Here is a 56,219-nt window from a genome sequence, read left to right as displayed (position 1 = left end):
GTCGGTGCCCTGATGGGGTCCTCGACCCTGGCCGCGGTCGCTGGAGTGCTCTACGCCGGGACCTCAGGCGGTGCCGACCCCACCTCGGGGACGAACCTGCTGCTTCCCGCGTTCGCCGCGGCGTTCCTGGGGGCGACAAGCATCATGCCCGGCAGATTCAATCCGTGGGGAACGGCCATCGCCGTGTACTTCCTGGTCACCGGAATCACGGGACTGCAGCTGATGGGAATCCAGTCCTACGTCCAGCAGCTCTTCTATGGCGGCGCACTCCTGGTGGCGGTTGCCTTGTCCCAGCTCTCCCGGCGCCGCGTTCCATTGGACAACGGATGACCGGCATCGGCGAAGCCCCCGCGGATCTGCTCTCCGCCCTGGAGGCGGAGCCCTCACCGGAGAGCGTTGAGGACATGATCGCCGTCCAAACACTGTCCCTGGGGCGAAGGACCGTCGCCGTCGTCACCCTTACCCGGCCCGCCCAGCACAACGCGCTGAACCTCGCGGGCTGGCAGCGCCTGACCACGGTCTTCAGCGCCCTGGGCGATGACCCCGCTGTCAGGGTCGTTATTGTGCGCGGGGCCGGCGGACGGGCCTTCGGCGCCGGCGCCGACATCTCCGAGTTCCCGGCGGAGCGGCTGGGGACCGCGGCGGCGGACAGGTACAACAGTGCAATAGCCGCGGCACTGCAGGGAGTTCAGTCCGTTCCCTTTCCGGTGATCGCAATGATCGCCGGCCTGGCTGTCGGGGGTGGATGCGAACTTGCCACGGCCTGCGACGTTCGCCTGGCCAGCACAGGATCGCGTTTTGGTATTCCGATCGGAAGGCTCGGGGTGACCCTGGGGCTCACCGAAACCCGGGCCGTCGCCGGCCTCATCGGGGCCGCCAATCTCAAATACCTCGTCTACAGCGGTGCCCTCGCCACCGCAGACCAGGCCCTTGCCTGGGGCCTCGTTCAAAAGGTCGTCGACCCCGGTGAACTCGTTGCCGAAACAGCCCGGCTGGCCTGGAACATCGCCGAAAGCTCAGAGGTCACGGTCCGCGCCACCAAACAGGTGACCGCCCTGGCCGCCGACCCGGCGGTCACCGACCAGCACACACTGATCCGGGCACTGCACGCCCAGGCCTACGGGGGAGAGGACCTCCGCGAAGGAATTGACGCCTTCCTCGCCGGCCGGGCACCGAAATTCACTGACGGAAGGACCCCCTCTCATGGCCGCTCTTGACGGATTGAAAGTCATCGACCTCACCCGCTATCTTTCGGGACCGACCTTGACGATGCTCCTGGCGGATCTCGGGGCCGATGTCATTAAGATCGAGACCCTTCCAAACGGTGACCCGGCCCGCCAGTCCGGACCGTTCCAGGGGGACGAAAGCGTCTACTACCTGGCGTCGAACCGGAACAAACGCTCGTTTGCGGTCGACCTCCGACAGCCCGAAGGCCGGGAGCTGCTGCTCCGGCTCATCGATGACGCCGATGTCTTCGTGCAGAACTTCCGGCCCGGTACGGCCGAAACAATGGGTCTGGGAGCAGACGCCCTCCGTGCCCGCAATCCACGGCTGATCTATGTCAACATCAGCGGGTTCGGCACACAACCTCCAGGGGACGCACTCCCCGGTTTCGATCAGACGGCGCAGGCGATGTCCGGGCTGATGAGTGTGACCGGGACCCAGGAGACCGGACCGTTGCGTGTCGGTATTGCCATCAGCGACTCAGCCACGGGCGTCTTCGCGGCCGTCGGCGTCCTGGCGGCCCTGCACGAGCGGGACCGGACAGGAAAAGGGACCCTGGTCGAATCCTCCCTGATGGAATCGACTCTGACGCTGATGTCTTATCAGGCCCAGAAGTACCTCAGCCTGGGCATCATCCCGGGACGGGACGGGAACGATCACCCGATCATGTTCCCGCAGGGCACGTTCAAGACCCGTGACGCGTCGCTGACCCTGGCCTCGGGCAACGAGAAGATGTGGCGCCGTCTTTGCACGGTGTTGGGCCTGGATGCCCTGGCCGAGGACGCAAGATTCGCTGACAACGCCGGGCGCATGACCAATCGCGCGGAATTGCGCCGTCTTATCGAGGAGGTCCTCTCAACACGGGGTGCGGAGGAGTGGATTCCCCTGATCAACGACGCCGGCGTCCCCTGTGGACGCGTGTTGGACCTCGGGCAGGCCCTTAATCATCCGATTACAGAGGCTCTGGGCATGGTGCAGACCGTTGAACACCCTGAACTGGGTACCATGAAGGTGCTCGGCCAGGCGGTTAAGGTCCAGGGCAGCGAAAAGGGCTGGCTTCGCCGACCGGCGCCGATGCTGGGTGAACACACGCTGGAGATCGCGGCGGAACTCGGCGTCCCGGCGGCGGAAATCACCCGCCTGGTGGCGGCGGGAATCATCACCGGTCCTGTCCATGTCCACCCGGACCCGGGCAATGTCGGCAACGCCGGATTATGAACCGTACCCAACTGTCAGGAGACATCATGAGTGCCGCAGCAACGGCCGCCGCCGCATCCAAGGTCCTCGTTCCGACCATGGCGGATGCTGTTGTGCAGCGTCTCAGGGCGCTGATCGTCTCCGGTGAATTCCGGCCCGGGGACCGGCTCGTAGAGGAACGGCTGTCGGAAATGTTCGGCGTCAGCCGGCCGCCGCTGCGGGAAGCTTTACGGATACTCCAGCGCGACGGACTGGTCCAGAGCCTTCCCCGCCGGGGCTTCATCGTCATCCCCATCACGGCTGAAGACGTCCGGGAGATCTATTCCCTCCGCTTCGCCCTGGAGCGGATGGCCGTGGAACTGGGAATGCCCGTGCAGGATCCATCCCGGCTGCAGCCCATGCGCGAGGCCCTGGAGGACATGCGCGTCGCCGCGGAAAACGGGGATGATGAAGCGGTGGTCGAGGCCAACAGCCGCTTCCATCTGGCCCTGGTCTCCCTGCCGGGCCACAAACGGCTCATCAACACTTACGAAGGTCTGCGCCTGCAGCTCGAACTGTGCATGGGATACAACCTGAAGTTCCGCGAACAGCTGTTCGGTGATCGAAAAGACGTTCATCCGCGCCACGCCCAACTCCTGGAAAGCATCGAAAAGGGCGACAAGGAGGCGGTTTTGTATGAGATCGCCCACCACGGCAACCGGTCCTTCCTGGACAACCTCGATGACCTGATCGGCACCCCAGGGTGACCACCACCGGCACCCTGCGCGGTCTGGCCGCGCAGGTGCGCTCGGGCCGGTTGGCCGGGGATGCCCTGGTCAGGTGTGCCGCGGACCGGATCGAACGCCGTAACGGCCGGCTTAACGCCCTGATCAGCCACCGGAGCGCCGACGCACTGGCAGAGGCCGCCGCAGCAGATTGTTCAGACTTCCCGCTAGCAGGGATTCCGTTCACCGCCAAAGATATGCTCGCCACGGCGGAGCTTCCAACGACCTGCGGGTCCAGGACGCTGGCAGGCTGGAGCGCCGGTGTTGACGCGACCGCCGTGTCCCGAATGCGCGCCGCCGGAGCCATCCTCATGGGAAAAACGAACTGTCCGGAATTCGCCCTGGGCGTGGACACAAACAACGCATTGTTTGGCAGGACCTTCAACCCGCTCGGCGCGTGGACACCGGGAGGTTCCAGCGGCGGCGAAGCAGCCGCGGTTGCTGCCGGCATGTCCCTCGTGGGACTCGGAAGTGACTACGGCGGTTCGATCCGCTGGCCTGCCCAGTGCACCGGCCTCGTCGGGCTGCGCCCGACCGTGGGCCGCGTCCCCAGATCGGGGGAGCAACCGACCCTACCGGGCGCCGACCCCCTGCGTGTGGAGACGCTCTCGTTCCAGGACGCCGTCCAGGTCATAGGCCCCCTTGCCCGGTGCGTGGATGATATCCACACCGTCCTGTCCGTGATCAGCGGGCCGGACGGCATCGATCCCGTCGCTGTCGCCGAGCCGCTCGGAGACTACCGGGATCTGCACCCGCGTGAGATCGAGGTCCGGTGGGGGACGCAGGTCGGGAGCGTGCCGGTCGACCCGGAGGTTGCCCGGACCGTCCTGACCGCAGTCAATATCCTCAGGGCCTCCGGCACCCGCGTCCTGGACGGCCTTCCCGAGGCGATCGGTGACGGTCTGGACGTCTATGACCGGCTCCGTGCAGCGGAGCCGATGAACATCATCGAGGCCCTGGCCTCCGCACACCCCGGCCTCGTTAGCGCCCCGGTCCAGGCCATGCTGGACCACCGGACGGAGCCCGGACGCGCCGAACGTGCCGCGCTCTGGGAAGACCGGACCCGGATCATAGCCCGGCTTCGCCGCTGGCTCACCGGCGAGCGGGCTCTGGTGCTGCCCGTGAGCGTTGACGTTCCGCGGGACCTTCACGGCGACGTCGGAAACTTCCACCTCTTGATCCCCAGCCGCGCGATAAGCCTTTTCGGCTTCCCCTCGCTGTCCGTGCCCGTCGCCACGGCGGCCTCGGGGGCACCCATCTCCGTTCAGATCGTCGCGCCCCCCTTCCGGGAAGACGTCGCTCTGGCGCTCGGCGCCGCGCTGGAACGGGCGTCCGGTCCGGCTCCCACGACAACATTGAAGAAGAGGATCCCTGATGCGGACTGACGTGCACGTATGCCAAATGCGGACCCCCGCCGATGTATCCGAGATCGCCAGGCTCTTCGACACCGGGGTGATCGATCCCGCCGACGTCGTCGCCGTCGTGGGGAAAAGCGAGGGCACAGGCCTGGGCAGGGATGTCGGGCGCGAGACAGCGGATCTGGCCATCAGGTCCCTCCTGGCCGAGCGGACCGGATGCAGCCCGGCCGATGTCGCCCACAGGGTCTGCATCGTGCTCTCCGGAGGAAGCCCGGGCGTGATCACCCCCCATGCCGCCCTCTTCACACGAACCACCGATCCCGCGGCTAGACCCCGGACCGGCAGTCCGCGCCTGGTCCTTGGGCTGTCCCACTCCGAGGGAATCCTCCCCGAGGAAGTCGGGCGGATGGGCCAGATCACCAAAGTCCGGTCCGCCGTCAGCGCCGCCATGAAGGACGCCGGGCTAACCGACCCGGCGGACGTGCACCTTGTTCTTGTCAAGGCGCCGTCCCTGACTGCCGAGTCGATCGCCGATGCAAAATCACGCGGCCACGAAACCGTCACAACAGACGTCTCCATCGGGCCCGAGGGCGCGATTTGCTACTCCAACGACGGGTCCGCCCTCGGCGTCGCCCTCGCACTGGGCGAGGCCACGGATGAGCAAGTGAACGATTCCATGGTCCGCAAGGACTGGTCGGTCTACTCGGAGGTCGCCATGACCTCTTCCGGCGGCGAGAAAACCCACGCCGAAGTCCTGCTGCTGGGCAACTCGACAGAGTCCTCCAGCGCCCTGCGGATAGGACACCGGCCGATGCGTACCATCATTGACGCGTCCGCCGTCAGCGGCGCCCTCGCTTCCGCCGGCGCCGAACCGGGCTGCGACGTCAGCGAAACCTCCAAAACGGTTGTCTACGCCCTGGCAAAAATGATCATGCCCCAGACCGCCGAGCTCAACGGCCGGCGCATCACCATGCTCGATGACCAGGTCGGCTACCACGTCGCCAAGGCAATGGGCGGCTTCCTCCTCGCCTCGCTGACCGGGCACACCACCGTCTTCGTCAGCGGCGGAGAGCGGAACTCCCATCAGGGCCCCCCTGACGGCAACCCGCTCGCCGTCATCGTCAGAGCCAACGACGCTTAACCACAACCGCTGCCCGATCCCCGGACACCGGCCCGCAGACCTCCGTGGGCAATCCGGGATCACGAGAGCGCGCTTGCGCGCCCGCGCCACGTCACCCAGGTCCGGTGGACCAGATCCAATTCCGTATCGGACCAAAGCCTCAGTGAGTGACCCGGTTCCGTCCCGGCCCTTCGGACCTGTGTCCGTCGCCATCAAGGGCGGCGGTGCCCGGAACGACAGCCTCGTGGATCACGATCCGTGAAGACTGGCGTCATATTTCAATGTGCAAATTGTATACAATAGTCTAAAGGCGGAGTAATCTGGTGTCCACCACGCACCCGGTTGGTGGCTTTGGTGCTTTCAGCCGGCGAATGAGCCATACGCTTGGAAGGAAGCCGAAATGAACACACCGGAAAGCCCTGCCCGGCCCCAGCCCACCTGCTACCTGGGGAGGATCGTAGGCGGGGGTCACACGCATTCATACGGCTTCGTCACCGACTGGGCCGGTCTTGATCCCGGCGAACAGATCCAGGTGTTCCGGGATGCTGAAATGCTGACCGCGGGGATCGTGGACGCAACCATGCCCGACGGCACCGGTGTGTGGCTCATTCAACACAAGGGACTCGGGCGGCGGCTGTATCTCCAGTGCGACGATCTTCGGATAGCGAAACCGCACCCAGTCAGCGCTTGAGGAACAGCGGAGGGTAGACCCTGAAATCGCCAACGCCCACTTCGCGCGCCGATGGCGGGTCGATGGGCGTCAACCATAGGAGACCTCTCAAGCGTTGCAGGTCTCAGACCAGATTGTCCATGCGACACAGAACGAATTGAGGCCATGGAACGGAAGTTCCCGCAGCCACTTCTACTCCCGTTGTTGTAACGCCGATAAGGGACGCTCTGTCGGCTGTGCAGAGGGCATCTGATGCTGCGCGTGGCCGGACCGGAGTTCCGTTCCGGAAGGCTCTTGGCGCAGAACACGGCACTGCCGCCGCCCCCGGCTTGGGGAGTACCGGCTGAAATGCTTTGGGTTGATGAAATGGGGTGGGTGGACAACGTCCACACTTCGGGCTTCGGATCGGGTCGTATGGGGGGCGGACTGGCCCGGATTCCGCATGTTTCCGCGCGAGCCCAGTGTTTACAGGTGCCGGAATGCAGATCCGGACTTCTTCCGCGGCGGCCACAGCGCCTGGCGCTCAGGGGGTCGTGGCGTGCCTGTTTGTGCATTTGAGGGGTCGTGTGGACCGCGGCTCACCTGCCCGGCATGATGAAGCCGTGACGACTGATGATTCTGTAAGCGGGGCGAGGCCGCGACGGGCAACAACGGCTGATGCAGCTGTGGTTGCGCAGCTGCTTCACGACTTCAACGTCGAGTTTTCGACGCCGAGCCCAGGCCCTGACGCGCTCAGGTCGCGGCTGACGCTCCTATTGGCGGGAGGCGACGTGGTCGTGCTGCTGGTCGGCGAGCCAGCGAGTGGCCTCGCGGTGCTGAGTTTCCGGCCGAACGTCTGGTACGAAGGTCCGGTAGCTATCCTTGACGAACTCTATGTCAGCCCAGACCTGCGTGGTCGTGGTCTAGGCAGCGCTCTCCTGGACGCTTCATGTGATCTGTTGCGCGATCGGGCCTGCACGCTCATGGAAACCAACGTCGCTGGCGAGGACACAGGGGCACGACGATTCTATGAAGCGCGGGGGTTCACCAACACCGAACCTAACCGCACTGACCCGATGCTGTACTACTACCGGGAGCTCTGAAGCTCAGCCCGAGAATTGCCTGACGCCTTCTGATGACAACGGGACCACTTCGGGGCTCAAAAAGCTGTTTCAAGAGTTCATGCTCCGCGGATGGCAGGATCGTGCGTCTGCCGAGCAGGGTGGCCACGATCTGGCGGACCTCCTGGATGCAACGGTCATGGTCGTCAAGGTCCGCCCGGGCCATTGACCCATGCCAATTTGTCCAAAGCGCTGTCGATGAGCGGCATGGAACTCACATTCCGGCCGGGGCTAGCATCTGTCTAAGGCTCATAAAGCATTGCCTTGAGAACGACAGCGTCCCCGGCAGACCACAGATATCGTCAGGATCTGATCTGTGAGGTGCACTTCGGGCACGCTGCCGTCTGCCCGTCCGTCCCGATCTTCCAGACGCTGGCAACCGTACCGCGGGTGGACTGGACACAGGAACCGGAGGCTGAGTCCCGTTCTCATGTAACTGTTAGCCGGGAATGGCGGTTTTGCGGCCTTGTTAGAGGACATAGATGGCCGACCACCCAAAGTGTGGTCGGCAGGCTCAGCCTTTTCCCGCGGTTGCTCGGTTGGTTATGGCGCTGAATTAACCACCGAGGTCTGGACTGACGTCCAGTCGGTCGCTGTTCCGGCTGGGAAGGTCTTGCCAGCTGTCAGCGTGACCTCCCGTTCTCCGATCAGCAGCCCGGTTGCGGGATTAATAATGATGTCCACCGGGTTTCTCTATCCGGACGCTCGATCCCGATCGCTGTGCCTGCTTGCCGTCAAGGTTCGCTTGCCTGTCTACGACGGTGGCTCCGGGAATGAGCGCGGCCGCTTTGTAAAGTGCAGCGCGGAGGTCGGCCGGGACGACTCCGGCCCCCAGGGGGGCCGCGAAGGCTTCTAGCGCTTCGGCTTCTGGACTGCCTTGCTTGCCTCGCTGGCGAATTATGTCCAAGTTGGATGGATCGACATCCTTTACGGTCCGCTGGCGGAACCCCGAGACGCGAAAGCAAGAGGGGATCACCCTCGCTACGTCAGCTGAAGCCCAGACGCCGAAACGACTCCTCGACGCGAACAAGCAGTCCTTCGAAATTGCCCAGCATGCAATGGTCAAAAACCAGACCAAGTCTCCTACAGTTGCGGCAGTGATTCAGGAACATATCGACCTCTTGGTGCGCCCTTCCGTCGGGACGGTCCACACATACCAGACGATGCTGAAGCTGCACATCGCGGACGTCATCGGTCATATTCCTGTCGACAAGCTTGACTACCGGCACCTGACCTACTGGATCAAGACGATGCAGAAGAAGGGCAGGTCTCCGAAGACGATCAAGAACAACCATGGCCTCATCTACGCGGCCATGGAGAAGGCCGTCATGCTGCGCTACCGGAAAGACGATCCATGCCGGGGCGTTCAGGGTCTGGCCGGTACGGTCACCGCCATGGCCGGTGGCTACAGCAACACGTGTGCCGTCGAAAACTGTGCCGCCTACTGCTGGGGTGAAGGTGACCTCGGCACCGTTTACGTGGACGCATCCACGGCTATCAGCGTCGGCGGCACCTTCGCCGCCGGTAACAAGACCGTCGGTCTCTGGACCGAGGGCGGAAGCGCGATCTTCAGCTACATCACCGCCAGCTAGAAGAACGCTTGACCACGGGCCCCGGGCAGCTACTGTCCGGGGCCCCGTGCTGTTCCGGCCAGGGCCTCACCGGCGTCCTGCGATAGATCAGCATTCCCGCCCCTCGCTATCCGAGGCCCGACAGTGGGACCCTAGATCGAACCGTTGAGAGAGTAGGTGTACGGCGGCGAGGGCCCGTCCTGGTCCAAGGCGAAGAACATGACGCTCGCCCGGCTGCCGTCCGGGTAGGCCTTGCCCCAGTGCACGGTCCGCCCGTTCGCGTCGGTGTCCTCCGGCATCCAGCCACCTGCTGCGGCCTGCTTGGCCACATCGGCGTACACGTCCTGGGGCGGTGCCGTGCTGGTGAATTCGACCCTGTAGCCCGCGCCAAAGGACCTCCCGATCCGAACACGATGGGTTCGTTGTGCGCGGGGATCTGTCGTTCGCTGGTCTTCTTTGACTGCGGGGGCAGGACAGTGAAGAGAGGATCGGCGACAAGAGTGCCCAGGGGGTGTGCCGCCGGGTCTGACGGGTCCGGGCGTTTGCTTGCCTGAACCGTGCTGTTCTGGCCGCCACCGGTCGCACCCGGCGGCGCACCACCGTTGGTCCCGCACCCGGCGAGCAGGATGCCTGCGCCTACGGCCATCACAAGGAACCCCTGGAGTGTTCCGGGCAGGCCAGGGAGCCGCGCTCCAGCCGGACGCCGGTCTTTCATGGCCTGAACTCGAAGAGAGCGCGATAGGTTCCGTCGACAAGCTTCATGATCAACTCCCTGCACCCGGACCACGCCGGATCGGTTTTCCATGCGTAATTGTAAGTGTCGGAGTGGGCGGGATCTCCGTTATCGGCTGCGGCTGCCGGCTCTCCCGTGGTGACCGAGAGGTCAGGGCTGGTGCATGATGTCGGCAGCGATACTGGATAGCCGGCTGAGAGGACCGCGGCCAGGTTCGCTGAACTTCCGGGAAGCGAGAACTTCACCGGCACGGCGCTGCCTGGTTGGACCTTGTTGACCACCGGGGCATCCGCGACCGGGGCCTGGAATCCCTTGAAGGGCAGGGCCTCAACGGGTGCCGCACTGGTTTCCGTGCGGGACAAGGCCGACCATCGCGTTGGCGTCGCGGTGTGTTCCGTCGGCACCGAGGCCGAGGGCATCAAGGAACACCACTCCGGCTATTACGGCTGCCTGTGGTTGCTGCGCAGCTCCTGGGCGACGGAGACCACGTGCCGGGTGTGGTTCCAGCCGCGCATCAAAGCCGTGGCTGCGGCGATGTCGGCGACGATGCCCTTGTTCTGCAGGACCGCCAGGAAGGTGGCGTTCACGACGTCGTCGTCCCAGAAGACCTGGGCTTCGTCCCTGCCGAAGTTGTGCGGAGATCATGACCGAGGCGAAGCGCCGGCTGCAGAAGTCCGAGGCAGCCTACGCGAAGAAGGCCGCGCAGGACATCGTCACGGCGGCCAGAGTGGCCGAACAGAAAGCTGCAGCCAGGGCGCTGCGGGCGGCGAAGCGGGAAGCCGCCTCATAGGGCCCGGACACAGCGAGAGACCGGCCTGCCATATGGCTGACCGTCTCTCGCATCAGACGCTAGAGCGGCTGGATGTTCTCCGCCTGGGGTCCCTTGGGGCCCTGGGTGATGTCGAACTGAACCTTCTGGTTCTCGTCCAGGGACTTGTAACCACTGGATGCGATTGCCGAATAGTGTGCGAACACGTCAGCGCTTCCGTCGTCGGGGGCGATGAAACCAAAGCCCTTTTCGGCGTTGAACCACTTGACAGTACCTGTAGCCATGCTGATGTCCTTCACGGGTCGCTGGTCGGTTCCGCTCATCGGATTTCCGTCCCAGCCACTCACAGCCTGAGCCTATGTGGGCGGCACGGCCGGGGGCAAGAGATTGCGTCAGAAGCGGAAAGAGAGAGCTGGACCAGGCCGTGAAGTAGAGGACACTTGTCCGCCGGGTGCGCACAGGGCGGACGGTGATGTACTTCCACACGAAGAAGCAGCCGTTCGAAGGCCTCGACGTTGAACGCCGGGAATGGGCGCCGGTCGCGGCGACGTACTTCGATTCAGTGGAGTCGCTTGGCCTGTCCGGCTAGGGCGGACTACTCGGGCTTTTCCTTTGACAGGGCGATGATCCAGTCCGGGGTGACATCTCCGGTGAGCTTGTCCAGCGTGATCCGCGCCTTGGCGGCAGCGATCTGAACCTTCCGGTCTTGGGGACTGACCGATGCCGGGCGGCGGGAGGGCGCGATTGAATCCGCGCTGGATTGAGCGGGCCTGCGTCGGGTTACCGGGTGTGCCATGGCCATCGTCGACCTCCTACCTGCCTGTGCTGTCATTACGGTCCCCTTCATTGTCGCGCCTTGTTTGCGGGTCGTCCACCCTCATGACCTGACCCTCGACGTCGTCGGAGATGGCAACGTCGGCAGCGGCCTCCGCCAGACGGGCGCTGTAGGCCGCTTCGAGGGGATCCTCGGTTCCGATTTTCAAGAGGACGCCGTCCTCCGGTGTGGCCAGCTTGCTCCTGCCCAGGAGGTTGATGGCCTGCTGTCCCATCTCGGCCCGCTTGGTCTCATCGGACATCGAAGCGTCCAGGGCCCATTGCGCCCGGCGCCACCATTCGGCCCGGTTGTCTGCGCGTCGTCGCTGCCACAGCGTGAAGAAAGCGATGAGGGCGGCCAATACGGCCGCTATCACCGGAGCGAACGCGGCCCACACCTGCCAATCGGCGGCCGGGGCGGCATGCACGAACACATCGATCGGGCTGGGGCTGGGCGTCGGTGTCACCGCACCAGCCTAAGCGGCAGCGACGGCGGGAGAGGCCTTGGGGTGGCGAGCCGGGAGCCGCGTCGGGAGGATTGCCGGAAACTTCGGCCTCACGGATTTCGTCGAGCACCTTGTCCAGACTGTGCGCCAGACGGATCGCCTCGATCCGGGAGATGGACATCTTCTCGGCGATCTTCCGCCACCGAACCCGTCTGGCCCGGCCGGCCTTGATCTCGGCCGCGTGGGTTCGGGCCACCACGGGCGACGTCGGGAAGCCCGGGCGAGTTCAGATTTTTCACCGGACGCGGGTCCAGCGACGCCGGTGCAAGCCGGGCCGGTGCAACACTCCACGTAGACGATTTCACGCCTCTCAGCGACCCAGAGCAGCGCCGCTCGGCTGAAGAGCCGTGACAGGCCTGACCCGCATCCGGCTGAAGCCCGACACCTCCGGCGCAGTGGTCTACAAGCCGTCCAGCGAATCGGACGACTTCACCCAGGGCTGGTGGGATGACGCGATCCAAGGGTTCGAACCCAGCCAGCACTTCTACGCGTTCTTCGACGGCCAGCATGAGGTGGTGCGGGTGGAGATTGAAGTCCAGGACATCCTCAATCCGGAATACGAGCAACCACAACACCCCGGGCCGTACGCCGTCATCCGCTTTTTCGAGGTCTCAGAGGAGCACCGCCGCAAGGGCTATGGGACAGAAGTCGTCCAGCTGATCGTCGACCGTTACCTCGGCATGACGCTGGTGGCCTTCTCCCAGGACGCCGATAAGTTCTGGGCATCCCTGGGCTGGGAACGATACGAGCACGCCGCGGAGCCGGAAAATCACCGCCCGATGTTTGTGGGCGAGACCGGTTCCTAGTCTCCCAGCACCGGCGCCTTCTTCAGAGATGGACGGTACGAACCGGTCCGCGGTCGTTTTTGAAGATGACAACTGCAGGGCTGGTGACGTTGGCGATGATTTTTCTGCTGATGACGACGGCCAGCGCTGCCGCTGCTGTGCTTCATTTGCCAGAGGTCTACTGGCCGGACAGCAGCACTCGTCACAACCTGTACGGCATTCTGCTGATCCTTGGACTTGTGGGCTCGGTTCTGGCGACACCCTGCGCCCTCGTGTCCTTCGGCCTCTGCCGTGCCGCCAGGAAGCGTGCCGGTGCCCCGCCCCGATTGGCAGCCATGCTCGGATCAGCGGTCGGAGCGGTCCTGGCGCTCGGAGCGGCCGCCATGATCCTCCTTACCCCCTGACCTCACCGGAACGTGGCATCGTGAGGCTTAGCAAGAGCAAGATCGAGGGGGCAGCGGAATACCTGTGCAGATAATTCGGGATGACGAGGAGCGGGTGCGAGTCCGTAGGGGAGGGTGCTGGGATGCAGAAGGGGATTCGCCATGACGTAAACCTTTCACATCGGGGCACGCTGCTCGACCGGCAAGTCAATCGGCCCGGCACAACCACCGCCCATGCTGGTGCCTGGTTCTCCGTGCCGCCCGTGGCTGGCCTAGGATGACGGCTAGGCGCTGCTGCACGAGCAAGCCGTGATGAAGGAGCCGAGATTCTTGGTAGTTCCGCAGCCCGGAGCCAAACCGTTGACGCCGCTCCCGGGCGTGCCCCTGCGGCGCCTGGGCCCCACGGTGATCATCATCCTCGCGGCAGCCTACGCCCTGTACTGGCTCCTGGCCCGTCCCGCGGGGGAACCTGCCGCCGGATACGTCGGCCAGCTCTTCGGCGGGGAGTCGATCCTGCTGCTCTCCATCGCCCTGGTCCTGATCAGCACCCTTCCGCAGGTGGAGCACGTGTTCGGCGGGATTGACCACGCAGCCATCTGGCACCGGCGTGCCGCAATCACCGGGACCGTCCTCCTGCTTCCGCACATCGAGCTGGCAGCCAACCCGGAGGCGACCAGCGTGGGGAAAACCCTTGCCGTCATCGGGATCTCCGGGCTCGCGGCCCTGGTGGCCTGGGCCATCCTGCCGCGCTGGCGGACCATGGTCCCCGCGCGGGTGCGTGACCTGGTCCTTGGCCTCAGAAGCGCCCGGCCGGTCCGCCTGGTGGCCCGCCTGCTGGGTGGTTACGAGCGCTGGCGGGGCTTCCACCGGTTGACGGGAATATTCGTGGCGGCCGGGTTCTTCCACGGACTGCTGGACGCCACCGCGTTCGACGCCGCCCCCGGGCTACGGTGGAGTTTCGTGGCCATCGGCGGCGTCGGGCTGGCGTTCTACGCCTACCGGGAGCTCCTGGCGCGCCGCTTCCTGCCGCACCACGACTACCAGGTGGAGCAGGTCAAGGCAGTGTCCCCGGATCTGGTGGAGCTGAGCCTTGCACCGCTCGGCAAACCGCTGGACTTCCGGCCTGGCCAGTTCGCCATGATCTACCTGGAAACCAAGCAGGGCTGGCAACGCCATCCCTTTTCCATGTCCGGTTCGGCCCGGGACCAGCACCTGCGTATCACCGTCAAGGCGCTTGGGGACCACACAACAAGGCTTCCTGACGTAGTGCAGCCCGGAATGCCGGCGGTGGTGGGCGGGCCCTATGGCCGGTTCGACAGGCACAAGGGAACGGAACACCAGGTCTGGATTGCCGCCGGTGTGGGAATCACACCGTTCCTGAGCTGGCTGCGGTCCCTGGAGGGGGACCTGCGGGAGTCAGTCCACTTTTTTGTCACGTCGGCAGGGCCGTCCCCGTTCGCCGCGGAAATCACATCCATCGCGAAAGACTACCCAAGCCTGACCGTGCACCTGGTGGACACCGCCGTCGACGGCCGGTTGACGCCCGAGCAGGTGCTTGCCGCCGTGGACACCCCGCCCCGGCAGCTCTCGGTCTTCATGGGTGGGCCGGATCCCATGCTCCGGCAGTTCCGGAGGGCCTTCCGTTCTGCAGGAGTCCGCACAGCCAACATCCACCGCGAGTACTTCCAGTGGCGCTGAGTTGTCCGCCCGGACGAATGGGGTTCTCTGCCGATTCAGCCGTCGGCAGGATACTGGTGGCGCTTGACGAGACGCCTGTCGGTTGTGACGCTTTCGGCTCTTGGGATGATGGCGATACTGGCTATCTGTTCCGTGACGATGGCCAAGCCTCCCGCCTGGCTGCTATCGGTTGTACTTGGAGCAATCGTCGCACCTGCTATCGCTGCCATCATTATTTGCGTGATCGCGGCCCGGCGGTACAGGGCCGAACGCCGCCTCGGGTATACGACGTGGCCTTCGGGTCGGGAGCTTGGCAAACGCCGGTGAAGTCGCCTCCCGGAAAGATGAAGCGTCACAACGTCCTTCTGGCCGGATGCTCGCTGTAATCTGACAGCGAACCACTAACTATGGGGGAGTAATGACGGAGGACATCCCGCCGATCCCGCCTGCACCGAAGGCGCCGGAACCGGCCCCGCAGTACCCGTCGATGCAATACCCGGCCCGGCCGCCGCAAGGGTACGGCCAGCAGGCCTTCCCGACGCTGGAGCAGGTGGCTCCTCCACAGTATGGTCCGCCCGGCGGATACCCGGTCCAGCCGCAGGGCTACGCCGCTTCGGGCCCGTACGTCCAGCCGCAACCGGGGCGCCTATTACCAGCCCCAGCAGGTATCAGTGCCGCGGTCGTGGAGATCTGGACCAAATTCACCCAAATGTGATGTCCATATGTCTCTTCCGACCATCAACGAGGCGCGCTCCATAGCTCTCCACCAAGACGTCAACCGAGGCACCGTCACTTGGGACACCTGTCTCGATTCCCCGTCAGGGACCAATGCCTGACAAATAGCGCTGCGAAAGGACCGCCATTTATCGCTGCAAGTCACATGCATGGGATTTTTCGCGGCGGGGAGCCGGTCGAGGGTGTCCAAGTGGGGACCACCTTGTGTCCGAGGGCGTTACCAGGCCAACGCCGGCTCACTCTGGAGTTCGATCCATCGTTAGGGTTCATATATACCCGCGCCTTGGCAATGCAATTTCTAGCGAAGGGTTCCCCTGTGTTTGAACGATTCCGCGCCGATTATCGCCATCTTCGGGACATTATCGAAGTTGGGGACCCTTGGCGTCATGAGCGGTTCTCGGAGGTTAGGGCTACGCAGACTTCGCCTCTGAGTTCTCTGGCGCATCCTTCGGCGGTGGCCTCTACCGAGTGCATGACGACGGGACCGGTCCCCTCACCAAGGCTGCCGCACGGCCATGTGGCGGGAAAACAGCACTGAACTCAGTGGCACTTTGCCATGGGCGCCCAGCTGCCGGCCGGATTGATGGAGTATTGGCCAAGGCACGATTCACCGCCCCATCAAGCCTAGGTTGATGAACTAGTGGCTAACTGATCCGCGGCAGGCCCGGGCGGTATGCCCGTCAGCTCCAAGTATCTTCACGCATATTGAGGCTGAATGATGTCAGTGCCTCGACGACGAGATTGTGGTCTGCCTTTTGTGGCAAACCGGAAACTGTCACGGTGGCCACGTGCCCGGTACCTTTCACGTATATCGGGAACGCCCCGCCGTGGGGGGCGTAGCGTGCCTGGTCGAACCATCCTTTGTCCTCCAAGGATCCTCCGTCAAGCCTGCCCTTTAGGCCCACGAGGAGCGAGGGTTCGGCATATCGCTGGGCAGTCCTGCTCTTCTTCTCAACCCATATCTCGTTATCGGGCGTCGCTCCCGGGAGCGAGACGTGGAAGAGAACGTGTTTGTTCCTGCGTATATCGATGGCAATCGGCAGGTTCCGCTCGGTGGCCATGTCCACCAGCAGCAGGCCGAGGGCGAGGGCGTCGGCTTGGCTGAACCGGCTCAGCTGAAGGGTGCTGACTTCGGTTTCGATGCGTTCGATCAGGGACCGCAGCGCGGATGCGGTCTGCGTGTCGGGGGAGTCCGGGTCGAATTCATTTTCTGATTCGGTGGAGGGAACGGCCGGTTCGGTGACCATGAAGGATCGTTTCCTATCTGTTCGGGTCCGGTGGGGCTCCGAGTGGTTGGTTAGGTCCGGGGCCGCCACGTCGCCGTGGAGGACCGGATCTTGAGTTGGGGCTGGATGAGCGCCAGCTGAGTTGGTATGTCGGCGTTTCCATCGGCCAGCCGGTTCATTAGCAATTCGGTGCCTCTGGTGCCGATCTCCTGGGGGAATCCTGCTACTGATGTGAGCGGGGGGACCTGACTGGCGGCAATGCGTGTGTCGTCGAAGGAGGCGACGGCGATGTCGCGGCCCGGTTCGAGCCCGCGGCGGCGCAGTTCTTCGTAGATGCCTTGGGCGACGGCATCGTTGTAGGCAACGATCGCGTCTGGTAGACGCCCTAGATCGAAGAGCCGGCCCACGGCTGCGGTGCCTCCTTCCGGGGTGATGGCGCTGCGGAGCTCGTCCGTGCTCCAGACCTCACACCCGTTGGGCTCCAGTGACGTGCGAAGGCCTTCCTCCCGTTCTGAGAGGGAGGAAGCGGCACGGCCGCCGACGAACGCCACACTCCTGCAGCCCAAGGCCGCAAGGTGTTCTCCCAGCATCGTTGCGCCTTTGACGTTCTCGCTGCCCACATAGTCGAAGCCGGGGAACCGGCGGGCCAGCAGCACGACGGGGACATTGGCCGCGTTGACCTGTTTGTTGAGTTTTTCCGGGTCGGTGTCGGGGGCCGGAAGTACTAGGAGTCCGTCGACCTGGCGCTCGATCATGGAGGAGACGATCTCGTGCTGTCGCTCGGCGTTGTCCCGGCTGTAGCCGATGAAGATGGTGTAGCCGGCATCGTGGGTGATCTGGTCGACGGCCATGGCCAGCTCGGCGAAATAGGGGTTGATGATCTCGGTGACGATCAGTCCGATGGTCATGGACCGGCTTTGCCGCAGGTTGGCGGCCTGCCGGTTGTACACGTAGCCCAGTTCGTGCATGGCTTCGCGTACCTTGACCGCTGTTGACTCCGGGATGCGGGAGCTCCCGCGAACGACGAGGGAAGCGGTTGAGCGTGAGACGCCAGCGGCCTTGCTCACGTCTTCCAGGGTGATGCGCGGGGCCATACTGAAATCCTGCCGGTGGGTCGGGGTGCCGAGGAGCGACTCCTCGTCTGTCGACTTTATCAATCCTTTCCGCATGTCTGCGGTTCAGACGCCCGGGTCCTTGCCGGGTGGGTCGTGTTGTGCCGCGGTCATGGTTCCTGGGCGCTTTTCTAATCGTCATGTGTGCTCGCGGGGGTCGGGCGTCTGCTTGCTGATGCCTGGTCTTTGGCGAGGATGAAATCCGCAACCCGGAGGGCGTTGGCTGCGATGGTGAGGGCGGGATTCAGGGCTGCCGAGGACGGGAAGAAGGAGCTGTCGACGAGCCAGAGGTTGTCCAGGTCGTGGGCGCGGCACTCCGGGTTGAGGACGCTCGTTTCGGGATCGTGGCCCGCCACGGCTGTTCCGCACTGATGAGAGTTCGTTTCGATGCCCATCCGTTCCGTGATGATCACCGGGTATCCGGCTTTCCGGACGGCCCGGCTGATCCGGCGGACCAGTTCTTTGTGGGGGCGGAGGTTGTTCGGCTCCCACCAGACGTGGATTTGGCCGTTGACGACGCTGATGCCGTTGCTTCGCCGGGGCAGGTCCTCGGTGGTGAGGTAGATGTCGATGCTGCGGTCCGAGATGGTCTTCAGCAGCCAGGTTGGCGCCCAGGGCCTGGCCATCTTGAGCATGCTGGCGCGCAGCTTTCCGAGCATCTGCAGGTTTCCCAGCGGGTATTTGTTGGTGGGTCCGGCTTCGTACCAGTCGTTCAGTCCCAGGGTTTTCTGCCACAGGGTTCTGTTGACTTTGAATGGGTAGATGCCGATGAAGAAGGTGCTGTTGTGCACCATGTAGTTCCGGCCCACGAGCCCAGAGGAGTTGGCCAGCCCTCGTGGAGATCCCGGCGTGGCCGAGCTCAGCAGGAGCGCTGCCGAATTCACGGCGCCGGCGGCGAGGATGAACTTGTCGGCTTCGATACGGATGACCTGGCCGTTCCGTTGGGCCAGAGCAGCGACGACGGTCCGGCCGTCAGGTCCGGGGATGAGGCGGAAGACGTTGGCGTCCGTCATGAGTTCTGCCCCAGCCGCAAGCGCCGGGTTGATGGCGATCTTTTCTGCGTCGGACTTCAGCCCGGCTTCGTTCGGGGCGCCGTCACTGGTCGCGCACAGCGCGCGCTTTTCGGGGGTGTCCGCATCGAGTCCGTTGGCCATCCGGAACGGGTGCAGCCCTTGGCGCTGCAACGAGTCGGCAAGGGCCTGGATGGCCGGTTCGTGGTCCAGGGCCGGGTACGGGTAGGCCTCGGAGTGGAATGGCTCGGTGGGGTCGTCTCCGATCTGCCCGTGAACCTGGTAGAGCCGCTCGGCGCGCGTGTAGTACGGTTCGAGGTCCTCGTAGCTGAAGGGCCACGCTGGGGAGATCCCGTCTGCATGCTGTGTTTCCGCGAAGTCGCTTGCGCGGAAGCGCGGCAGGCAGGCGCCGTAGACTTTGGTGTTTCCTCCCACCCAGTAATAAACGCCGGGTTTGAAGGATGCACCGCCGCGGCCGTTGATCCAGGTGTCGGCGTTCTTGTACCGGCCCTTGAGGTAGACCTCGTCGAGGTCGGAATTTTGTGGTTCCGCCGGGAGCCGGTGGCCCCGTTCAATGATCAGGACCTTGGCAGCGGAGTCCTTGAGTGCGCACGCCATGGTGCCGCCGCCCATGCCTGATCCGATGATGGCGATGTCGGTCCGGATCACCTCGTCCGGGACCGGGGCCTCTACCGGGGCGCCCGGCAGAGGCGCGTCGTCGATGGTTTCCCAGGACATGGAGGTCACCGGCCCCGCTGGGCTTCGGTGAACTGCTGGATCTGGTCCACAGTGTCCAGGAACCAGTAGTCGCCCCACATCACTGATTCGTCGACGCCGAGGTCTCTAGCTTCGTGGTAGCTCCCGTGCTTGAGCACGCCTTCCCATTCTTCGTCCGGCCCGGCGAGGAAGTCGTCCTCGGTGAGGCGGCGCAGGATGTTCACTGCGTAGTCCGCGTAGACCTGGGCCTTGGTGCGGTCCTGGACGAGGCCGGCGAGCTGCCAGAAGCCGCCGGCGGCGGCGGCCGCGGCGGATGTTTCGTAGGGCCGGACGGGCTTGGGTTCTTCCCAGTCGTTGGGGGGAACGAGGCGGTCGCCGGTCTTTTCGAGATAGAAGTCGGCGGCGGCGATGGCTGTTTCGAGGAAGCGGCGGTCGCCGGTGAAGCGGTAGACGGTGCCGAAGCCGTAGAGGGCCCAGGCCTGTCCGCGCGCCCAGGAGCCGTCGTCGGAGAAGCCCTGCTGGGTGGTCTGCTTCAGGAAGGCGCCGGTTTCCAGGTCGAACATGCCTTCGTGGGAGGCGGAGCCGTCGCCGCGCATGAGGAATCGGCGGGTGGTCAGGCAGTGGTCCACGGCCTTGCGGGCCATGGCCTGCTCCCCGGTCTGCTGGGCGGCGTAGAGGGCCATGTGGATGTTCATCATAATGTCGATGAACAGGCTGTCGGGCTGGCGGAAGCTGGGCATATACCGGCCGGCTTCCCGGTAACGGCTTGCCGTGGTGCGTCCGGCCTCCACAACAACGTCGCGCTTGGTGGTGTCGCCGGTGGCCTCGAACCAGCGCCGGTAGGTGGACCAGAACAGGAAGCCCAGGTCGTGGACAGTGTCGTCGGTCTTCCGTTCTTCGATGAGCTCGGAGTAGTGCTCGGCCGCGCTGCGGAAGGCGGAGCGGTCGGCCTCGTCGGCCCGGCGGGAAAGCATCCAGAGCTGACCCCCAAGGAAGCCTTCGCACCAGTTGGTCCAGGCTTCGCCGTCGACCACCCATTTGCCTTCCTCTGTATAGAGCGGGAACCGGTCCGGGTGTCTGGTGATAAGTCCGTTCAGTTTCGCTGAGGCGGTTTTCCATACCTTGGAGGCGGCCTCGGTGAACGCTGCGGGGACTTCGTAGCCTGTCGGCAGCGTGAGCGGCAGCATCGTGGGCAGCACGGCGGGCGCGTGTGCCGGGGCGGAGGTTGCGGTGGCAGTCATGTGCGTTCCTTCAGGGGTATCGGGTCTTAGCGGCGGGGGGCGTCGGGGGCGTCGACCCAGCGGTTTTCCCGGACGCCGACCTGGAGCTGAATGGTCTTGAGTTCGCTGAACTCTGCCAGGGCCTGGCGGCCGAGTTCGCGGCCGATGCCGCTGTGTCCGTAGCCACCGAACGGCACTTCGGGGTAGCCGTCCATCCAGCGGTTGACCCACACGGTGCCGGCCCTCAGGTCGCGCGCGGCGGTGAGCGCTTCGTTGATGTCGTTGCTCCAGATCCCGGCGGAGAGGCCGAAGGAGGTGGAGTTCGCGATGCCGATGGCTTCCTCGAGGGTGTCGTAGGGCAGCACGGAGAGAACGGGGCCGAAGATTTCGTCGGTGGCGATGGACATCTGTGTGGTGACGTCGGTGAAGACGGTGGGCTGGTAGAACCGGCCGTTGAGGCCGGTATCGAGCCGGTCGCCACCGGTGAGCAGGTGGGCCCCGGCATGCCGGCCTTCGGCGACGTAGCGTTCGACGACGGCGAGCTGGGCGTCGTTGACAAGGGAGCCAACGAGGGTGTCGGCCTTGAGCGGGTCACCGACGCGCATGTGCTTGGCGCGTTCGACGACGGCGGAGGCGAATTCGTCGGCGATGGAGCGGTGCACGATGAGGCGGCTGCCGGAGTTGCAGCATTGGCCGACGTTGAAGTACCCGCCGAAGACGCCGGCGTCGACGGCGGCGGTGAAGTCGGCGTTGGCGGTGATGATCTGGGGGTTTTTCCCGCCGAGCTCGAGTTCGACCTTCTTCAGGTCCCGTCCCGCGGCGGAGGCGATGCCCTTGCCCACACCGGTGGAGCCGGTGAAGCTGATCATGTCGATGCCCGGGTGCTCGGCGATGGCCGCGCCGACGACCCGGTCGCCGGTGACAATATTGACGACGCCGGCGGGGAAGCCGGCTTCGCGGATGAGCTGGCCCAGCATCACTGTGGTGGCGGAGGTGCTTTCGCTGGGTTTGATGACGGCGGTGTTGCCGGCGGCCAGGGCGAAGGGCAGTTTCTGGCTGATGATCAGCAGCGGGAAGTTCCAGGGCGTGATCATGCCCACGACGCCGATGGGTTCGTGGACGACCATGGCCAGGGTGTCGCGTCCGAGGGCGTTGTGGGCGTCCCCCTGGGTGTGGCGGGCCAGGCTGGCCGCGTATTCCCACAGCTCGGCGGTGCCGGCGACTTCGTTGCGTGACTGGGTGATGGGTTTGCCGGTTTCGAGGGTTTCGGCCAGTGCCAGTGCTTCGGCGTCGCGGCGGACGAGGTCGGCGACTTTCAGGAGCAGCTTGGAACGTTCGGATCCGGTGGACTGGCGCCAGCCGCGGTCCAGGGCGTGCCGGGCGGCGGTGACGGCGCGGTCGACGTCTTCCTGCGAGCCCTGCGGATAGGAGCTGACCTCGATTTCGTGGGCCGGACTCAGCCGGGTGAACGACTGTCCGCTCCGGGCCTGGGTGTCCTCGCCGTCGATGATCATCGGGCGGTAGGTGGGCTCGACGTCGTCGAGCGTGTAGCTCTTGTTTTCCATCTCGTGTGTCCTTAGAAAGTGTGTGGGTCGGCGGGCGGCGTTAGTTGTCCGTGAAGTGCGGGGTGCGTTTTTCCCGGAAGGCGGCGACGCCCTCGGCAAGGTCATCGGTGGCGGCGGCGAGGCCGCCGGCAAGGGCTTCGAGCACGCGCGATGGGGCGCCGTCGGCGGCGGCGTCGATGAGTTGCTTGCCCAGCTGGACCGCCAGCGGCGCTCCGTCGAGCAGGTCGGCGCTGAGCCGTACCACCGCACCCTCCAGCTCGTCCTTGGGGGCGACGGCGGTGACCAGTCCCCAGGCGAGGGCTTCCTCGCCGGAGAGTTGCCGGCGGGTCAGGACGAGTTCCTTGGCCCGGGCCCTGCCGACGAGTTCGGTGGCGCGTTCGGTCCCGCCCCATCCCGGGACCGTCCCGAGGCCCGTTTCGGGCAGGGCAATGCGCGCTTCGGCGGCGATGACGCGGAAGTCACAGGCCAGGGCGAGTTCCAGCCCGCCGCCGAAAGCGAGCCCGTCGACGACGGCGATGCTGGGCTGGCGCAGACCGGCGAGGGCATCGAAGGCCCGGTGGCCCGTGGCGATCCAGTCGCGCCACATCCCTGCCGCGGAGAGGTCGGCGAAATGGTTGATATCGGCTCCGACGCAGAAGACCTTTTCACCGCCGGTGCGGACGATGACCAGCCGGGCCGTCGAGGCGGCAACGTCCCGGGCCGCGGTGGCAAGGTCTTCAAGGAGTCCAAGGGTCAGGGCGTTTAGCTTGGCCGGCCTGTCAACCAGGATGGTCGCGGTGTGGCCGTCGGCGGAGTAGCTGACAGTGACCTGTCCGGTGGCTTCCGTGGTTACGGGTGTCGTTTCGGTGCTCATGGCTGGTCCTTTCGCTGGCCGCCGAGCTCGCTGGCGAGGTGTTCGGCGGCGCGCATGACGATGGCCCAGATGGTCAGGGTGGGGTTGATGCCGGGGCAGCTGGGGAACGCGGCGCCGGAGTACATGTAGAGGTTGGGGGTGTCGTGGACGGCGAGGTGTTCATCCAGCACCGTGGCGTCGGGATCGTGGCCGAACCTGGCGCCCCCGAGGTCGTGGCTGGAGCCGACGCCGGTGAAGTACGGCCCCTGCCAGGTTTTGGTGGCACCCATGTCCTGGAGCAATCCTGTTGCTTTGTCCGCCATCCACGAAGCCAGGCGCCGCTCGTTGTCCCGGAGCCTGTAGGTCACCCGGACCAGCGGCATGCCCAGTCCGGAGGAGTCGCGGTGCCGGGGGTCGATCTCCAGGCGGTGCGAGGCGTAGGGCAGCGCGTCGGGCTGGATCCGGATGACGCCCTGCTGGGACCAGAGCTTCAGGTGGTCGCGGTAGTCGGCGCCCCAGCGGCGGACGTTCCCGGGGAGGGTTTCGCGGGCGATCTGCAGCGGCAGGGCCTGCTGTTCGGCGCCGAGGGTGGCGCCGCCGATGAAGCCGTGGTCCAGGGACCGGAACCCGGGGGAGAGGAAGTCGTCCAGGACGACGCCTTGCGCGGCCGGGCCGGTGTGGCGGTTGAATTCGGTGCCTGGGAAGAGGGCGTCGACGTGGCCGAACATCTTGGTCATGTAGTGCAAGCCCAGTTGGCCGGTGTTGTTGCCGAGGCCGTTCTCGTGCCGGGAGTCCGCGGAGAGGTACATCAGGCGCAGGTTCTCGTAGGTGTAGGCCGAGAGGATGACGGCGCGGGCGTACTGGCGGCGGACGCGCCCGAGGGGATCGACCCATTCGACGCCGCGGGCGGCCCCGGAGTCATCCATGATGATGCGGGTGACGCGGGAGTGGGTGCGCAGTTCAAAGTTCCCGGTTTCAATAGCGGCAGGTACGGGGCCCAGGCCGGGGTGCCAGCGGTCTCCGCGGAAGGAGCCCAGGCCGTTGTTCCAGGCGCTGTATCCGGTGGCCGGGCGTCCGCCGTAGGATTCGGTGGTGAATCCGACGGGCACGGGGTGTGGGTGAAGCCCGGCAGCCTTGGCCGTCTCGGTGAACTTGTTGCCCAGGATGAACGGGCGGGTTGGCGGCAGCGGGAGGGGCCTGCTGCGCTTGACGAACGGGTTGGACTCGTCGCCGGCGATGCCGATCAGGTGTTCAAGCTTGGTGTAGAAGGGTTCCAGGTCCTCGTAGGTGACGGGCCAGTCAGCCAGGGTGCAGTCCTCGGGTAGGGCCCCGGGTCCGTACAGGGCGTCGTAGTGGCTCTTGGGGGCGAACTGCCAGGGGTGGAAGCGGCGCAGCCAGGACCCGTAGTGTCCTGCGGAACCCCCAACGCCGTTGACCATGCGGCCCAGGGAGAACGTTGCCTCCCGGCTGTCCTCCTCGTCGGCGGTTTCGCGCCAGCGTGGGGTTTCCTGTTGGAACTTGGGTCCTAGTCCGCCGCGGGTGTAGTAGGCGTGTTCGAGTTCGTCCGGGAGGAATTCATCGAGTGGACGGAAGGGGCCCGCTTCCAGGCCGACGACGCTCAGGCCGGCCTCGGCGAAGACCTGGGCGCTCAGCCCGCCCATGGCGCCCACGCCGACGAGCAGGACGTCCACTTCTTCGGTCATCAGGGGGTTGACGGCGTTTTCGTAGCCGAGCTGCTTGAGCCGGTGCCCTTCGGTGTCGCGGGGGATTTCCTGCATCGCGTCGGCGAGGGTCTTGATGACCCCGGCCTTGGTCACGTGTGTGGTGCTCAGGTTTTCCTCGGCTGAGTTCTCCAGCCAGACACCGGGATGCTTGAGGAACTTCCAGCCGACGGCCTCCTTGTTCCCGCCGTGGGCCGGGTCGGCGAAGAGACCTTCCTGCAGGTGGGCGATGACCAGTCCGAAGAGATCGCGCTGCTCCTTCGCGGGCAGCTGGTCGGTCAGTTCGCCCTGCTCGAGCAGAACCAGCGCATCCGTGCGTTCGTCCAGGGTCAGTGCGGCGAAGTTTCTGCCGTGTTTGTCTTGCGCGTAGCGGTCCAGCGCGCCGAAAAGCCACTGGTAGCGGGGGAGATCCCTGCGCCCATAGCCTTCCAGCGTCAGGTCCAGGTATGCGGTGACCCCGGCGTCGCGGACGTCGGGACTGTCAGCGTCCGTGGGGAACATCGCATCGAACAAGGCGTCGGCGAGGTCGGTTTCGTAGGGCGTCAGGATGCGGTGGCTTCTCATGTCGGGGTTCCTTTCAGGCGTTTCGGCAGGGCGTCAGTGCGCGGCCAATGTACGGGTGCGCTGTTGGATCCGCTCGTGCAGCGGCAGCGTCGGAAGGTGGAGGCCGACGGGCGCGTCGGCGAACAGGGCGAGGTCCATGGTGCGGAGGTCATCGGCGACGATCAGCGGGAATTCACACCGGTCCAGGACGTCTTTTTGCAAGTCGATGCCGGGGGCAATTTCGGTGACGACGAGGCCCTCAGGGGTCAGTTCCAGGACCGCGCGTTCGGTGATGTATTTGACCTTCTGGCCGTTGGCGAGGGCCCGGGGTCCGGAGAAGGTGACGGCCGAGACGTCGTTAACGAGTTTGGTGAAGGGCCCGTCAGAGCGGATGTTCAGGCCGGTTTCCCCGGCGGCGATGTCCCGGCGCCCGGCGGTAAAGGCGCCCATAAAGATGATCTCCGGTGCCGAGGAGGTGATGTCCGCGAAGCCGCCGACACCTGCGGTGACGTGCCGCTTCTTGGGCAGGTGGTGGACGTTGACGTTCCCGTGCCTGTCGATCTCCAGGAAGGAGAGCAGGGAGCGGTGGAAGCCTCCGCCCTGCAGGAGGGTGAACTGGTCAATGCTGGGCATGATCGCGTCCGGGTTCTGGGAGCAGCCGAAGGCGAAGTCCAGCAGCGGGATGCCGCCGACGGCGCCCTGTTCGATGACCCAGCTGACTTCCCGGCCCTGGCCTTCCTCGACCAGGATGTGCGGGACGAGGGCGGAAACGCCGAAGCCAAGGTTGACGATTTCTCCGGCGTTGAGTTCCTGGGCGGCGCGGCGGGCGGTGATTTTCTCGAGTGAGAAACCGACGTGGGGAAGGGAGCTCAGGGGCTTTCGCAGCTGCCCGGAGATCGCCGGGTCGTTGGGGGTCAGGGTGGTCTGCAGCTGGTCTTCGGCGATCACGATGGCGTTGACGAGGATGCCGGGGACCTTCACGTGCTGCGGGTGCAGGCTCCCGGCTTCGGCCAGGCGCTTGACCTGGGCGATGACGACGCCGCCGTTATTGTGCGCCGCGTAGGCCAGGTCGAGGGCACCGAGCGGGGATCCTTCGTCTTCGAAGGTCAGGTTTCCGTATTCATCCGCGGTGGTGGCGCGGATGACCGCCACATTGGGAACGACCGAGGGGAAAAACAGCCATTCTTTTCCGGCCAGGGTGGCGGTCTCGACGTGTGCGGCGGGGGTGGTGTTGTTCATCCGTCCGCCCTGAAGTCGGGGGTCGATGAAGGTGTCCAGACCGACTTGGGTGAGGACACCGGGCTGTTTTGCCGCGGCGGTGCGGTGCATCTGGTAGATGACCCCCGAGGGAAAGTTGTAGGCCTCCACTTCCTCACGTTCGATCATCTGCCAGATCCGGGGCGGCTCGGCGCTGGAGGGGCCAGAGGGGTAGGACCCGGCGATCACCTTGCGCAGGAGTCCCGGCCGGGCGATGTGGTCGATGCCCTTGACCCCGTACATGTCGCCGGCGGCGATCGGGTGCAGGGAAGTCAGGTTGGACGGGTGGGAGGTTTCCTCGAACCGTTGACCGATTCCGGCCAGGACGCTGTCCGGGCAACCCAGTGCGCTGGAGGAACTGACGGTGATGACGTCCTCGTCGTTGATGAGGTCCGCGGCTTCGCGGGCGGAGAGGATCTGTACCTTCTGCATGGCGTTCTTTCTGGGTTTTAGTTGATGTGGACGGTGCGTCCGGAGACCGCGGATTCCTGGGCTGCCAGGGCGACTTTGAGGGCCATCAGGCCGTCCCGGCCCGTGGCCGTGGGGACCCCGGTCCCTTTGACGGCGGCAGTGAAGGCCCTCAGACCGATGACGTAGAGGTCTTGGGAGCAGTCGACGTCGACCGCACGGGTGCCCGACGCCGTGATCAAGATGACCTGGCCCGCGGTGTCCTGCGTCATGGCATCGGTGACCTGAATGGTGCCTTCCGTACCGTGGACTTCCAGGGAGGTCTGCGCGAACCCAACCGTGAACGAATCATGGGTCTGGGCCAGAACCGGTGGTCCTGCATCCCCCTGATACTGGATGACGGTCATGGCGGCATCTTCCTGGCCTCCGGTGTTCCAAGCCGCCTGCCGGACGGCCATGGCGGTGGCGGCAACCGGTGTGCCCAGCAGGGGGTTCAGGACCGACGCGTCGTGGCAGGTGATGTCCAGGATCACGCCGCTCCCGGGTGTGCCCAGGCCGAGCCGCCATCCGCGCAGCCTCTCGGGAAGGAGCACGGCGTGGGCGATTTTGGCGGACAGGACGGTGCCGATGGTTCCGGCCGAGACGAGTTCGCGGACTTTGGCGTGCAGAGGGCTTCCTGGCAGGTGGTGGTTTGCGGCCAGCACGAGACCCAGGGCCTCGGCCAGCTCCACCATGGCTTCAGCCTGGACGGCCTCCAGAGCCAGAGGCTTCTCGCACAGGACGTGCTTGCCGGCCTTCAGCGCCCTGATTGCCTGCTCAAAGTGCAAGGCGTTCGTGGAGGAGATGTAGACGGCGTCGATCTCCCAGTCCAGCAACGCGTCCAGGTCCGTGGTGTAGTCCGGCAGTCCGTTACCCGCGGCGAAGTCCGCGGCACGGTCTGCCGATCCGCTGAAGACGCCGATGGTTTCCCCGCCGCTGGCCCGGATGGCTGCAATGACCCGGGTGGCAGCGATGTCGCTGGCGCCAATCAGGCCCCATTTCAATGCTGGCATTATGTTCTCCTAGGTTCGCGGTCGCCACTGTGCGGTGGAGGCTCTGACTTTCAAAGCCGGGTCGATGAGGAAGCGCTGGGGTTCCAGCGCCGGGTCCCGGATACGGTTCAGCAGCAGCTCTGCTGCCTTGCGTCCGATAAGTTCGGGGTACGTGGACACCGAGGTCAGCGGCGGCAGGAGCAGTTCGGCCATCGCGATGTCGTCAAAGCTCGCCACGGAGACATCCCGGCCGGGCTCCAGGTTCCGCCGGCGCAGTTCGGCGTAGATTCCCAGGGCGACGGCGTCGCTGTAGGCGATGATGCAGTCCGGCCAGATGCCCTGGTCAAGGACCCGGGCCACGCCCTCTGATCCGCCGTCGGCGTTGTTCGTGGTCGGCGCGGACCGGGAGGCATCGAAAGCCACGCTGCTTTCCGCGAACCCGGTTTCCAGGCCCTTGATGCGTTCAGTCCGGGCCGACGAGTGTTCAGGGCCGCCAATCAGCACCGCCGATGCGGCGCCCAGGGAAGATACGTGCCGGGCCAGTTGTTGGCCGGCGGCGATGTTGTCCGGACCGACGTAATCCATTTCTTTAGAGAAGTACCGGGCCAGCTGCAGGACCGGAACGGAGGAACGGTCGATGATGCCGCAGACCGGGGTCAGTTCCGTTCCCTCGGCCGGCAGCAGGAAAATGCCATCGACCTGCTGCTGCACCATCGTCTCGAGCTGCAGGGCCTGCCGCTCCACATCATCCCGGCTGTAGCCCACGAGCAGGGTGTAGCCGGCTTCGTGGGCGGCCTCCTCAATGGTCATGGTCAGCCCGGCAAAGTACGGGTTTCGGATGTCGGTCACGAGCAGTCCGAGGATCATCGACTCGCTGCGCCGCATGTTCGCCGCATGGCGGTTATAGACGTAGCCCAGTTCTGCCATCGCCAACCGGACGCGGTCCGAAGTCGCCTCTGGAATCCGAGGGCTGCCCCGCAGGACCAGCGAAGCGGTGGATCGTGATACTCCCGCTGCCCGGCTAACGTCATCAAGGGTCACTCTTTGCATCGCTCCTGCACCTCCCTTCGTGGTGTGTTAAATATTTCTATCACGATAATACTTCAATTGGTAGAGCGATCTAGCAAAAATCTACCGCTGGTTTTCGGCTGATTTCAGGGGTTTCGCTAGTGACTAGCCAGGTCGATGTCTATTCAGGGGCGATTTCACAACTGGTCTCGTAAAAAGTATTGCATCGATCTACTTACGTATGTAATCTGAACCACAACGCAGGCTCCAGCCGGGCCTTATCCGGCGTCTGACAACCCAAAGGAGAGTAGTCATGCGTGCACCAAACAAACTCAGGATTTCGCTGGCCGTGGCAGCGACCGCCAGCCTCATTGCAGTAACCGGGTGTTCCGCCAACGAGCCCGCCGGGAGCTCCGGTGGCGGCGGGGGAAACAATAAACTTGAAATCACGTCGTGGTGGACTTCCGGTTCGGAGGCGGACGCCCTGAACGTGCTGATTGACGGGGTGAAGAAGGCCTCGCCCGGGCTCTCTGTCGACAATGCCGCCGTGTCCGGCGGCGGAGGATCCAATGCCAGGCAGGCGCTGGCAGCGCGCCTCCAGGCCGGCAGCCCCCCTGACACGTGGCAGGTGCACCCGGCCGGGCAGCTCAAGAGCTACGTCGACGGGGGCCAGGCCGCCGATCTGACCGCGCTGTGGACCGAGGGTAACTGGGCTTCCCAGATGCCCAAGGACGTCGCCGAAGCGCAGCAGGTCAACGGCAAGTACTACACGGTTCCGATCGGAGTCCACCGGGGCAACGTCCTGTGGACCAACCCCTCCGTGCTCGCCAAGGCCAACGTCACTATCGATCCCGCAGCTGGCGTCGACGGGCTGATCGCTTCCCTGAAGCAGGTCAAGGCCAGCGGTGCAACGCCCGTGTGCCTGGGGGACAAGGACATCTTCGCTTCCTCGGAGCTCCTGGAGTCCCTCATTATGTCCAGGACGGGCGCGGATAACTGGAAGAAACTCTTCACCAACGAGTACTCCTTTGACGCCCCGGAAGTGAAGCAGGCGCTGGAGGACTACAAGACGATCCTCTCCCTGGCCAACAAGGACCATTCGGCGATCACCTGGGACGAAGCCGCGAAGAACATGGCCGGCGGTGCCTGCGCCGTCAATCTCATGGGGGACTGGGCCTACGGTGAACTGATCAACGCCGGCAAGAAGCCGGGCACGGACTTCACGTGGGTGGCCTTCCCCGGCAAGGATGACATCTTTGACTACGTCGGTGACGGTTTCTCCATTCCGGCCAACAACATCCCTCACGCTGATGCGGCCAAGGCGTGGCTGAAGACCCTGATGGATCCAAAGATCCAAACAGCGTTCGCGGCAAAGAAGGGATCCATCCCTGCTCTGAGCACCGCCGACATCTCCAGCCTGTCCCCGTATCAGCAGTCCGCTGCCAAGAGCTTCAAGTCAGCGGCAGTGGTCTCCTCCCTCGCCCAGGCACAGGCTTCGCCCGCCGAGTTCGCCCAGACCTATGCTGACGCCGTCTCCACCTTCAACGGCAGCGGCAACGTGGCTGCCTTCACCGCCAGCATGACGCAGGCGCAGAAGAGCCAGCTGAAGTAGCCGGTCAACCAACACAGTCGCCAGGGTGTGGCTGGACTTCCGTGCAGCCACACCCCCGGACAGGATCGCTTCTCACATGACAACCTCAACAGCACCCCCAGCACCGGCAAGCCCCACTCCCCGGTCCAGGAAACAAGTACCCCACACCCTCAAGACGTCCCGTCGCGCCGCCTGGATTTTCGCTCCCAGCCTGCTCGTAAGCTTCGTCTTCGTGTACGTCTTTATCGGCATCACGGCCTACATTTCCCTTTCGAACTGGAAGATTGGAACGAGCCCGGATCTGGCAGTACGCCAGCCTCTGGGGGGCACTTACGGCGAGATCGTCCAGGAACAGCGGTTCCAGGCCGACATCCGTAACGTCGTGATCTTCACGATCGTCTTCCTGCTCCTGGCCATTCTCGGCGGCCTCGTCTCAGCCCTGTTCATTCACCACGTCGCCGTTGGCAAGGGGCTGTTCAGGACGGTCTTCCTTCTGCCCTATGCCCTGTCCTTCATCGTCACCGGTGTCGCCTGGCGCTGGATCTTCGCTCCCTCCACCGGGGTCAACGAGATCCTACGCAGTATCGGCATCCAGAACCCGCCGGGCTGGACAACCGACCCCACGATCCTGGGAGCCTTGAACAACCCTTCCGGGACCGACTTCCTGAAAGTCCAGTTCGGGGTCCCGGTGGCCCTGCTGCCCATTATCTTCGCCGCTGCCTGGCAGCTCGTGGGCTTCGCCATGGCCATGTACCTGGCAGGACTGGCCTCCATCCCCGAAGAACACCTCGAAGCCGCAAACGTGGACGGCGCAAACCTCTGGCAGCGGCTTCGGTTCATCGTGATGCCCCAGCTGTGGCCCTCCACGATCACCTGTTTCGTGCTCCTGCTTCACGTGGCGTTGAAGATCTTCGACCTTGTCATTGCCATGTCGGGCTCGGGCCCCGGATTCGTCACGGACGTACCCGGTATTTACATCTATAACTACCTCACCAGCCGTTACGACAAAGCCTCGGCAATGGCGATCATCCTGCTCCTGCTAACGCTCGTGGTGATCATTCCCTACCTCGTACGCGGATACCGCAAAGAGCGAAAGGCATAGAAATGGCCGTCGAAATCCTCGAACAACCGACACCGTCCCGTCCCGCCAGGTCAGCACAGAGGCGTCCAGCCCCGGTTGCCCGCAAGCCCCGTTCGTGGAGACTCCCCAAGACCCCCGGCGGCTGGACTGTCCTCGGCGTCTGCGTTATCGCCACCCTCGGTATGTTCGTGCCGGTGTATGTCATCATCTCCACCGCACTGTCGGGAAGCACTGGCGCGCCGAGCTTCTTCCTCGCCTTCCCCGACGCACCAAGCCTGGACGCGTTCAAAGGGGCCTGGACAAAGCTCCATGGATCCCTGCTGAATTCTCTCCAGATCACGATCCCTGCCGCAGCCATCTCCTGTCTTTTGGGCTCGATCAACGGCTACATCCTCTCCAAGTTCCCGTTCAAAGGCTCTAACGCTCTCTTCACGGTGCTGCTGGTGGGCATGTTCATCCCGTTCCAGGCCGTCATCATTCCCGTGTTCCAGTTCCTGAACATGCTCCACCTCCAGGGCAGCATCGCCGGCCTTATCGTGGTGCATATTATCTATGGCATTCCGATCACGACGCTGATATTCCGCAACTACTATGAGGGCATTCCCAACGCCATCGTCGAGGCAGCATCCATTGACGGTGCCGGGATCTGGAAGACCTATCTCCGCGTCATGCTCCCACTGTCCGTTCCCGGCTTCGTCGTCGCGGGAATCTTCCAGTGCACCAACATTTGGAACGACTTCCTCTTCGGCTTCATTTTGGCCTCCCCGGCCGCGTGGCCGGCGACGGTGAGCCTGAACAACCTCATCGGAACAACAACAGTGAACTACTCCGAACTGATGGCCGGCGCTGTGCTCGTCGCAGCCCCGACAGTCCTGCTCTACCTCGTCCTTGGCAGGTTCTTCGTCAGCGGCCTCACGGCGGGAGCCGTTAAATGACCGTCCTGGACGTACTGTGCGTCGGTGAGACCATGGCGGTGATCACTCCCGCGAAAGCCGAGTCTCTCAGCCAGGCCGAGGAATGCCTGCTCGGCTTCGGGGGAGCGGAGTCCAACGTAGCCGCGCATCTGGCCGAATTCGGCTACCGTACCGGTTGGGTCAGCCGCCTCGGCACGGACCCGTTTGGGGACCGCATCCTTGCAGGGCTGTCCTCCCGGGGGGTAGATGTCAGCATGGTGCTCCGTGACAACACGGCCCCCACCGGCGTGTACTTCAAAGACCCCGATCTGGGCCACGGAGCCCGGACGCTCTACTACCGGGCAGGGTCAGCGGCCTCCCGCATGTCTCCCGAAGATTCCCGCGCATGGCCCCTGGAACAGACCGGCTGGATCCACACCAGCGGAATCAACGCCGCCCTCTCGGACAGCTGCTCAGCCCTCACCGAGCATCTCCTCGCCGCAGCCCGGACGACCGGCTACAAGGTCTCCTTCGACGTCAACTACCGCCCCGCCTTATGGAACGCGGACGTGGCCGGACCCCGCCTGCTGAAGCTGGCGAACATGGCATCAGTCGTTCTCGTCGGGCGCGATGAAGCAGAATCATTATGGGGCTGCACAACCGCCGAAGAGGTATCCGCCCTCCTGCCCGGCCCCGGGCACCTGGTCATCAAGGACTCGGCAAAGGAGGCGGTCGAATTCGTTCGGGAACGGAACCTGGAAGAAAGCGTCTGCCACGTGGCGGCCCACCGCGTCGACGTCGTCGAACCCGTCGGCGCGGGCGATGCGTTCGCCGCCGGCTACCTGGCCGGGCTTCTGCGTGGCGACAACCCTGCGGACAGGCTTGCCCTGGGGCATTCGTTTGCAGCATGGACCTTGGGCACCCGTGCCGACTTCCGCCCCGGCCACGGAACCAGGCCCCGCAGTTATCAACAACCCGCTCAGCAGCATTCGGCCCTCAAATGACAGCACCAACACACCGGCATCACCGGGCCGGCACGACATCGAAAGAGAACACAGTGTCACATACATTGCTCAATGACTGGTTTGACGAGGACTTCTTCGGCGTGCCCGTCATTGCCGTGCTGCGCGGCCTGAACCCGGCAGAGGCTGTCAGGTCAGCCACCCGGGCCTGGGACGCCGGCGTCCAGCACGTTGAAGTCACCATCGAATCACCCGAGGCTGTCACCTCGCTTGCCGCCGTGGCCAGCGCCGCGGCGGAACGAGGTGTGGCTGTCGGTGCAGGAACCATTATCCGAATCGAGCAACTGGACGCCGCGGCCGCAGCCAATGCCTCGTTCACCGTATCCCCGGGCCTGGATGAAGGAATCATCCACGAAAGCATCCGCCGCGGCATCCCCCACCTCCCGGGCGTGGCCACCGCGAGCGAGATACTCCGCGCCCAGTCCTTCGGCCTCACCTGGCTAAAGGCGTTCCCTGCGTCCCTTCTCGGGCCCGGGTGGGTCAAAGCCATGAAGGGACCCTTCCCTGATGTCCACTTCGTCGCCACGGGAGGCATGAAAGCGGCAACGGCACGCACATATCTGACCGCCGGAGTCAGCGTCGTGGGCCTGAGCTCAGACTTCTCCTCCGATGACGGGGCCGCCGCTGTCCGCGATCTTCTGGCCTCACTCCCGGGAACGTCCGACCCGGCTTGAGCCACGCGCTTCATATCCGCATCCTCCCCGGCATCCGATCAGGCGGACGTTCCGGTGAGCCAAGGACCGTCCGCCCCCGCGTACAAGGCAGGCAACGTGAACTCCTCGAGCCGAGAGAGGCATATCATCACAGGAAAACTTGAGCCCTGCCGCGAATCGCCGGGCTCTCAACGAAACGGACTCTGCCATGCCCTGAGGAAGCGGCCGTGACCTCCAGGCAGTCCTTTGGGATATGGGCGGCACCCTTGTCGATACCGAGCCGTACTGGCTTGCCGCACAGAGCGAAATCGCCCGCATGCATGGGATTGAATGGAACACCCAAGACGCCCGCTCGACCGTGTGACAGGCTATGCCCGTCACAGCATCCATCCTCCGGAAACGTGGCGTAGCACTCTCCATAGACGAGATCATCAACGAACTCCTCGAGCGAGTGGTGGCCAGGCTCGAAAGAGGCATACCCGGGCTTCCCGGTGCCGAAAGAATCCTCGCCGAACTCACTGCTGCCCACATTCCCGCGTCTCTGGAAGTTGGCCTTGGGGAGTCCTCGCCGATAACGACCAGTTGCTCCTTGACGAATTCAACCCGCACGCCTTTGCGCCCTTGGACGGGAGCGCTAAGTCATCGAGGTTGCGGGCGAGCCGGTCCATGCTGTGCACAACCACGGTGTCCCCGTCCCGGGTGAACCGCAGCAATTCAGCCAGCTGGGGCCTGGCTGTGTCCCTGCCGGAGGCTTTGTCCGTGAAGACCCGGTCCAGAATCTGGCCTTCGAGCTGGCGCTTCTCATTCAGATCATGAGTGCTCCGCCCCCAATGTCGGTTCGATGTTCAGGGGCTGGCGCTTCTCATTCAGATCATGAGTGCTCCGCCCCCAATGTCGGTTCGATGTTCAGGTAGAGGGTACATTCTGAAGACATGACAGAGATCCGTTGGCTGGAAGCGTTCGTTGCGGTGGCCGAAGAACTACACTTCGGCCGTGCTGCACAGCGCCTTCACACTTCACAGTCCCCGCTGAGCCAGACCATTCGGAAGCTTGAGGCGGATCTGGGGACCCGCCTCTTTAAACGCAACACCCGAAGCGTCGCCCTCACGCCGGCCGGGTATGCCCTCCTTCCGCGGGCGTACCGTGTGCTGCGCGAGATGCGGCTGGCCCGTGAGGCGGCACAGGCAGAGACCGAGGGCGTCCGGGGCAACATTCGAATCGGGTTCTCCGGTGCTGTGAACCACCTGACCCTCCCGCCGCTGACCCGAGCCGTGCGCCGTCGTCACCCCGACATTAAAATGGTCCTGACCAGCCGTGTGCGCACGGCGGACGGATTGGCCAGCGTCGCTAACGGCACGCTGGACCTTGCCTTCGTGGGTCTTCCCGAAACCCCGGTGCCCTCGGTGATGACACGGCTGGTCGCAAGCGAGGAAATCGGTGCGGTGCTGCCGCTGGATCATCCGCTTGCACAGGAAAAATCCATCCCCTTGCAGGCTCTGGCGGGCGATGACTTCATCTCCCCGCCACTGGACGGCTCGTCGTCCATGACCGAAGTGATGCTCGCATCCTGCATGGCGGCCGGCTTCCGCCCCCGCATTGTCCAGGAGTTATCAGACCCCTACATGGTGCTGACCTTCGTGGCCGCCGGCGTTGGGGTCACCCTCATGAGCAACGGGATAGCCGGGATCATACCCTCCGGGGCAACTTACGTGGCCCTGGATCCCCCGCAGCACTTCATGAATCACGCCGTCGCGTGGTCCGAGGAAAATGACTCCGCCGTGCTGGCGGCTGTGCTCGCCGTCGTCGAAGAGATCTTTCCCGAGATCCCCACGTGACTTCCGGCCCATATAGTCGAATTGCAGCATAGTGATAGATCATTTTAGTCGTGGACACACTAAGTGATCGCAGCCACACTGGATGGAGGAGCCGCATAGCGCGGCTAACCGTTTCGCCGGCGGCCCACGCCAAGGGCCCCCGAATCGGTCCCGTTACCTGAAGGGAACACCATGTCAGTGTCGACATCGGCGCCAGCACGCCCCAAAAACAATGCGAAGATCGCAGCAGTTTCAGGGTTCGTGGGCAGCGCACTTGAGTACTACGACTTCTTTATCTTCGGCTCGGCGGCGGCGCTGATTTTCGGCAAGCTGTTCTTCGCTCCAGGTCCTTCCGCGACGCTGCTCTCCTTCGCAACCGTCGGCGTCGCTTACATTGCCCGTCCGCTCGGCGCAGTGATCTGCGGACACCTTGGCGACAAATTCGGCCGGAAGCGGGTCCTGCTCCTCACGCTGCTGCTGATGGGGAGCTCGACCTTCCTTATCGGATGCCTTCCCACGTACAACGACATTGGAATGGCAGCGCCGATCCTCATTGTGGCCCTCCGGCTTGTGCAGGGCCTCTCCGCCGGCGGCGAATCTCCGGGGTCAAGTTCCCTCACGCTCGAGCACGCACCTGAGAGGAAGCGCGCCTTCTACACCAGCTGGACCATGAGCGGCATCATGTTCGGGATCGTGCTCTCCACGCTGGTGTTCATTCCCGTGGCGTCCATGCCCGGGGACCAGCTGCTTGCCTGGGGCTGGCGCATCCCGTTCCTCGCCAGCGCCGTGGTGACAATCATCGCCTTCGTGCTCCGCCGCCTGCTGGAAGAGCCCCCGGTATTCGCCGAGGTCAAGGAGCACGACGACGTGGTCAAGGTTCCCCTCGTCACCCTGTTCCGACACCACTGGGTCACAGTTCTCCGCGTCACCGCCATGTCGCTGTTTACCATCATCAACACCATCATCAACGTCTTCGCCTTGTCCTACGCCACGTCCGTCGTTGGCGTTGAAAAGGGCCTGATGCTGACAGTCATCGCCGTCGCCAACCTCGCCGCGGTGGCCATGGGTCCATTGGCCGGCATCCTCGCGGACCGAATCGGCCGCAAACCCGTTTTCGTCACCGGCTTGGTGCTGCAGATCGGCATGATCTTTGTGTTCTTCACGGCTCTGTCGGCCGCGAACGTGCCCCTAATCTTCGTGACCGGCATCCTGCTCATCGGTGTTGCGTACACCGGATCGAACTCCATCTACCCCGCCTATTTCCCGGAGCAGTTCCCGGTCAAGGTCCGCTACTCCGGTATGGCCATCAGCCTCATGTTCGGACTCCTGCTGGCAGGATTCGCACCGGTCATTTCCGAGCTGCTGATCGGTGGCGACAAAGCCAACTGGGTTCCTGTCGCAACATTCGCCGCCGTGGCCTGCGCCATCTCCGCCATCGCAGCACTGCTGGCACCCGAGACGTTCAAGACTCCGACGGCCCTGCTTGGACTGAAAAAATCCGACCCACGTCACCACGCGCCGTCGTCCGTTACCCCGGAGCCCGCAGCACGGCTGTCCAGCATGGGCGACGACGCTTCCCGTGCAGTTGCCGATAAGGCACGGGCATGAGCCAGCAAACCCTGGCGGGGACGCGGGTGTTCCGGCCGCAGGAAGCCGATATCAACCACCGGTTCGTGGTGGGCTTGCTCGGTTCCGGTATCGGCGGATCCCTCACCCCGGGCCTCCACGAAGCGGAAGCCGACAGGCTGGGCCTTGCCTACACCTACCGCGTCATCGATCTGGACGCCATCGGACAACCGGCCGAAAGGTCCGCCGCGCTGGTGCGGCAGGCAGCCGATCTTGGATTCGACGGACTGAACGTCACCCACCCAAGCAAGCAACTGGTCCAGGATGGCCTGGACGAGCTTTCACCCGAAGCGCGGATCCTCGGTGCCGTCAACACCATCACCTTTCACGACCGCAAGGCAGTGGGGCACAACACGGACCACACCGGTTTCATCAGCGGCCTCAAGGCCGGCCTCCTATCGGCCGCGACTGACTCCGTGGTGCAGATCGGTGCGGGTGGAGCCGGTGCGGCGGTGGCCTTCGGGCTACTCAGCACCGGAACCCGGCACCTGGTCATCGCCGACATCGAGCCGGCCCGAGCCGAGGCCCTGGCCGCACGGCTGGCCCCGCACTTTCCGGACAGCCGGCTGTCGGTGACCCGCACGGATGCAGTTGCCGCAAGCCTCCGGGAAGCCGACGGGTTTGTGAACGCAACGCCGATCGGTATGACAGGCCACCCCGGTATGCCCGTGGATCCCGACCTGATCCACTCCGGGCTGTGGGTAGCGGACGTGATATACCGGCCGCTCGACACCCAGCTGATCAAGACAGCACGCACCAAGGGCTGCGCCGTCCTCGACGGCGGACGCATGGTGGTAGGGCAGGCAGCCGCCGCTTTCGAACTCTTCACCGGCATCCCCGCCGATGCCGAGCGCATGCTGGCCACGTTTCCAAAGGCGGTCAGCTAGATGGATTCCCAGGCGCCGAGCACCATCGCCGAGTCCCGCTGCCTCGTCATCGGTGCGGCAAGCGGCATCGGGCTTGCGACGGCGGCACGCCTCAGGGCGTCCGGCGCCACGGTGGTAGGCGCGGACCTGCCCTCGGCCACCTGGCCCGTCGAACCAGGCACCTCATCACTCGCCATGGACGTCACGGACCCGGCATCCGTTGCGGCCGCCGTCTCGGCGGCGGCCCGGGAGATGGGAGGGCTCAACGCGGTCGTGAACTGCGCGGGCATCCTGGGACCCGTGGCCCCGGCAGCCGCCACCTCGGTCGAAGACTTCGAACGCATCATGAAGATCAACCTGACAGGCGCCTTCATTGTTTCGCAGGCCGTCCTGCCGCGGATGGCCAAGGCAGGCTATGGACGGCTGCTCCACATCTCATCGACGGCGGGCAAGGAAGGCGTGGTCAACATGCCCGCCTACTCAGCCAGCAAGGCCGGGATTCTCGGCCTCGTTAAGTCACTTGCCAAGGAGTTCGCGCTCTCCGGCGTGACCGTCAACGCCCTCGCCCCGGGCAATGTGGTGACCCCGCTCTTCGCTGACGTACCGAAAGAGCAGCAGGAGGCCCAGGCCGCCAAGATCCCGATGGGCAGATTCGGGACACCCGCCGAAGCGGCCGCCCTCATCGAATTCATCGTTTCGCCGGAGGCTTCCTACACCACCGGCTCCGTCTTCGACCTGTCCGGCGGCCGGGCAACTTACTAGCCCCGAACCAGCCTCTGCCGAACCGCACCACAATTTCCTACCAGCACCAGAAAGATGGCACCTGTTGATGATCACCCCATCACCTGTCACCGCCCGCCCCCTCCGCATCGGAATCGCAGGGTGCGGGGCGATCTCCCGCAACCACTTGGAGGCGTTCCGCGCCCTTGACGACGCCGTCATCGTGGGCGTCTGCGACATCGACCTCCAACGCGCCCAAGACACCGCGGAAGCATGGGAAATCCCTGCAGCCGTCAACACGGTCCAGGAACTCCTGGGCCTCGGCCTGGACATCGTCTCGGTCTGCACCCCGCACCCCACCCACGAGGAGGTGGTGCTCCAGGCCGCTGAGGCAGGCGTGAACGTGCTCTGTGAAAAGCCCATCGCCACCGACGTGGCATCCGCAGAGCGCATGGTGAAGGCCTGCGACGACGCCTGCGTTAAGCTCGGCGTCCTCTTCCAGCGCCGGTTCTGGCCAGCCGCCCAGCGCATCCGCGCAGCGATCGACGACGGCACGCTCGGCCGGCCCATCATGGGCCAATGCTCGGTGATGCTGCACCGAGAACCGGAGTACTACTCCCGCGACGCCTGGCGCGGGACATGGGCCGACGACGGCGGCGGGGTGCTGATGACCCAGGCCATCCATTACATTGACCTACTGCAGTGGTTCATGGGAGACGTGGCCGAGGTTTACGGGAAAATCAATACCTTCAAGCACGGCGAGCACATCGAAGTGGAAGACTCTGCGACCGCCGTCATCACGTTCACCTCCGGCGCCATGGCCACCGTTGAAGCGTCTACGGCGGCCTCCCCGAGCCTGGGCGTGCAGATCCGGGTCACGGGCGAGACCGGAGCCTCGGCTTCCCTGACCGAATTCCCGGAAGGCAGCGACGGACGCGTGGACCTGTGGGCCGTTGACGGAGCCATCAGCACCGAGCCTGCTTATCCCGAAGGAATTGACCCGAACGTCAGTCTCACGACGATCAACGGCCAGCTCATCCCACACCACACCGCGCAGGTCCGCGATTTTGTCCATTCCCTCAGGAACGGCCGGGAACCGGCGGTCACCGGCCAAGACGCGACGAAAGCCCTGCGCATATTGCTGGCTGTCTACGAATCATCCCGTACGGGTCTCCCGGTCCGCTTCGCCCCGCTGCTTGAAAGCACACGACCCCTCGCACATATGGCGGCCTAAGGAACAGCAATGGAACAGAACACACGCTACGCCGCCCGCCCCCTGAAACTGGGGCGCAACGGCCGCACCCCACGAACCCTTCGCAACCGGCTCGCCTCCGCACCCATGGAACGCAACTACGGGACCACGGACGGCCGGATCACCGAGCAGTACATTGATTACCTCGTGACCCGCGCCAAAGCCGGACTCGGCATGGTCACCACCGAGGCCACCTATGTCCGCGCCGACGGCAAGGGCCGCACCCACCAGCTGGGCCTGCACACAGATGAGATGATCCCCGGCCTGCGAAAGCTCTCCGATGCACTCCACCGTGAGGGTGCCCTCGCCGCGGTGGAACTTAATCATGGCGGCCGCACTGCCCAGGCCGCGGTCTCCGGCTACAAGAACCTGGCGCCCTCCCCGGTCGCGTGCGAGGTAGCCGGCGGCGAGGTTCCCCGTGAACTCACCATCGAGGAGTGCCACGAGTTGGTGGAAGCCTACGCCCACGCCGCCCGCCGCGCGGTGAAGGCCGGGTTCGACGTCATCAACATCCACGGCGCCCACGGCTACCTGATCCACCAGTTCATGTCACCGCTCACCAACCACCGCACCGACGAATTCGCCGCGCCCGAACACTTCATGAGCCTGGTCATCGACGCCGTACGGGCAGCTGTCCCGGACACCGTTGTGGGTATGCGTGTCTCCGTTGTGGAAGGCCCTGCGGACGGCATCTCCGCCGAACAGCAGGTGGCCATCATCGCCAAAGCCCACCTTGAACACCTGGACTTCCTGGACATCTCGGCCGGCAGCTACGAGGCCGGCGAATGGATCGTGCAGTCCGGTGAGTGGAAGCCCGGCATCCTCGCCGACTACGCCAAGGCCTACCTCCAGTTTGGCCTGCCGCTCGGCATGGCCGGCCGACTGAACTCTCCGGAAATCATCGAAGATGTGCTCCGGGAGGGCACATGCGATTTCGTCAGCCTAGCCCGTGCCGTCCACGCCGACCCCGCCTTTGTAGGCGGCGTATTGCGCGATGAACGCTACCGCCCCTGCATCGCCTGCAACGTCTGCATCGACAACCTAGGCCTCGGCCAGGTGACCTGCACCGTCAACCCCGCGGTGGGACGCTCCCGCGTCCCGGTTCCCACCCCCACCGTCCGAGAAGGTTCCCGCGTCGTGGTGGTGGGTGCCGGACCCGCCGGCCTCACCGCCGCCCGCGAACTTGCCGAAGCAGGAGCGAAAGTGATCGTGCTCGACGACGGAGCCCGGCCCGGCGGCCAGTTCTCCCTCGCCGAGCGGATGAAGTCCACCCCGGACTTCCACCGTTTCGCCGAATGGTCCGCCGAGGAGAACGCGCGGCTGGGCATCGATGTCCGGCTGGGTTCGCGGGTGGATTTGGAAAACCTTCCCGGCCTGGTCCGTTCAATGGACACGGACGCCGTCGTGCTTGCCACCGGCGGGCTCCGGCCCGAGGCCACGTTTACTGGCGGAGACGCTGCGAACGTCCTCGACGTACGCGACTGGCTGGCCGCCCACCTGGAGGTTCTTGAGACCGGGTCAGACGACGGCGTCAACCTGTGGGAGGCCGTGACGATCTGGGGTGCGGATTCCGTCGCCATGAGCGTCGCGGACACACTGGCCGACCGGGGGACCGCGGTCCTTTTGATCGGTCCGCAGGAGGTCATCGCCCCGGAATCCGGCCGCCGCGCCAAAATCCTGGCCGTTCCCCGGCTCGAGGCCAACCCTCTGGTCCGGATCCGGCCTGGCTCAACCATTGAGGAATACGACGGCGGCCGGGTCCGGATCAGCGGCCCGGGCCTCCCCCCTGGAGGCGAATGGCTGGATGCACCGGGACCGCTCCTGGTTTCGCGCTCCGTCGTTCCGCTGGAGGGTACTGTCCCGCCGGACGTCCGTGACGCTGAGCTGAGCCGGGGTGCCGGGGTGCCGGTGACACTGGCCGGGACCGTGGTGGACCAGACGCCGGCCATCGCTTCCAACGCCGTCAAGAGCGGCTACGACGCCGCGCAGCGGATCGCCTTCCTGCTGGCTGCTGAAGTCATTTCCGACAACGAGCTGAGCCTGAACGGAGCACAGTCATGACCGGAAACGCGCGCAGGCTCGTCGGTCTGGCACAGTTGTCCCTGGTGAACACCGCGCCGCCTGAACTGGTGGGAATCGCCGCCCAGACAGGCTTTGATTTCATCGGCGTAAGGGTGCGCCCCGTGACGCCAACGGAACGGCCGTACAACCTCCAGCCAGGATCGCCCATGCTGCGTGACACCCTGTCCAGGATGGAGGACACCGGTGTGACGGTGCGGGACATCGAATTCCTGCTGCTGGACGGCAGCGACCAGCGCGAAGCCTGGCTGCGCATGATGGAAGCAGGCCAGGCCTTGGGGGCGCGTTCGCTCACCGTCGCGGGAGCTGACCCGGACAGCCTTCGGCTGGTCCACACCTTGGCCCGGATGACCGCGGATGGACGCGGCTTCGGAATCACTCCCACCCTTGAGGCCATTTCCTACCAGCCGGTCGCCTCGATCGCGCAGGCCGCGGACATCGCCCGCCAGGCCGGCTGCCGGATCGTGGTGGATACCCTACACTTCAACCGCTACATCGGTCCGGGCGCAGCCGCCCAGTGGGAGGAACTGAGCGCCAACGCCGACCTCGTGCCGCTCCTGCAACTGTGCGACGGGCCGGCAGTACGGCCGGACAGCAGCGAGGCGCTGGTCGCCGAATCCCGCTCGGAGCGGGAGGTTCCGGGCGAGGGCGAGTTCGGCCTGGCAGAGGCCGTTGCCGCTTTACCGGACGGGCTTCCGGTGAGCGCGGAGGCGCCCTCGGACCGGCGGGTGGCGGAACTGGGCGAGCTCGGCTGGGCGCGCCTGCTCAAATCAGGGGTGGACGCCGTACTGGCAGAGGCCGCAACCCGCAGGGATACTGAAAACCTCCACACGGCGGCCGCCAAATGAGCGCCACCAGCACAGAGATCACGACGGCGGAACTTACGTCGGGTGTGCGCGTTCCATTCATCGGACTGGGAACCTGGCCGCTGACGGGTGAAGATGCCGCAACGGCGGTGCACCAGGCCATCAGCAATGGCTACCGGCACATCGACACGGCCGAGAACTACGGCAGCGAAGCGGCGGTGGGGGAGGGGATCCGGCGCAGCGGAATCGACCCCGGAGACCTTTTCCTCACCACCAAGTTCAACACCCAATGGCACAGCCGGAGGGGAGTGCGCGATGCCTTCGGCGGAGCCGTGAAGCGGCTCGGCACCGACTATCTGGACCTGTTCCTGGTGCACTGGCCCAACCCAACCCAGGGGAGGTTCGTCGAGGCCTGCGAGGAACTGCAGGAACTGGTCGAGGACGGCTCCATCCGGGCCTGGGGCGTGTCAAACTTTAAACCGGCCCACCTTCAGGCCGTCCAGAACGCCGGCCTGCGCGTCCCGCTGAACCAGGTGCAGGTTGATCCCGAGCACGGCCAATCGGCGCAACTGGCATACCACCGCGAACACGGAATAGTCACTGCCGCCTACAGTCCCCTGGGCCGCAACGGGAGTTTCCTGAAGCAGGCCGCTGTGCGCGGCCCTGCCAGGGAGCTCGGCAAGACCCCGGCCCAGATCGTCCTGCGCTGGCACGTCCAGCACGGCCGGGTGGCTGTGCCGAAGTCTGCTGACAACCAACGCCAACGGGAGAACTTGGACGTCTTCAGTTTTGCCCTGACCCGGCAGCACATGGCTGCGATTGATGCCCTCGAAACCGGCGCGCCGCCGCGCCTGGATTCCGACACCTACTTCCACTGAGAAAGCACCGAAAATGACTGCACCCCTAAACCCTTCGCCTGTACTCCCGAGCCTGGACTGCGATGTCCTGGTGGTCGGCTCCGGTGCGGGCGGCCTGTCCGCGGCCGTGACCGCCGCCTACCAGGGACTGAAGGTAGTGGTTGTTGAAAAGGCCGACGTCTGCGGCGGTGCCACGTCCTGGTCCGGCGGGTGGGCCTGGACCCCCGGCAATCCGCTGGCCAAAGCCGACGGCGTCAACGAGGACCGCGAACTGTTCCGGACCTACCTGCGCCACCGGCTCGGCAGGAGCTACCAGGAAGATAGGGTGGAGGCATTCCTGGAGGCTGTCCCGCATATGGTGGCCTTCTTCCAAGATAAAACCAGCCTGCAGTTTGTGCCGGGAGCCAAGATCAAGGACATCTACGGCAGCACTCCCGGGGCGGGTACCGGTCACCGCTCGGTGGGGCCCAAACCGTTCAACGCCCGCAAAATCAAGCCCGAACTGCGCGCCAAGATGCGCCACCAGCTCTATGAGACCTCGTTCTTGGGCATGGGCATCATGGCAGGACCGGACCTGGCCAAGTTCCTCTCCGCTTCCCAAGGCAACATCCGGGGCATCTTCCACGCAGGCTGGCGGGTGGGCTTCCACCTCCTGGACCTCCTCACGCACCGGCGCAACATGCAGTTAGTCAACGGGACCGCGCTCACGGGGCGGCTGCTGAAGTCCGCCGATGACCTTGGTGTGGAGATACACGTCTCCACCCCGGCCAAGCACCTGCTCACCGACGGCTCCGGGAAGGTGACCGGCGCCGTCGTGAGTTCCCCTGAAGGCGACCTGCAGATCAACGCCTCCAGCGGCGTCGTCCTAGCGGCTGGCGGCTTCCCCAACGATGTCTCCCGCCGCAAGGCGCTGTTCCCCAAGACGCCCACCGGCCGGGAGCACTGGACACTTGCGCCGAAGGAAACCACCGGTGACGGCATCACCATGGCCCAGGCCGTGGGAGCCCGCTTCGAGACGGATGTGGAGTCCCCTGCCGCCTGGTGCCCGGTCTCGCTGGTCCCGTACCGCAACGGACGGACCGGGACGTTCCCCCACATCATGGACCGGGCCAAGCCGGGAAGCATCGGCGTCCGTCGCGACGGCAAGCGGTTCGTCAATGAGGCCAACGGCTACTACGACTACGTCGAAGGCCTGCTCAACGCCACCCCTGAGGGTGAACCGGTGGAGGCCTGGCAGATCGCCGATGCAGCGTTCGTGCGCAAGTTCCCGTTGGGTATGGCGAAGCCGCTTCCCGTGCCGCTGTTTCCCTATCTGCGGTCCGGCTACCTCAAGAAGGGCAACACCCTCGAGGAACTGGCGGCGGCCTGCGGCATCGATCCGCAAGGACTTGCCGCGACCGTCGCAGAGTTCAATGACAACGCCCGGAAAGGCATTGACCCCGACTACCACCGCGGCGCCAGCGAATTCAACCGCTATGGCGGCGATCCCAAGAACACCCCCAACCCCTCACTGGGTGCCTTGGAAAAGGGGCCGTTCTACGCCGTAAGAATCGTCCCGGGATCTTTCGGCACCTTCGCCGGGCTCGCGGCCGATTCACGGGCACGGGTTCTGGACAACCAAAGCCAGCCCATCAGTGGCCTTTACGTCGCGGGCAATGACCAGGCCTCAATCATGGGCGGACACTACCCCGCCGGCGGCATCAACCTCGGCCCCGCGCTGACATTCGGTTACATCGCCGGACGCGACCTCGCCAACGCCACACACTACGAAGATGACGGTACCCCATCCCCGGAAGAACCCGCCGGGAACAACAACCCCACGGTCAACCAGCCCAGTTTGAAATAGCAAAGGTCGGCCCCGATCTGTCGGCCATCCCCAGCCTGCAGCGGCTGTTCGAGGTTGCAGCCACTGCCCGCGTCCTTCCCTCAACGGGGTCAGTGCCGGAGGTCTGCTCGCTCGAAACTTTTTGGGCTCCTACGGCGAGGGGGTCCCCGTCGTAGCACCTGCCTAAGAAGGACGGACGTTTGCGGTCCGCTTCTGTGCGCCATCGATGTTCCGTGCTCATTTCCTGGAGCGTCGGCCTGTCGTTTGGTTATGCAGGTTGCTTTTCATTTCTCCATGAGATGTTCGAAATGGAGGTACTCGCCCGGCCATGATGGTCGTCGATTTCAAGTATGGGGGACGCCCAGTTGTGCAGTGCTTATTCCGGGCCAGTCCTGTTCCGGCGGGCGACTCTTTCTGCCGGACCGAAATCGCGCGCAAGACACAACTGTCCCGCCTCGGGTGTGTGTCATCGTCCCAGCCATCCGCCGTCGACTGACAGCACCGTGCCGGAGACGTAGTCCGAGGCGCGGCTGGCGAGGAAGACGACGGCCCCCGCCATGTCTTCGGCGGTGCCCCAGCGGCCAGCCGGGATGCGGTCCAATATTGCTTTGGACCGGCTGGGGTCGTTGCGCAGCGCCTCGGTGTTATCTGTGGCGATATACCCGGGGGCGATGGCGTTGACGTTGATGCCGTGGACCGCCCATTCGTTGGACAGCGCCTTGGTCAGTCCGGCGATGCCGGATTTGGCGGCGGTATAGCCGGGGACGTTGATGCCACCTTGGAAACTCAGCAGGGACGCGGTGAAAATGATCTTGCCCCCGGCGCCACGCTGGATCATGGCGTGCCCGATTTCGCGGCTCAGCACAAACTGCGAGGACAGATTCACCTGCAGCACATGGTCCCAGAGATCGTCCGAGTGCTCCGCCGCGGGTGCCCGCTCGATGGTTCCCGCGTTGTTGACGAGGATGTCAACGGCCCGCTCCATGGCAGCGAGTTCGGCGCCAAGCGCGCCGACGGCGGCCCGGTCCGAGAAGTCGACGGTGCGGGCGATGAATTCGCGCCCGAGTGACTCGACCGCGTGGGCGACCTCGCTGCCCTGGGGCTCCAGCGTTGCGCTGACGCCGATGATGTCGGCTCCGGCGGCGGCGAGAGCCTCGGCCATTGCCCGGCCCAGACCGCGTTTCGCGCCGGTGACGACCGCCAGCTTCCCGGTCAGGTCGAAGGGATGGGTGCTCACGCCGGTACCGCCTGACAGTCGACCAGGATCTTCATGGCGTCGCCGGCAGCAAGCCGGCTGAAGGCATCCGCGGTCCGCTCGAGCGGCACAGTCCCAGTGATCATCTGCTCGGCCGGGATGACACCGGCGGCCAGCAGTTCGACCGCCGTTTCGAAGTCCCCGCGTTCGTAGACCCGGGCGCCCACGATGGTCAGTTCGCGCCAGAACACCCGCTGAAGGTCCACAGGCCGGGGCTGGGGATGGATGGCCACGATCACCAGCCGGCCCCGCACCTTTGCCAGCGCGGTCGCTCCCAGCACTGCGGCCGCGGCCCCGGAAACCTCGAAGACGACGTCGGCCCCGGCGCCGCCGGTCCACGTGTTGACCCATTCGACCTGGTCCTGCGTCCTGGGGTCGAGTACTTCAAAGCCCAGCTCTTGAATCATGGCGCGCCGGTCGCCGTCGAGCTCCAGCACAACAACCTCGGCGCCGGCGTGACGGGCGGTGGTGGCGATGAGGACGCCGATGGGCCCGCCGCCGATGACCACGGCTTTGTCGCCCGATTGAATCTCGGCGCGGCGGACGTCGTGGACCGAGACCGCGACGGGCTCAACCAGGGCGGCGTGATCCAGGCGCAGGGACTCCGGCAGCCGGACAAGGACGGTCTCCGGGACGTTCCACTGCTTCTGCAGCGAACCCGCCGAGTCGATGCCGATGAAGTTCAGGTTCTGGCAAATATGCTGGTGCCCGGCCTTGCACGCAGGGCAGTCGCCGCACCAGTCAAGGGGCATGACAGTGACCGGATCGCCAAGGTTCCAGCCGCTGACGCCTTCGCCGAGGGCTGAGATGCGGCCGGACATTTCGTGACCGATGATCGCCGGAAAGGTGACCCTGGAGTCCATGTTGCCGTGGAGGATGTGAAGATCGGTCCCGCAAATTCCTGTGAAGGCGACGTCGATCTGGACCTCGCCCGGCGCGGGCGGGCGTTGGTTGCTTTCGACGATGTTGATGGTGCTGTTGCCGATATATGTTGCCGCTGGCATGTCTTATTCCTTTGCTGGGAGGCTTTGCGGGGCCGGGCCTGGCCCGGCCCCGCGGACGACTTGGACGCTGACGGGAGCGCCGTACCTGGCTTACCCCAGTACGTGCCCCCGGGGAATGAGAGCTCGGCCAGGGCGGACTCGAACATCCCGGCGCTGTATGGTGCTTTATTCGGACTGGGACGATAGCACGTACGCGCCGTCGCACTCGCTGCATGTATCGACGAAATGTTTGGCCCCCATGGCCTGGGTGAGGGAGAGGACGGCCCCTTGGTGGCGCTGTAGAGAGCGCGTTGGGGCAGCCCTGCCGTGGAGCCCTGCGGTGGCGGCAATGGAGCAGGTGTTCACGACCGCGGCCGACGGTGACTGGCGCAGCAGCGGGGCGCGGGTGACACGGACCATGCCCATGACCCTGATGTCCCAGATGCGATGCCATTCGGCGTCGTCGTTGTCCTCGATCGTGCCAAGAGCGCCGGGGCCGGCGTTGTTGATGACGACGTCGAGCCGGCCGAACGCGCGCACCGTCTCGATGGCGGCCCGTACTGAGGTGTCGTCAGAGAAGTCGCAGACCAGGCCGAGCTGGCCGTCCGGCAGGTCGGCGGGGCGAGGTCCAGCACGGCAATGGTGGCGCCGCACTCCCTGCAGCCGGGCGGAGATGGCGGCGCCGATCCCGCAGGCCCCGCCGGTGACGACGGCAACGAGCGCCGTCATGTCCGGGCCCACCTAGGCGCCGTTGCTTGGGCCGGCGGCGGCTTCGGCGCGGCGGACTGGATCCGCGGCCGGGGCAGTTGCCTGTGCTGCGGGAGTCCGCACGTAGGTCTGGCGCTGCCGGCCGAGGCCTGCGATTGCCAGGTCGACGACGTCGCCCTCCTGTAGATAGGGGAAGCGGCCGGAGAGGGCCACACCTTCCGGGGTGCCGGTGAGGATGACGTCGCCCGGTTCCAGCAGCATGTACTGGCTCACGTGGTGCACCACTGTGGCGACGTCGAAGATCAGGTCCGCGGTGTTCGAATCCTGACGCTCTTCCCGGTTCACCCAGCTGCGCAGCCGAAGGTTGTCTGGGTCGACCTCGTCTGCCGGGACCAGCCACGGCCCCAGCGGCGTCGACTTGGGAAGGGATTTGCCCTTGGTCCACTGCCCGGCCGCGCCCGGAAGCTGGTATTCACGTTCGGAGAGGTCATTGGCGACGAGGTAACCGGCGACGGCGGCCATGGCGTCCGCGGGCGTGTTCAGGTAACTGGCTTCCGCGCCGATGACGATGCCGAGCTCCACTTCCCAGTCGTATTTGCGGCTGCCCGGCGGGATGGGGGCGTCGTCGTAGGGCCCGGCGACGGTGTTGCTGGGTTTCAGGAACACCACTGGAGTCTCGGGCGGGGCGGAGCCGGACTCTGCGGCGTGGGCGGCGTAGTTCATGCCGATGCAGATCAGGTTGTTGGGCCGGGCGAGTGGCGCTCCTATCCGTAGGCTGGCGGCCCCGGGCAGGATCGGCAGGGCGCCGGCCGCGAGGGCGGAGCGGAGCCTGGAAATGCCGTCGGCGGCCAGGAACGCCCCGTCGATGTCCGCGGTGATGCTGCTCGCGTCATACACCTCTTCGCTGCCGGCCCACGCCGAAACGTAGACGACCGGTATCTCGTGTCCTGCTGGTCCCAGCCGCGCGATTTTCATTCGTGGAGTATCCCTTCGGTAGCCTGCATGGGGGTGTCCATGGTGTGTGGCCCTGATTTGGTGCAACCGCTAGACATCAGACGTATGACTCGGGGTTCTGGCTCTTCGTCGTATAGCGTGCGCCCTTGACTATAGCCATCCTGCCCATCTTGCGAAACTATACATCCGATGTATGGTGCGCGCCAAGGATGCCGGGACTCGGTGGGGCGCAGGTTGCTGGCGATGATGCCCGCCCGGAGGTGTTTGACGTGCTCGTGGTCGCTGTGGACGAGAGCATCCGGGACATGGTCTATTTTCACAAGACTTGATGGGGAAGCGATGGTGGGACCATTTCGAGATCCATTTGAGAGAAGCGAAGAGAGCGTCTTCGATGACGGGCGGCGCGCCCGATTCTCTGATTTGAAAAGCGCAGAATACTTCGTTTGTGAACTAGCTCCAGCGGTTGCAGCGGGGTGATCCGGCTTCACAGAACAGCCCCGCAGCAATCCGAAGACGGCAATGGGCGCCGATCGAGCTCGACGACATCACAGGCAAAATAAGAGAAATATTCGAATATGCGGGGGCCCGCTCCCGCCGGTGTCGAAGGGGGCACCAAGACCCATCCCTCGGACTACTAAGAAAAAATGCGCCATGTGGACATCCCGTTTGGGCGAGGAAGGGCGCTGATCATCCGACTGAGTGGCTATCTCGCCCGTAGGTGCCGGGCTCATCGTAGGCGGCTCTGCTGGGCTGGTAGGCCACCGGCCGGAGGGATACTGCAACCGCCAGCCACCATCACGAAGGCCCCCGTTCATTCGAGCCCCTCGAGGGCAATCCGCTAGGGAAGGGTCCCGAAGAAGGGTCTCGCACGGGAAGTTCCCGAGATACGTGACGGCGAAGAGCCGACACAAACGGAACAGTGTCACCGCCGACGACCGCACGAGACTCGAAGGCCAGACAGATTGCCGCCCCGGCCGGTCATCAACCTCACGATCCCTGCCTCACACCACCCGGTCACCACGGATGTGCTCTTTGCCTGCCTTCCGGTGCTGGGGGAGAATGCGACAGCGTCCACCGTGACTCAGGGAATGTCCCTGGCGGCTGTAGCCGAACTCACCGGCCAGTTGTTCATTGTCAGCCCGTCCCGCCGGTCAATCGCCACCTCTTCGCCACCCGGCGGCTCGCCTCCGCTGTGGGAACAGTAGGCATCGTCACGGCCGAATTTTTCAGGGTTCCGCACTTCGGCGGGTTCCGCGACGCCATAGACCATCCGTTGCTGCTGGACATGGCCATCCACCGGTTTGATATGGCGCGGTTCCTGCTGGACTCGGAGCCTGTGTCCGTGTGGCGCGAGGAGTACAACCCGTCGTGGAGCTGGTACCGCGGCGACGCGGGCGCCATTGCGCTGTTCGAAATGTCGGCGGGGGAGCGGTTCGTCTTCACTGGCAGCTGGTGCAGTCCCGGATTTGAGACGTCCTGGAACGCCCGGTGGAGGATCAGCGGTGAACACGGAACCGTGCTGTCGGACGGAGACACCCCCGGTGCCGGGCGCGGAGGCCGGGGAAACCGGGCAGGACGAAGACCTCGCCAAGAAAAATCGAAGGTTCCCCGCGCGAGTTCGTCACCGCGCTTCGCACAGGGAAGGCGCCGATTGGCGAAGTGCAGGGAAATATCATGAGCCTGGCCATCGTCGAAGCGGCCATCGCCAGTGCCATGACCGGCCACCGCGTCGTGCTGCGGGAGCTGCTCGAGGAGTCCGCCAGGCCCTGGCCGACAAACGCAATCCTGAGGTCCTGGAGGGCCTCCGGTCCTGGACCAGTACCTCGGCACGACTGAGCGCGCGCGTCCGTGATCACCTGCTGGCCGGCGCGCCGGCTGCCTAGCTGCACCCGTCAACTAGCAGCTCAGGTGCCCGGGGGATCCGGAGGACGTCTGCATCCCCCGGGTGACGACGACCGGACCGAAGGATGGCTGCATTTTTTGTGGACAACGCCACGGCATAGCCGCGAGGAGGCGGGGTCGGAAACTGCGGCCGGAACTGGCCGCCGCCGCCGGGCGGAACCCGGAGGCTGTCGCGGTAGCCGGTGACAGGCTGGCTGGGTTCCAACGAGACGTACCTGGGTGCCTGATCGCCTCGGACGGCATTGGCCCGATTGATGTCAGCACTCCCGGTGATACGCATTCGGAGATCGCGATCGCCGCGCTGGAGGCGGCCAAACACGTGCTGTGCGAGCCCTTGTCGACTCGGTCGAGGAAGCCGAGCGGATGACGGCGGCCGCCGAAGCTGCTGCCGGGCGCGGGGTGTTTTGGGTGTGTCCCCAGACAAGTGTTTTAGCGCCAAACGCTCACTGCGTTGATGAGACCTGTGGTCAGGACTGAGCCCTAGGAATGTGCACGATAACTGGTCCGGGACGCCCAGATGTCAGTTCCACGATCAAACCCAGGTCCCCCGTGCGTACACTGCCTCCGGGACCCCGTACGGCTGCACGGGCGAGATCCAGTGCCCCTGCTTGGAGGGGGATCTCCACCACGTGGGAGGGTTCCCCGGGCGAATCCACGAATCCGACAACTGCGTCCCCGCGGTCCACCCAGCGGATCCATGGACTATCTCTGGCTGGCGCGACGGCGGGGTCGAGGGGCCGGGCTCCGACAAGGAAGGGTTTCGCAGCGGCCATCCAGTGCCCGAGGTCGGTCAGAGCCTGACGCTGGATCTTGGGGATGGTCCCGTCCGCTTGGGGGCCGACGTTGAGAAGGAAGTGACCCCCGCGAGAAACGACGTCAGTGAGGTGTCTGGCGATCTGCTGTCCGTTCAATGACTGCTCCGGTCCTTCGACCTGGTTGTAGCCGAAGGAGAATCCGATGCCGCGGCAGTTCTCCCACAGAGTCTCGGATTCGTTGACGGTGAAATGTTCGTACTCGCTCGTGGCGTAATCTTTATGAGTTTCGCCCCAGCGATCGTTGACGATTCCTTCGGGGTTAGTCGAGTAGAAGTGTTGGAAGAGGCGTCCTAGGCCGTGCTCGCCGAAATGCTTCCCTGCGTCGGGCCATTCGATGTCGTTCCAGAGGATGTGCGGCTGGTACTTATCGACCAGATCGATCACGTGGTTGTAGGCGTACTCGGCGTATTCGGCGTCTTTGGGACGGGACGAGTCATGAACGCTTTCGCTGGTGACGTGCGGCGGGAAGGGACGCACATGCCAGTCAAGACCTCCGGAATAGTAGAGGCCCAGCTTCAGCCCCTTTGCCTTGACGGACTCCGCGATCTCGCGGATCAGGTCCCTGCGAGGCCCCCGGTGGACGGTGTTCCTTTCACCGGTGCCTGGTGCATCCCACAGGGCGATCCCGTCGTGATGCTTGGTGGTGGGCACCACGTAGTCGGCGCCGGCGTATTGGAACAGCTCCACCCACTCGGTTGGGTCGAATAGCTCAGCTTTCCACTGGTCCAGGAAGTCGTCATAGTCTCCTCCCACAAAAGTCTCCTCTTGATGTTGCTGAGCGGGACTGCCATCGATCCGGATGGTGTTGTAGTACCACTCGGCGTAGGGGTTGTGGGTGAACCATTCGCGGTCGTCCGCGATTGTGCCGAGAGCGCCGATGGGTTCGGCCCATGCCGGGAGTGAGTAAGCACCCCAGTGGATGAAGATGCCGAACGGGGAGTTTTCGAACCAGTCCGGCATCGTGCGGGACAGCTGGTTCCATTCTGCTGAGTTGGATGTGAAGTCGTTCATGGTACTCCGTTTCCGTGCGACTGCTGTAGGGCTGATGAGTAGTGGAGGTTAGGTTAGCGGCCGCCGACTTCACCCAAGCTGAGGCTTTGAGAAGTTGGCGCTTAAGAAGGATGACGATCAGGAGGCTGGGGATGACAGCCGGCGTTGCTGCGGTCATCAGGGCCCTGGTCCGTGCCCCGTTCGCCGGCGAACAGGACAGCCCGGGGCAAGGTGGCCGAGTCTCGTCATTTATCACCAACCGGGGGCCCTGGAAGGGGCTCCAGTGGTGTCTCCATGCTGAGATCTTACTAGGGGTTCAATTGAAGCTAAGCAGTTTTCGTCTGATGTATGTATTGGACTAGAGCGACAGATCGTATAGAGTCAGCGCAATGCTACCCCTATACATCGGATGATACGAGACCGGTTTATCGATGTCATCCGGCGACCGGTCTCGACTTGGAGGATTTCCCTTGCCACAGATCACCGGATACGAAGTGTTCGACGTGCGTTTCCCGACATCGCTTTCGGCTGATGGGTCGGACGCCATGAACAAGGACGGCGATTACTCCGCCGCATACGTGGTTCTCACAACCGATGACCCGGCGCTGTACGGGTGTGGGTTTACCTTTACCATCGGCCGAGGAAACGACATTTGTTCTGCAGCTATCGAGTTGCGGAGCCGGCCCTTGTTGGGCCAGTCGGTGGCCGAGGTTTGCGGGGATTTGGGTGGCACCTACCGGGCGCTTAAATCGGATTCCCAGCTGCGTTGGCTTGGACCTGACAAAGGCGTGGAGCACCTTGCCCTTGGGGCGGTCATGAACGCAGTGTGGGACATGGCCGCCCGCCGTCAAGGCAAGCCGCTTTGGCGGTTGCTGGTGGACATGACACCGGAGGAAGTCGTTGATGCCGCCGACCTTAGTTACCTGTCCGATGTCCTTACCCGGGAAGAAGCCCTTGGCATCCTTACGCAGCTGGTCCCGTCCCGGGGTGAACGGCTGGCCACGCTGCAACAGGACGGGTACCCGTGTTACACGACGTCGGCCGGCTGGTTGGGTTACTCAGATGAAAAACTTCGCCGGCTCTGCCAAGAAGCTGTCGACCAGGGTTACCGGCACATCAAGCTGAAGGTCGGGGCGTCCCTCGAGGACGACATTCGACGGCTGGGTATCGCCCGAGAGGTGATTGGCGACGGCGGCAACTTGATGATCGACGCAAACCAGGTCTGGGAGGTGCCGCAGGCCATCGAGTGGGTCAGGGAGCTCGCAAAATTCAACCCGTTATGGATTGAGGAACCCACAAGCCCCGATGACATCCTGGGTCACGCGGCCATCCGTAAAGCCGTCCAGCCCGTGGGGGTGGCCACGGGCGAGCACGGCATGAACCGGGTGCTTTTCAAACAGCTCTTCCAGGCCCAAGCCATCGACTACTGCCAGCTGGATGCCTGCCGCCTGGCCAGCGTCAATGAAGTCCTCGCCGTACAGCTGATGGCGGCGAAGTTCGGGGTCCCCGTTTGTCCCCATGCCGGGGGGGTCGGTCTGTGTGAACTCGTCCAGCACCTGTCGATCTTCGACTTCATAGCCGTTTCCGGAGACCTCACGGATCGTGTCACCGAATTCGTCGATCATCTCCATGAACATTTCGTGGACCCTTGCATTGTCACAGACGGCGCTTATGTGCTTCCTTCCGCACCGGGCTATTCGGCGCAGTTGCAGGAAAGCACGCTGCAGGAATATGCCTTCCCCTGGGGCAGCTACTGGGCCGGGACCGGAGCCGGTAAGGCTGAACAAGCCCGGAAGCTCTCCGGGGTAACGGGTGCGGCCTTCGCCGCCGGGCAGATTGGAGACCGATAATGATCACCTACACCCTTATCCATCCGGAGCTTCTCCGGGCCCTGGCCACATCTGGCCATGGGTCCCGGATCCTCATCGCCGACGGTAACTACCCCCACAATACCGGCGCTCCCGCGGCCGCTTCGCGTGTCGCCCTAAACCTTAGGCCCGGCCTGCTCACTGTGGATCAGGTTCTGGAGGTATTAATCGACGCCGTGCCCATTGAGGCCGCCGCTGTCATGACGCCGCCGGACGGCAGCTGGACAGGCGCCGTCAAAAGTTACCAAAGGGCACTTGGCGCAGATGTTCCGATCACCCCCTACCAGCGGTTCGACTTCTACGAGGCTGCCCGGGGTGCCGATGTTGCGGTCGTCATAGCAAGCGGGGACATCCGCCAATATGCGAACCTCCTGCTCACAATCGGTGTGCGGGTCGACGGCACGGCGGGAATGGAAGCCGTTGATTAAGATCATCGATTCACATGTGCACGTTTGGGAGCCCACGCGGTTCCACTACGCCTGGCTGGAAGGTGAACTGAACACGCCGTTCCTGCCTGCGGATCTTCCCCACGTTGAAGCACGCACACGTGGAGCTGTCTTTGTCCAGGCCGATTGCCGGGACGAAGAGGCCCTTGCCGAAGTGG

At 64.7% G+C, this 56,219-nt stretch carries 57 protein-coding genes and 1 pseudogene (2 of these 58 cut by a window edge); 35 read left to right on the top strand and 23 right to left on the bottom strand.

Going from position 1 to position 56,219, the window contains the following annotated elements:
• The 8 genes from ACP4XC_RS14255 to ACP4XC_RS14220 form a co-directional block, all read left to right on the top strand.
• Positions 1–330, top strand: partial view of an ABC transporter permease gene (locus ACP4XC_RS14255; RefSeq protein WP_427170727.1) — the 3' portion only. Its footprint begins 645 nt before the window's first position; the window shows 330 of its 975 coding nt (coding positions 646–975); its start codon lies beyond the left edge, outside the window; the stop codon is at positions 328–330.
• Positions 327–1,217, top strand: coding sequence for an enoyl-CoA hydratase/isomerase family protein (locus tag ACP4XC_RS14250; RefSeq protein WP_427170724.1), 891 nt, complete (start codon positions 327–329; stop codon positions 1,215–1,217). The genes ACP4XC_RS14255 and ACP4XC_RS14250 overlap by 4 nt, the downstream gene beginning before the upstream one ends.
• The gene (locus tag ACP4XC_RS14245) at positions 1,204–2,442 is read left to right on the top strand and encodes a CaiB/BaiF CoA transferase family protein (protein WP_427170722.1); all 1,239 of its coding nucleotides are present in this window, start codon (positions 1,204–1,206) and stop codon (positions 2,440–2,442) included. The genes ACP4XC_RS14250 and ACP4XC_RS14245 overlap by 14 nt, the downstream gene beginning before the upstream one ends.
• Positions 2,443–2,468: 26 nt before the next feature.
• Complete coding sequence (locus ACP4XC_RS14240; protein ID WP_427170721.1) at positions 2,469–3,167, top strand: GntR family transcriptional regulator; 699 nt, start codon at positions 2,469–2,471, stop codon at positions 3,165–3,167.
• Positions 3,164–4,570 (top strand): amidase, encoded by a 1,407-nt coding sequence (locus ACP4XC_RS14235; protein WP_427170719.1) that lies wholly within the window; start codon positions 3,164–3,166, stop codon positions 4,568–4,570. Before ACP4XC_RS14240 ends, ACP4XC_RS14235 begins: the two co-directional genes overlap by 4 nt.
• On the top strand, positions 4,560–5,684 hold the full coding sequence (locus ACP4XC_RS14230; protein ID WP_427170717.1) for a ring-opening amidohydrolase: 1,125 nt from the start codon (positions 4,560–4,562) through the stop codon (positions 5,682–5,684). The genes ACP4XC_RS14235 and ACP4XC_RS14230 overlap by 11 nt, the downstream gene beginning before the upstream one ends.
• A 379-nt stretch (positions 5,685–6,063) precedes the next feature.
• Entirely contained in the window at positions 6,064–6,354 is a 291-nt protein-coding gene (locus ACP4XC_RS14225) for a hypothetical protein (protein ID WP_427170716.1), read from the top strand.
• Between the two features lie 644 nt (positions 6,355–6,998).
• Complete coding sequence (locus ACP4XC_RS14220; RefSeq protein WP_427170714.1) at positions 6,999–7,415, top strand: GNAT family N-acetyltransferase; 417 nt, start codon at positions 6,999–7,001, stop codon at positions 7,413–7,415.
• A 561-nt stretch (positions 7,416–7,976) separates the two neighbouring features.
• Here the strand turns inward: ACP4XC_RS14220 and ACP4XC_RS14215 are convergent.
• Entirely contained in the window at positions 7,977–8,117 is a 141-nt protein-coding gene (locus tag ACP4XC_RS14215) for a hypothetical protein (RefSeq protein WP_427170712.1), read from the bottom strand.
• A 215-nt stretch (positions 8,118–8,332) separates the two neighbouring features.
• Here ACP4XC_RS14215 and ACP4XC_RS14210 point away from each other — a divergent pair, with 215 nt between their 5' ends.
• Complete coding sequence (locus ACP4XC_RS14210; RefSeq protein ID WP_427170709.1) at positions 8,333–9,025, top strand: hypothetical protein; 693 nt, start codon at positions 8,333–8,335, stop codon at positions 9,023–9,025.
• A gap of 131 nt (positions 9,026–9,156) precedes the next feature.
• On the opposite strand, the gene ACP4XC_RS14205 is transcribed toward ACP4XC_RS14210, so the two are convergent.
• From ACP4XC_RS14205 to ACP4XC_RS14195, 3 genes are all read right to left on the bottom strand, one after another.
• Positions 9,157–9,345, bottom strand: a complete 189-nt coding sequence (locus ACP4XC_RS14205; RefSeq protein ID WP_427170707.1) for a hypothetical protein — start codon at positions 9,343–9,345, stop codon at positions 9,157–9,159.
• Between the two features lie 370 nt (positions 9,346–9,715).
• Positions 9,716–10,099 carry a PxKF domain-containing protein gene (locus ACP4XC_RS14200; protein ID WP_427170705.1) on the bottom strand — a complete coding sequence of 128 codons (384 nt, stop codon included), beginning with the start codon at positions 10,097–10,099 and terminating at the stop codon, positions 9,716–9,718.
• 78 nt (positions 10,100–10,177) lie between these two features.
• Positions 10,178–10,324 carry a hypothetical protein gene (locus ACP4XC_RS14195; RefSeq protein ID WP_427170702.1) on the bottom strand — a complete coding sequence of 49 codons (147 nt, stop codon included), beginning with the start codon at positions 10,322–10,324 and terminating at the stop codon, positions 10,178–10,180.
• Positions 10,325–10,380: 56 nt separating this feature from the next.
• Between ACP4XC_RS14195 and ACP4XC_RS14190 the strand changes: the two genes are divergently transcribed.
• Complete coding sequence (locus ACP4XC_RS14190) at positions 10,381–10,527, top strand: hypothetical protein (RefSeq protein WP_427170700.1); 147 nt, start codon at positions 10,381–10,383, stop codon at positions 10,525–10,527.
• A 59-nt stretch (positions 10,528–10,586) separates the two neighbouring features.
• Here ACP4XC_RS14190 and ACP4XC_RS14185 read toward each other — a convergent pair whose 3' ends face one another.
• Entirely contained in the window at positions 10,587–10,790 is a 204-nt protein-coding gene (locus ACP4XC_RS14185) for a cold-shock protein (RefSeq protein ID WP_091256599.1), read from the bottom strand.
• A 167-nt stretch (positions 10,791–10,957) separates the two neighbouring features.
• Between ACP4XC_RS14185 and ACP4XC_RS14180 the strand changes: the two genes are divergently transcribed.
• Entirely contained in the window at positions 10,958–11,095 is a 138-nt protein-coding gene (locus tag ACP4XC_RS14180) for a hypothetical protein (RefSeq protein WP_427170698.1), read from the top strand.
• Positions 11,096–11,101: 6 nt separating this feature from the next.
• Here ACP4XC_RS14180 and ACP4XC_RS14175 read toward each other — a convergent pair whose 3' ends face one another.
• Together ACP4XC_RS14175 and ACP4XC_RS14170 are read right to left on the bottom strand one after the other, a co-directional pair.
• Complete coding sequence (locus ACP4XC_RS14175) at positions 11,102–11,308, bottom strand: hypothetical protein (RefSeq protein ID WP_427170696.1); 207 nt, start codon at positions 11,306–11,308, stop codon at positions 11,102–11,104.
• Positions 11,309–11,318: 10 nt separating this feature from the next.
• Entirely contained in the window at positions 11,319–11,786 is a 468-nt protein-coding gene (locus tag ACP4XC_RS14170) for a hypothetical protein (RefSeq protein ID WP_427170693.1), read from the bottom strand.
• Between the two features lie 386 nt (positions 11,787–12,172).
• Here ACP4XC_RS14170 and ACP4XC_RS14165 point away from each other — a divergent pair, with 386 nt between their 5' ends.
• The 3 genes from ACP4XC_RS14165 (at position 12,173) to ACP4XC_RS14155 (ending at position 14,691) form a co-directional block, all read left to right on the top strand.
• The gene (locus ACP4XC_RS14165) at positions 12,173–12,631 is read left to right on the top strand and encodes a GNAT family N-acetyltransferase (RefSeq protein ID WP_427170691.1); all 459 of its coding nucleotides are present in this window, start codon (positions 12,173–12,175) and stop codon (positions 12,629–12,631) included.
• A gap of 65 nt (positions 12,632–12,696) precedes the next feature.
• Positions 12,697–13,014 (top strand): hypothetical protein, encoded by a 318-nt coding sequence (locus ACP4XC_RS14160; RefSeq protein WP_427170689.1) that lies wholly within the window; start codon positions 12,697–12,699, stop codon positions 13,012–13,014.
• A gap of 309 nt (positions 13,015–13,323) precedes the next feature.
• Entirely contained in the window at positions 13,324–14,691 is a 1,368-nt protein-coding gene (locus ACP4XC_RS14155; RefSeq protein WP_427170687.1) for a ferredoxin reductase family protein, read from the top strand.
• 1,394 nt (positions 14,692–16,085) lie between these two features.
• Here the strand turns inward: ACP4XC_RS14155 and ACP4XC_RS14150 are convergent.
• The 10 genes from ACP4XC_RS14150 to ACP4XC_RS14105 form a co-directional block, all read right to left on the bottom strand.
• Complete coding sequence (locus ACP4XC_RS14150) at positions 16,086–16,652, bottom strand: heme-degrading domain-containing protein (protein ID WP_427170685.1); 567 nt, start codon at positions 16,650–16,652, stop codon at positions 16,086–16,088.
• Positions 16,653–16,702: 50 nt separating this feature from the next.
• Positions 16,703–17,725, bottom strand: a complete 1,023-nt coding sequence (locus ACP4XC_RS14145) for a LacI family DNA-binding transcriptional regulator (RefSeq protein WP_427170683.1) — start codon at positions 17,723–17,725, stop codon at positions 16,703–16,705.
• 149 nt (positions 17,726–17,874) lie between these two features.
• Positions 17,875–19,491, bottom strand: a complete 1,617-nt coding sequence (locus ACP4XC_RS14140; RefSeq protein ID WP_427170680.1) for a GMC oxidoreductase — start codon at positions 19,489–19,491, stop codon at positions 17,875–17,877.
• 5 nt (positions 19,492–19,496) lie between these two features.
• Positions 19,497–20,711, bottom strand: coding sequence for a glycoside hydrolase family 88 protein (locus tag ACP4XC_RS14135; RefSeq protein WP_427170678.1), 1,215 nt, complete (start codon positions 20,709–20,711; stop codon positions 19,497–19,499).
• A gap of 26 nt (positions 20,712–20,737) precedes the next feature.
• A complete protein-coding gene (locus ACP4XC_RS14130; RefSeq protein ID WP_427170674.1) occupies positions 20,738–22,255 on the bottom strand; it encodes an aldehyde dehydrogenase family protein in 1,518 nt (505 codons plus the stop codon).
• 40 nt (positions 22,256–22,295) lie between these two features.
• Entirely contained in the window at positions 22,296–23,108 is an 813-nt protein-coding gene (locus ACP4XC_RS14125) for an enoyl-CoA hydratase/isomerase family protein (RefSeq protein WP_427170672.1), read from the bottom strand.
• Complete coding sequence (locus tag ACP4XC_RS14120) at positions 23,105–25,372, bottom strand: gluconate 2-dehydrogenase subunit 3 family protein (RefSeq protein WP_427170669.1); 2,268 nt, start codon at positions 25,370–25,372, stop codon at positions 23,105–23,107. Before ACP4XC_RS14120 ends, ACP4XC_RS14125 begins: the two co-directional genes overlap by 4 nt.
• A gap of 33 nt (positions 25,373–25,405) precedes the next feature.
• Positions 25,406–27,040 carry an acyl CoA:acetate/3-ketoacid CoA transferase gene (locus ACP4XC_RS14115; protein WP_427170667.1) on the bottom strand — a complete coding sequence of 545 codons (1,635 nt, stop codon included), beginning with the start codon at positions 27,038–27,040 and terminating at the stop codon, positions 25,406–25,408.
• Positions 27,041–27,057: 17 nt separating this feature from the next.
• Complete coding sequence (locus ACP4XC_RS14110; RefSeq protein ID WP_427170665.1) at positions 27,058–28,068, bottom strand: Gfo/Idh/MocA family protein; 1,011 nt, start codon at positions 28,066–28,068, stop codon at positions 27,058–27,060.
• A 9-nt stretch (positions 28,069–28,077) separates the two neighbouring features.
• Positions 28,078–29,088 carry a LacI family DNA-binding transcriptional regulator gene (locus ACP4XC_RS14105; RefSeq protein ID WP_427170663.1) on the bottom strand — a complete coding sequence of 337 codons (1,011 nt, stop codon included), beginning with the start codon at positions 29,086–29,088 and terminating at the stop codon, positions 28,078–28,080.
• Between the two features lie 280 nt (positions 29,089–29,368).
• Between ACP4XC_RS14105 and ACP4XC_RS14100 the strand changes: the two genes are divergently transcribed.
• From ACP4XC_RS14100 to ACP4XC_RS14080, 5 genes are all read left to right on the top strand, one after another.
• Positions 29,369–30,667 carry an ABC transporter substrate-binding protein gene (locus tag ACP4XC_RS14100; protein WP_427170661.1) on the top strand — a complete coding sequence of 433 codons (1,299 nt, stop codon included), beginning with the start codon at positions 29,369–29,371 and terminating at the stop codon, positions 30,665–30,667.
• Positions 30,668–30,743: 76 nt separating this feature from the next.
• Entirely contained in the window at positions 30,744–31,748 is a 1,005-nt protein-coding gene (locus ACP4XC_RS14095; protein ID WP_427170659.1) for a carbohydrate ABC transporter permease, read from the top strand.
• 2 nt (positions 31,749–31,750) lie between these two features.
• A complete protein-coding gene (locus tag ACP4XC_RS14090; protein ID WP_427170656.1) occupies positions 31,751–32,662 on the top strand; it encodes a carbohydrate ABC transporter permease in 912 nt (303 codons plus the stop codon).
• On the top strand, positions 32,659–33,624 hold the full coding sequence (locus ACP4XC_RS14085; RefSeq protein ID WP_427170654.1) for a sugar kinase: 966 nt from the start codon (positions 32,659–32,661) through the stop codon (positions 33,622–33,624). Before ACP4XC_RS14090 ends, ACP4XC_RS14085 begins: the two co-directional genes overlap by 4 nt.
• 53 nt (positions 33,625–33,677) lie before the next feature.
• Positions 33,678–34,316 carry a bifunctional 4-hydroxy-2-oxoglutarate aldolase/2-dehydro-3-deoxy-phosphogluconate aldolase gene (locus tag ACP4XC_RS14080; protein ID WP_427170652.1) on the top strand — a complete coding sequence of 213 codons (639 nt, stop codon included), beginning with the start codon at positions 33,678–33,680 and terminating at the stop codon, positions 34,314–34,316.
• Positions 34,317–34,850: 534 nt separating this feature from the next.
• Here the strand turns inward: ACP4XC_RS14080 and ACP4XC_RS14075 are convergent.
• Positions 34,851–35,104: pseudogene (locus ACP4XC_RS14075) on the bottom strand (recombinase family protein); the annotation flags it as partial.
• 123 nt (positions 35,105–35,227) lie between these two features.
• Between ACP4XC_RS14075 and ACP4XC_RS14070 the strand changes: the two are divergent.
• The 9 genes from ACP4XC_RS14070 to ACP4XC_RS14030 all read left to right on the top strand — a co-directional run bounded on the left by ACP4XC_RS14070 (position 35,228) and on the right by ACP4XC_RS14030 (position 46,161).
• Positions 35,228–36,130, top strand: coding sequence for a LysR substrate-binding domain-containing protein (locus ACP4XC_RS14070; protein ID WP_427170650.1), 903 nt, complete (start codon positions 35,228–35,230; stop codon positions 36,128–36,130).
• A 171-nt stretch (positions 36,131–36,301) separates the two neighbouring features.
• A complete protein-coding gene (locus ACP4XC_RS14065; RefSeq protein WP_427170648.1) occupies positions 36,302–37,717 on the top strand; it encodes an MFS transporter in 1,416 nt (471 codons plus the stop codon).
• Entirely contained in the window at positions 37,714–38,622 is a 909-nt protein-coding gene (locus tag ACP4XC_RS14060; protein ID WP_427170647.1) for a shikimate dehydrogenase, read from the top strand. Before ACP4XC_RS14065 ends, ACP4XC_RS14060 begins: the two co-directional genes overlap by 4 nt.
• Positions 38,623–39,363, top strand: a complete 741-nt coding sequence (locus ACP4XC_RS14055; RefSeq protein WP_427170645.1) for an SDR family NAD(P)-dependent oxidoreductase — start codon at positions 38,623–38,625, stop codon at positions 39,361–39,363. It begins immediately after the preceding gene.
• A gap of 67 nt (positions 39,364–39,430) precedes the next feature.
• A complete protein-coding gene (locus ACP4XC_RS14050; protein WP_427170643.1) occupies positions 39,431–40,555 on the top strand; it encodes a Gfo/Idh/MocA family protein in 1,125 nt (374 codons plus the stop codon).
• 9 nt (positions 40,556–40,564) lie between these two features.
• Complete coding sequence (locus ACP4XC_RS14045; protein WP_427170641.1) at positions 40,565–42,634, top strand: FAD-dependent oxidoreductase; 2,070 nt, start codon at positions 40,565–40,567, stop codon at positions 42,632–42,634.
• Positions 42,631–43,500 (top strand): sugar phosphate isomerase/epimerase family protein, encoded by an 870-nt coding sequence (locus tag ACP4XC_RS14040; protein ID WP_427170638.1) that lies wholly within the window; start codon positions 42,631–42,633, stop codon positions 43,498–43,500. The genes ACP4XC_RS14045 and ACP4XC_RS14040 overlap by 4 nt, the downstream gene beginning before the upstream one ends.
• Positions 43,497–44,336, top strand: a complete 840-nt coding sequence (locus tag ACP4XC_RS14035) for an aldo/keto reductase (RefSeq protein WP_427170636.1) — start codon at positions 43,497–43,499, stop codon at positions 44,334–44,336. Before ACP4XC_RS14040 ends, ACP4XC_RS14035 begins: the two co-directional genes overlap by 4 nt.
• 13 nt (positions 44,337–44,349) lie before the next feature.
• On the top strand, positions 44,350–46,161 hold the full coding sequence (locus ACP4XC_RS14030; RefSeq protein WP_427170634.1) for an FAD-dependent oxidoreductase: 1,812 nt from the start codon (positions 44,350–44,352) through the stop codon (positions 46,159–46,161).
• A 445-nt stretch (positions 46,162–46,606) separates the two neighbouring features.
• Here the strand turns inward: ACP4XC_RS14030 and ACP4XC_RS14025 are convergent, their stop codons facing one another.
• The 4 genes from ACP4XC_RS14025 to ACP4XC_RS14010 all read right to left on the bottom strand — a co-directional run bounded on the left by ACP4XC_RS14025 (position 46,607) and on the right by ACP4XC_RS14010 (position 50,061).
• Positions 46,607–47,377 (bottom strand): SDR family oxidoreductase, encoded by a 771-nt coding sequence (locus ACP4XC_RS14025; RefSeq protein WP_427170632.1) that lies wholly within the window; start codon positions 47,375–47,377, stop codon positions 46,607–46,609.
• Positions 47,374–48,399, bottom strand: a complete 1,026-nt coding sequence (locus ACP4XC_RS14020; protein ID WP_427170630.1) for a zinc-dependent alcohol dehydrogenase — start codon at positions 48,397–48,399, stop codon at positions 47,374–47,376. Before ACP4XC_RS14020 ends, ACP4XC_RS14025 begins: the two co-directional genes overlap by 4 nt.
• Positions 48,400–48,564: 165 nt before the next feature.
• A complete protein-coding gene (locus ACP4XC_RS14015) occupies positions 48,565–49,107 on the bottom strand; it encodes an SDR family oxidoreductase (protein ID WP_427170628.1) in 543 nt (180 codons plus the stop codon).
• Between the two features lie 12 nt (positions 49,108–49,119).
• Positions 49,120–50,061, bottom strand: a complete 942-nt coding sequence (locus tag ACP4XC_RS14010; RefSeq protein WP_427170626.1) for a fumarylacetoacetate hydrolase family protein — start codon at positions 50,059–50,061, stop codon at positions 49,120–49,122.
• A 941-nt stretch (positions 50,062–51,002) separates the two neighbouring features.
• On the opposite strand from ACP4XC_RS14010, the gene ACP4XC_RS14005 reads away from it, so the two are divergent.
• The 4 genes from ACP4XC_RS14005 to ACP4XC_RS13990 all read left to right on the top strand — a co-directional run bounded on the left by ACP4XC_RS14005 (position 51,003) and on the right by ACP4XC_RS13990 (position 52,309).
• A complete protein-coding gene (locus ACP4XC_RS14005; RefSeq protein ID WP_427170624.1) occupies positions 51,003–51,245 on the top strand; it encodes a hypothetical protein in 243 nt (80 codons plus the stop codon).
• Positions 51,246–51,325: 80 nt separating this feature from the next.
• Positions 51,326–51,718, top strand: coding sequence for a Gfo/Idh/MocA family protein (locus tag ACP4XC_RS14000; protein ID WP_427175114.1), 393 nt, complete (start codon positions 51,326–51,328; stop codon positions 51,716–51,718).
• The gene (locus ACP4XC_RS13995; protein WP_427170622.1) at positions 51,715–51,876 is read left to right on the top strand and encodes a hypothetical protein; all 162 of its coding nucleotides are present in this window, start codon (positions 51,715–51,717) and stop codon (positions 51,874–51,876) included. Before ACP4XC_RS14000 ends, ACP4XC_RS13995 begins: the two co-directional genes overlap by 4 nt.
• Before the next feature lie 109 nt (positions 51,877–51,985).
• Positions 51,986–52,309, top strand: a complete 324-nt coding sequence (locus tag ACP4XC_RS13990; protein WP_427170620.1) for a Gfo/Idh/MocA family oxidoreductase — start codon at positions 51,986–51,988, stop codon at positions 52,307–52,309.
• 100 nt (positions 52,310–52,409) lie between these two features.
• Here the strand turns inward: ACP4XC_RS13990 and ACP4XC_RS13985 are convergent, their stop codons facing one another.
• Complete coding sequence (locus ACP4XC_RS13985; RefSeq protein ID WP_427170618.1) at positions 52,410–53,768, bottom strand: alpha-L-fucosidase; 1,359 nt, start codon at positions 53,766–53,768, stop codon at positions 52,410–52,412.
• A 449-nt stretch (positions 53,769–54,217) separates the two neighbouring features.
• Here ACP4XC_RS13985 and ACP4XC_RS13980 point away from each other — a divergent pair, with 449 nt between their 5' ends.
• The 3 genes in view from ACP4XC_RS13980 to ACP4XC_RS13970 are tightly spaced (each overlapping or abutting the next) and all read left to right on the top strand, a layout consistent with a single transcriptional unit that may run on beyond the window.
• Positions 54,218–55,597 carry an L-fuconate dehydratase gene (locus tag ACP4XC_RS13980; protein WP_427170616.1) on the top strand — a complete coding sequence of 460 codons (1,380 nt, stop codon included), beginning with the start codon at positions 54,218–54,220 and terminating at the stop codon, positions 55,595–55,597.
• Positions 55,597–56,043, top strand: coding sequence for an RbsD/FucU family protein (locus ACP4XC_RS13975; protein ID WP_427170614.1), 447 nt, complete (start codon positions 55,597–55,599; stop codon positions 56,041–56,043). Before ACP4XC_RS13980 ends, ACP4XC_RS13975 begins: the two co-directional genes overlap by 1 nt.
• Positions 56,036–56,219: the 5' end (the start) of an amidohydrolase family protein gene (locus ACP4XC_RS13970; protein WP_427170611.1), read on the top strand. It continues 656 nt past the right edge of the window; only the first 184 of its 840 coding nucleotides appear in the window; its start codon is at positions 56,036–56,038; its stop codon lies off the right edge, out of view. Before ACP4XC_RS13975 ends, ACP4XC_RS13970 begins: the two co-directional genes overlap by 8 nt.

Source organism: Arthrobacter sp. 92, assembly GCF_050260325.1.
Taxonomy (GTDB): domain Bacteria; phylum Actinomycetota; class Actinomycetes; order Actinomycetales; family Micrococcaceae; genus Arthrobacter.
This window is presented reverse-complemented; position numbering and strand designations above follow the sequence as displayed.

Coding starts and splice junctions, on each gene's coding strand:
- ACP4XC_RS14250 (WP_427170724.1), top strand. CDS start 327: ATGACCGGCATCGGCGAAGCCCCCGCGGATCTGCTCTCCGCCCTGGAG.
- ACP4XC_RS14245 (WP_427170722.1), top strand. CDS start 1,204: ATGGCCGCTCTTGACGGATTGAAAGTCATCGACCTCACCCGCTATCTT.
- ACP4XC_RS14240 (WP_427170721.1), top strand. CDS start 2,469: ATGAGTGCCGCAGCAACGGCCGCCGCCGCATCCAAGGTCCTCGTTCCG.
- ACP4XC_RS14230 (WP_427170717.1), top strand. CDS start 4,560: ATGCGGACTGACGTGCACGTATGCCAAATGCGGACCCCCGCCGATGTA.
- ACP4XC_RS14225 (WP_427170716.1), top strand. CDS start 6,064: ATGAACACACCGGAAAGCCCTGCCCGGCCCCAGCCCACCTGCTACCTG.
- ACP4XC_RS14210 (WP_427170709.1), top strand. CDS start 8,333: ATGTCCAAGTTGGATGGATCGACATCCTTTACGGTCCGCTGGCGGAAC.
- ACP4XC_RS14190 (WP_427170700.1), top strand. CDS start 10,381: ATGACCGAGGCGAAGCGCCGGCTGCAGAAGTCCGAGGCAGCCTACGCG.
- ACP4XC_RS14185 (WP_091256599.1), bottom strand. CDS start 10,790: ATGGCTACAGGTACTGTCAAGTGGTTCAACGCCGAAAAGGGCTTTGGT.
- ACP4XC_RS14175 (WP_427170696.1), bottom strand. CDS start 11,308: ATGGCCATGGCACACCCGGTAACCCGACGCAGGCCCGCTCAATCCAGC.
- ACP4XC_RS14160 (WP_427170689.1), top strand. CDS start 12,697: ATGACAACTGCAGGGCTGGTGACGTTGGCGATGATTTTTCTGCTGATG.
- ACP4XC_RS14150 (WP_427170685.1), bottom strand. CDS start 16,652: ATGGTCACCGAACCGGCCGTTCCCTCCACCGAATCAGAAAATGAATTC.
- ACP4XC_RS14145 (WP_427170683.1), bottom strand. CDS start 17,725: ATGGCCCCGCGCATCACCCTGGAAGACGTGAGCAAGGCCGCTGGCGTC.
- ACP4XC_RS14140 (WP_427170680.1), bottom strand. CDS start 19,491: ATGTCCTGGGAAACCATCGACGACGCGCCTCTGCCGGGCGCCCCGGTA.
- ACP4XC_RS14135 (WP_427170678.1), bottom strand. CDS start 20,711: ATGACTGCCACCGCAACCTCCGCCCCGGCACACGCGCCCGCCGTGCTG.
- ACP4XC_RS14130 (WP_427170674.1), bottom strand. CDS start 22,255: ATGGAAAACAAGAGCTACACGCTCGACGACGTCGAGCCCACCTACCGC.
- ACP4XC_RS14125 (WP_427170672.1), bottom strand. CDS start 23,108: ATGAGCACCGAAACGACACCCGTAACCACGGAAGCCACCGGACAGGTC.
- ACP4XC_RS14120 (WP_427170669.1), bottom strand. CDS start 25,372: ATGAGAAGCCACCGCATCCTGACGCCCTACGAAACCGACCTCGCCGAC.
- ACP4XC_RS14115 (WP_427170667.1), bottom strand. CDS start 27,040: ATGCAGAAGGTACAGATCCTCTCCGCCCGCGAAGCCGCGGACCTCATC.
- ACP4XC_RS14110 (WP_427170665.1), bottom strand. CDS start 28,068: ATGCCAGCATTGAAATGGGGCCTGATTGGCGCCAGCGACATCGCTGCC.
- ACP4XC_RS14100 (WP_427170661.1), top strand. CDS start 29,369: ATGCGTGCACCAAACAAACTCAGGATTTCGCTGGCCGTGGCAGCGACC.
- ACP4XC_RS14095 (WP_427170659.1), top strand. CDS start 30,744: ATGACAACCTCAACAGCACCCCCAGCACCGGCAAGCCCCACTCCCCGG.
- ACP4XC_RS14090 (WP_427170656.1), top strand. CDS start 31,751: ATGGCCGTCGAAATCCTCGAACAACCGACACCGTCCCGTCCCGCCAGG.
- ACP4XC_RS14085 (WP_427170654.1), top strand. CDS start 32,659: ATGACCGTCCTGGACGTACTGTGCGTCGGTGAGACCATGGCGGTGATC.
- ACP4XC_RS14070 (WP_427170650.1), top strand. CDS start 35,228: ATGACAGAGATCCGTTGGCTGGAAGCGTTCGTTGCGGTGGCCGAAGAA.
- ACP4XC_RS14065 (WP_427170648.1), top strand. CDS start 36,302: ATGTCAGTGTCGACATCGGCGCCAGCACGCCCCAAAAACAATGCGAAG.
- ACP4XC_RS14060 (WP_427170647.1), top strand. CDS start 37,714: ATGAGCCAGCAAACCCTGGCGGGGACGCGGGTGTTCCGGCCGCAGGAA.
- ACP4XC_RS14055 (WP_427170645.1), top strand. CDS start 38,623: ATGGATTCCCAGGCGCCGAGCACCATCGCCGAGTCCCGCTGCCTCGTC.
- ACP4XC_RS14050 (WP_427170643.1), top strand. CDS start 39,431: ATGATCACCCCATCACCTGTCACCGCCCGCCCCCTCCGCATCGGAATC.
- ACP4XC_RS14045 (WP_427170641.1), top strand. CDS start 40,565: ATGGAACAGAACACACGCTACGCCGCCCGCCCCCTGAAACTGGGGCGC.
- ACP4XC_RS14040 (WP_427170638.1), top strand. CDS start 42,631: ATGACCGGAAACGCGCGCAGGCTCGTCGGTCTGGCACAGTTGTCCCTG.
- ACP4XC_RS14035 (WP_427170636.1), top strand. CDS start 43,497: ATGAGCGCCACCAGCACAGAGATCACGACGGCGGAACTTACGTCGGGT.
- ACP4XC_RS14030 (WP_427170634.1), top strand. CDS start 44,350: ATGACTGCACCCCTAAACCCTTCGCCTGTACTCCCGAGCCTGGACTGC.
- ACP4XC_RS14020 (WP_427170630.1), bottom strand. CDS start 48,399: ATGCCAGCGGCAACATATATCGGCAACAGCACCATCAACATCGTCGAA.
- ACP4XC_RS14015 (WP_427170628.1), bottom strand. CDS start 49,107: ATGACGGCGCTCGTTGCCGTCGTCACCGGCGGGGCCTGCGGGATCGGC.
- ACP4XC_RS14010 (WP_427170626.1), bottom strand. CDS start 50,061: ATGAAAATCGCGCGGCTGGGACCAGCAGGACACGAGATACCGGTCGTC.
- ACP4XC_RS14000 (WP_427175114.1), top strand. CDS start 51,326: ATGGCCATCCACCGGTTTGATATGGCGCGGTTCCTGCTGGACTCGGAG.
- ACP4XC_RS13995 (WP_427170622.1), top strand. CDS start 51,715: ATGAGCCTGGCCATCGTCGAAGCGGCCATCGCCAGTGCCATGACCGGC.
- ACP4XC_RS13985 (WP_427170618.1), bottom strand. CDS start 53,768: ATGAACGACTTCACATCCAACTCAGCAGAATGGAACCAGCTGTCCCGC.
- ACP4XC_RS13975 (WP_427170614.1), top strand. CDS start 55,597: ATGATCACCTACACCCTTATCCATCCGGAGCTTCTCCGGGCCCTGGCC.